30 protein-coding genes and 1 pseudogene are annotated in these 40,800 nt (G+C 36.7%); 29 read left to right on the top strand and 2 right to left on the bottom strand.

What is annotated here, in order from left to right:
* The first annotated feature begins 446 nt into the window (after positions 1-446).
* The 10 genes from EKG35_RS12895 (at position 447) to EKG35_RS12855 (ending at position 15,141) form a co-directional block, all read left to right on the top strand.
* A complete protein-coding gene (locus EKG35_RS12895) occupies positions 447-2,627 on the top strand; it encodes a (Fe-S)-binding protein (protein WP_126294871.1) in 2,181 nt (726 codons plus the stop codon).
* A gap of 109 nt (positions 2,628-2,736) precedes the next feature.
* Positions 2,737-2,862 (top strand): hypothetical protein, encoded by a 126-nt coding sequence (locus tag EKG35_RS21455; protein ID WP_281274618.1) that lies wholly within the window; start codon positions 2,737-2,739, stop codon positions 2,860-2,862.
* 63 nt (positions 2,863-2,925) lie between these two features.
* A complete protein-coding gene (locus tag EKG35_RS12890; protein ID WP_126294870.1) occupies positions 2,926-4,119 on the top strand; it encodes an acetyl-CoA C-acetyltransferase in 1,194 nt (397 codons plus the stop codon).
* 153 nt (positions 4,120-4,272) lie between these two features.
* Complete coding sequence (locus EKG35_RS12885) at positions 4,273-5,124, top strand: 3-hydroxybutyryl-CoA dehydrogenase (RefSeq protein ID WP_126294869.1); 852 nt, start codon at positions 4,273-4,275, stop codon at positions 5,122-5,124.
* A 15-nt stretch (positions 5,125-5,139) separates the two neighbouring features.
* Positions 5,140-6,270 (top strand): acyl-CoA dehydrogenase, encoded by a 1,131-nt coding sequence (locus EKG35_RS12880; RefSeq protein ID WP_126294868.1) that lies wholly within the window; start codon positions 5,140-5,142, stop codon positions 6,268-6,270.
* A gap of 47 nt (positions 6,271-6,317) precedes the next feature.
* Complete coding sequence (locus EKG35_RS12875; protein ID WP_126294867.1) at positions 6,318-7,457, top strand: acyl-CoA dehydrogenase; 1,140 nt, start codon at positions 6,318-6,320, stop codon at positions 7,455-7,457.
* 3 nt (positions 7,458-7,460) lie between these two features.
* Entirely contained in the window at positions 7,461-8,099 is a 639-nt protein-coding gene (locus EKG35_RS12870; RefSeq protein WP_126294866.1) for a TetR/AcrR family transcriptional regulator, read from the top strand.
* 144 nt (positions 8,100-8,243) lie between these two features.
* Positions 8,244-11,519 (top strand): fused isobutyryl-CoA mutase/GTPase IcmF, encoded by a 3,276-nt coding sequence (icmF, locus tag EKG35_RS12865; protein ID WP_126294865.1) that lies wholly within the window; start codon positions 8,244-8,246, stop codon positions 11,517-11,519.
* Between the two features lie 632 nt (positions 11,520-12,151).
* The gene (gene rpoE, locus EKG35_RS12860) at positions 12,152-12,736 is read left to right on the top strand and encodes a DNA-directed RNA polymerase subunit delta (RefSeq protein WP_185807748.1); all 585 of its coding nucleotides are present in this window, start codon (positions 12,152-12,154) and stop codon (positions 12,734-12,736) included.
* Positions 12,737-13,542: 806 nt separating this feature from the next.
* The gene (locus EKG35_RS12855) at positions 13,543-15,141 is read left to right on the top strand and encodes a CTP synthase (protein ID WP_126294863.1); all 1,599 of its coding nucleotides are present in this window, start codon (positions 13,543-13,545) and stop codon (positions 15,139-15,141) included.
* Positions 15,142-15,420: 279 nt separating this feature from the next.
* On the opposite strand, the gene EKG35_RS12850 is transcribed toward EKG35_RS12855, so the two are convergent.
* Positions 15,421-16,197 (bottom strand): alpha/beta hydrolase, encoded by a 777-nt coding sequence (locus tag EKG35_RS12850; RefSeq protein ID WP_126294862.1) that lies wholly within the window; start codon positions 16,195-16,197, stop codon positions 15,421-15,423.
* 381 nt (positions 16,198-16,578) lie between these two features.
* Between EKG35_RS12850 and EKG35_RS12845 the strand changes: the two genes are divergently transcribed.
* From EKG35_RS12845 to EKG35_RS12760, 18 genes are all read left to right on the top strand, one after another.
* Entirely contained in the window at positions 16,579-17,889 is a 1,311-nt protein-coding gene (locus tag EKG35_RS12845) for a Gfo/Idh/MocA family protein (RefSeq protein WP_126294861.1), read from the top strand.
* A 359-nt stretch (positions 17,890-18,248) separates the two neighbouring features.
* Positions 18,249-19,190, top strand: a complete 942-nt coding sequence (locus EKG35_RS12840; protein WP_126294860.1) for a carbohydrate ABC transporter permease — start codon at positions 18,249-18,251, stop codon at positions 19,188-19,190.
* Between the two features lie 8 nt (positions 19,191-19,198).
* Positions 19,199-20,035: a carbohydrate ABC transporter permease gene (locus tag EKG35_RS12835; protein ID WP_126294859.1), complete on the top strand. Its 837-nt coding sequence runs from the start codon at positions 19,199-19,201 to the stop codon at positions 20,033-20,035.
* Between the two features lie 50 nt (positions 20,036-20,085).
* On the top strand, positions 20,086-21,435 hold the full coding sequence (locus EKG35_RS12830; RefSeq protein ID WP_246020354.1) for an ABC transporter substrate-binding protein: 1,350 nt from the start codon (positions 20,086-20,088) through the stop codon (positions 21,433-21,435).
* A gap of 195 nt (positions 21,436-21,630) precedes the next feature.
* A complete protein-coding gene (locus tag EKG35_RS12825) occupies positions 21,631-22,740 on the top strand; it encodes a glycoside hydrolase family 88/105 protein (protein ID WP_126294858.1) in 1,110 nt (369 codons plus the stop codon).
* 688 nt (positions 22,741-23,428) lie between these two features.
* Entirely contained in the window at positions 23,429-25,234 is a 1,806-nt protein-coding gene (locus EKG35_RS12820) for a sensor histidine kinase (protein WP_246020352.1), read from the top strand.
* A complete protein-coding gene (locus EKG35_RS12815; protein ID WP_126294857.1) occupies positions 25,227-26,774 on the top strand; it encodes a response regulator in 1,548 nt (515 codons plus the stop codon). Before EKG35_RS12820 ends, EKG35_RS12815 begins: the two co-directional genes overlap by 8 nt.
* Before the next feature lie 424 nt (positions 26,775-27,198).
* The gene (locus EKG35_RS12810; RefSeq protein WP_126294856.1) at positions 27,199-27,846 is read left to right on the top strand and encodes a bifunctional 4-hydroxy-2-oxoglutarate aldolase/2-dehydro-3-deoxy-phosphogluconate aldolase; all 648 of its coding nucleotides are present in this window, start codon (positions 27,199-27,201) and stop codon (positions 27,844-27,846) included.
* Positions 27,847-27,848: 2 nt separating this feature from the next.
* Positions 27,849-28,862, top strand: coding sequence for a sugar kinase (locus EKG35_RS12805; RefSeq protein ID WP_126294855.1), 1,014 nt, complete (start codon positions 27,849-27,851; stop codon positions 28,860-28,862).
* 26 nt (positions 28,863-28,888) lie between these two features.
* Entirely contained in the window at positions 28,889-29,719 is an 831-nt protein-coding gene (gene kduI / locus EKG35_RS12800) for a 5-dehydro-4-deoxy-D-glucuronate isomerase (protein ID WP_126294854.1), read from the top strand.
* Positions 29,720-29,864: 145 nt separating this feature from the next.
* Positions 29,865-30,707: a sugar phosphate isomerase/epimerase family protein gene (locus tag EKG35_RS12795; protein ID WP_126294853.1), complete on the top strand. Its 843-nt coding sequence runs from the start codon at positions 29,865-29,867 to the stop codon at positions 30,705-30,707.
* A gap of 104 nt (positions 30,708-30,811) precedes the next feature.
* Positions 30,812-32,215 (top strand): glucuronate isomerase, encoded by a 1,404-nt coding sequence (gene uxaC, locus EKG35_RS12790; RefSeq protein ID WP_126294852.1) that lies wholly within the window; start codon positions 30,812-30,814, stop codon positions 32,213-32,215.
* A 132-nt stretch (positions 32,216-32,347) separates the two neighbouring features.
* The gene (locus EKG35_RS12785; protein ID WP_126294851.1) at positions 32,348-33,817 is read left to right on the top strand and encodes a tagaturonate reductase; all 1,470 of its coding nucleotides are present in this window, start codon (positions 32,348-32,350) and stop codon (positions 33,815-33,817) included.
* 14 nt (positions 33,818-33,831) lie between these two features.
* Positions 33,832-35,319, top strand: a complete 1,488-nt coding sequence (locus EKG35_RS12780; RefSeq protein ID WP_126294850.1) for a UxaA family hydrolase — start codon at positions 33,832-33,834, stop codon at positions 35,317-35,319.
* Positions 35,320-35,405: 86 nt separating this feature from the next.
* Entirely contained in the window at positions 35,406-36,569 is a 1,164-nt protein-coding gene (locus EKG35_RS12775) for an oligogalacturonate lyase family protein (protein ID WP_126294849.1), read from the top strand.
* Between the two features lie 15 nt (positions 36,570-36,584).
* Positions 36,585-36,917, top strand: coding sequence for a cupin domain-containing protein (locus EKG35_RS12770; RefSeq protein WP_246020350.1), 333 nt, complete (start codon positions 36,585-36,587; stop codon positions 36,915-36,917).
* Between the two features lie 22 nt (positions 36,918-36,939).
* Complete coding sequence (locus tag EKG35_RS12765) at positions 36,940-38,268, top strand: pectate lyase family protein (protein ID WP_126294848.1); 1,329 nt, start codon at positions 36,940-36,942, stop codon at positions 38,266-38,268.
* 212 nt (positions 38,269-38,480) lie between these two features.
* Complete coding sequence (locus tag EKG35_RS12760; RefSeq protein ID WP_126294847.1) at positions 38,481-39,578, top strand: ABC transporter ATP-binding protein; 1,098 nt, start codon at positions 38,481-38,483, stop codon at positions 39,576-39,578.
* Between the two features lie 327 nt (positions 39,579-39,905).
* Here EKG35_RS12760 and EKG35_RS12755 read toward each other — a convergent pair whose 3' ends face one another.
* A complete protein-coding gene (locus tag EKG35_RS12755) occupies positions 39,906-40,436 on the bottom strand; it encodes a DUF2529 family protein (RefSeq protein WP_126294846.1) in 531 nt (176 codons plus the stop codon).
* A gap of 168 nt (positions 40,437-40,604) precedes the next feature.
* On the opposite strand from EKG35_RS12755, the pseudogene EKG35_RS21300 reads away from it, so the two are divergent.
* Positions 40,605-40,679 (top strand): annotated as a pseudogene (locus EKG35_RS21300) (response regulator); the annotation flags it as partial.
* Between the last annotated feature and the right edge of the window lie 121 nt (positions 40,680-40,800).

Genomic DNA, 40,800 nt, shown 5'->3' with positions numbered 1-40,800 from the left:
CCGCGGAAAGCGTCCGCCGAAACGGAAATCAACTAACTTATTCAAAAAGGGTTATTAATTTTATTTTAAAAGAAAAAAGACTGTAGGCAAACTCGAATTTTCGAGTTTGTCTACAGTCTGAAATCCACGAGTCCATAACTCGTGGATTTTTTACTCTTATCGAGAGTAGGGTGGTTTTATTATTTGGTAAAGGACTATACACGTATTAATACATAATCCAACATAACATCTTTTAATAGAGAAAACGTGAATAATCGACAAAGTAATGATTGATTATTAGAAATTTTCGAATAATACGTTGACTGAATGCTCATTCATATTTACAATAAAGACATGGTACAGAGGGAAGATAATTTACCGATGAAACTAGAATCATATTTAGCAGTATAGAAGAATAACTAATAAAAACAGCATTCATAGGGGATATGGTTAGAGGGGGAGAGAAGATGAATCCGTTATTAATTGCAAACTGGGTATTCTTTTTAGCTGTCGTGTTATATGGGGTGGGATTGTTTGTTTATATTCTAAAAACACGATATGCATTTATAAAGCTCGGGAAAAAAGAAGAATTTAATGAGAATGTAAAAGAGAGACTTGAGAAAATATGGATCAATGTATTTGGACAATCTAAATTATTGAAAGATAAAAAAAGTGGACTAATTCACGTTTTATTTTTCTATGGATTTATTCTCGTACAATTTGGTGCCATTGATTTTATTTGGAAAGGGTTGGCACCAGGCTCGCATTTGCCTTTAGGACAACTCTATCAAGTATTTACTTTATTTGAAGAAATCGTGGCAGTTGTTATTATAGTAGCAGTTGTTTGGGCATTTTATCGCCGTTATATCGAGAAGCTTGTTCGTTTAAAGCGCGGCTGGAAAAATGGGCTAGTGCTAATTTTTATCGGTGGATTAATGGTGTCTACATTAGTTGGAAACGGCATGAGTATTATTTGGCATGAACATAGCTTTTTAGGCAGTGAACCAATTGCATCAACTATTGCAGCAATTTTTGGATTCTTGCCACCAGAAGCAGCTGCAGGGGTATTTTATGTAATGTGGTGGATTCACTTACTTATTTTATTAACATTCCTAGTATACGTTCCACAATCGAAACACTTCCACTTAATTGCTGGACCTGTAAACGTTTACTTTAACAGGCTGGATCGTGCGGGTACTCTTCGCCCGATTAATTTTGAAGCAATGGAAGAAATGGAAGATGAAGAAGAAATGCCGTCATTCGGTGTTGGAAAAATTACTGATTTTACACAAAAACAATTAATTGATTTATACGCTTGTGTAGAATGTGGTCGTTGTACAAATATGTGTCCGGCAACAGGTACGGGAAAAATGCTTTCACCAATGGATTTAATCGTAAAATTGCGTGACCATTTAACATTCACAGGGGCTGTTACAACAAAGCAAAAGCCTTGGGTGCCAGCATTTGCATTTAATAATACAAAAGGCAATCAATTAGCTATGGCAGCAGGTGCTGAAGGTGCTGTTATTGATGATATTTACAGTCCATCCTTGATTGGAGATGTCATTACAGAAGAAGAAATTTGGGCATGTACTACATGTCGCAACTGTGAAGACCAATGTCCTGTAATGAACGAGCATGTTGATAAAATTATTGATCTTCGTCGTTATTTAACAATGACAGAAGGAAAAATTAATTCAGATGCTCAACGCGCAATGAATAACATTGAGAGACAAGGAAATCCTTGGGGTCTTAACCGTAAAGAAAAAGAAAACTGGCGTGATCTTGATCCAACAATAAAGATTCCGACAGTGAAAGAAGCAAAAAAATCTGGCGAAGGTTTTGAATATTTATTCTGGGTTGGCTCAATGGGGGCATTTGACAGCCGTTCACAAAAAATTGCCTTATCCTTTGCACGTCTTTTGAACGAAGCAGGCGTTACATTTGCAATTCTAGGAAACAAGGAGAAAAACTCCGGTGATACGCCGCGTCGTTTAGGGAATGAATTTTTATTCCAAGAGCTAGCAACAGCAAATATAGAGGAATTTGAGAAAAACGAAGTGAAGAAAATCGTAACAATCGATCCTCACGCATACAATATTTTTAAAAATGAATATAAAGATTTTGGCTGGGAGGGTGAAGTTTACCACCATACTGAGTTGTTATACGATTTGGTTGATCAAGGACGTTTAACTTTAAATCACCGTGTTGAAGAAACAATTGTATTCCATGACTCTTGTTATTTAGGCCGATACAACGATGTTTACGATGCTCCACGTGAGATTTTAAAATCTATCCCAGGTGTTAACCTAGTAGAAATGGAACGAAATCGTGAAACTGCAATGTGCTGTGGAGCTGGCGGTGGTTTAATGTGGATGGAAGAGCATGTAGGAAATCGCATTAATGTAGCTCGTACAGAACAAGCTCTTGCAACGAATGCTTCAGTTATCTCTTCGGGATGTCCATACTGTTTAACAATGCTTTCTGACGGTACGAAAGCAAAAGAAGTAGAGGAAACAGTAGGAACATTCGATATAGCTGAACTTCTAGAACGATCTGTATTTGGGGATATGAAAATAGAAGAAGAGGAAGAGTATGCGATAGCAAGTACTCAACCAACAGAAATTGCAGCAACAGAAGAATCTTGATTGAACGATGGGATTTTTCGTTTATTCAACAATAAAATTAAATAATTAGAAAAATACAAATTGCGAAAAAAAAGAAAATTTCGTACAATTATATTGTAAAAAGAAAAAAATGGGAGCTCTAAAAGACTCCCATTTTTATTTAAGCAAGAAGTTGAGCGAGCGTTCAGTCAATTTGATTGTTCAAGCTGTACTTGAACAATCAAATTTGCGACGAGCAGCGAAGCAAGCAAGTTAGTATCAAGAAATAAGTACAGTTAAAGAAACATGATTTTCCTAATAAAACAAAGGGGTGGGAGAAGTGTTGAAAACAGTTATTTTAGACGGAGCAAGAACACCATTTGGTAAATTTGGAGGTGCATTATCAACATTATCTGCAAGTGAACTTGGAGGAAATGCGATAAAAGCAGCTTTGCAAAAAGCAAATATTGCACCGGAACAAGTAAATGAAGTGATTATGGGTACTGTACTTCAAGCAGGGCAAGGGCAAATCCCTTCTCGTCAGGCAGCGGCAAAAGCTGGAATACCTTATTCTGCAAAAACAGAAACAATCAACAAAGTATGTGCTTCAGGTATGAGAAGTGTAACTCTAGCAGACCAGCTTATTCGTTTAGGGGAAGAAGAAGTTATTGTTGCTGGCGGTATGGAATCAATGTCTAATGCTCCTTACTATTTACCAAAAGGACGTTGGGGCCTTCGAATGGGGGACGCGCAGCTTGTTGATGGAATGATTTTTGACGGACTTTCTTGCGCATTCCATCCAAACAATGTACACATGGGGACTTATGGAAATGAAACGGCAAATACGTTTGAGCTTTCCCGTGAAAAGCAGGATGAATGGGCAGTAAGAAGCCACCAATTAGCTATTAAAGCGATGGAGGAAGGGAAATTTGCTGAAGAAATCGCAGCAATTGAAATTCGTGGACGCAAAGGAGATATTACAACTGTTGCAGAAGACGAAGCGCCTCGTAAAAGCACATCAATGGAAGCGCTGTCAAAGTTAAAGCCAGCCTTTGATAAAGATGGCACGATTACTGCTGGCAATGCTCCGGGTGTGAATGATGGCGCTTGTGCACTCGTATTAATGAGTGACGAAAGAGCACAAAATGAAGGGCGAACGCCTTTGGCATATGTATTAGGGCACGCAGAAGTAGGCGTAGAACCGAAAGATTTCCCTCAAACACCAGGACTCGTTATAAATGAATTGCTAAAGAAAACTGGTAAAACGGTAGAAGACATTGATTTAATTGAGATAAATGAGGCATTTGCTGCTGTAGCTCTAGTAAGCAACCAAATTGCTGGACTAGATTCAGAGAAAGTAAATGTCAATGGTGGTGCAGTAGCACTAGGTCATCCAATCGGTGCATCAGGTGCGAGAATTATTTTAACACTTGCGTATGAATTAAGACGCCGAGGCGGTGGAATTGGTATTGCGGCTATTTGTTCAGGTGGTGGCCAAGGGGATGCCATTATGATTAAAGTACCAAAACAATAAATCTGTTGACAAAAGCATTCGTACTACGTTATTTGCCTCACTTATCTGCGAATTTCGGTAACTATTCGCGTTTCGTTTGGCTTGTATGAAAAGCGTTTTAAGACAGTATGGCTAAAGCTTCTAGATGTTGATTATATATAGGAGGATCGTGAAATGACAATTCAAAAAGTAATGGTTGTAGGGGCTGGCCAGATGGGATCTGGAATTGCTCAAGTATGTGCACAAGCAGGATTTGACGTTAAGTTGAATGATATAAAACAAGAATTTATAGAACGAGGCATAGGAGTCATTACGAAAAATCTTATGCGCGACGTCGAAAAAGGACGTAAAACAGAGGGAGAAAAAGAAGCAATTCTAAATTGCATTACTACATCACTAGACCTGAAAGATGCTTTCGACGTCGATATCATAATCGAAGCTGCAACAGAAAATATGGATATTAAGCAATCAATATTTAGAGAACTTGATGCAATAGCACCTAAAAATGCAATTTTAGCAACAAATACCTCTTCATTGCCGATTACAGAAATCGCTGCGGTGACGGAAAGGCCTGAACAAGTTATCGGTATGCATTTTATGAATCCGGTTCCAGTTATGAAACTAGTAGAAATTATTAGAGGTTTAGCAACCGCAGATGAGGTGTACCAAGCAGTAGAAGAAATGACAGTAAAATTGTCCAAAACACCTGTTGAAGTAAATGATTTTCCTGGATTTATCTCAAATCGCATTTTATTGCCAATGATCAATGAAGCAATATATGCACTATATGAGGGGGTTGCAACAAAAGAAGCAATTGATGAAGTGATGAAGCTAGGAATGAATCATCCAATGGGACCCTTAACATTGGCAGACTTTATCGGCTTAGACACTTGTCTATATATTATGGAAATTCTTCATGAAGGATTGGGAGATAGCAAATATCGTCCATGTCCTTTACTTCGAAAGTATGTTGCAGCAGGCTGGCTAGGAAGAAAAACAGGGCGAGGTTTCTATGTATACGAATAATAAGGAGTGACATCTATGAATCTCAACTTTACAGAAGAGCAAACGATGCTCCGGGAAATGGTGCGTCAATTTGCACAAAGTGAAATCGCCCCATTTGTTGAAAAAATGGAAGAGGGGGAATTTCCAAAAGAGATCCTTGCTAAAATGGGAGAACTTGGGCTGATGGGGATGACTGTTCCAGAAAGCTTAGGTGGTGCAGGGATGGACTTTACTTCCTATATTTTAGCAATCAATGAAATTTCGAAAGTAAGTGCTGTTGTAGGAGTCATTTTATCTGTTCACACCTCTGTCGGAACGAATCCGATACTTTATTTTGGAAGTGATGAGCAGAAGAAAAAATATATTCCAAACCTCGCGAGTGGAAAATATTTGGGGGCGTTTTGTTTAACGGAGCCAGAAGCCGGTTCTGATGCGGGCGCATTAAAAACTAGAGCGGTAAAAAGCGATGATTACTATGTCCTTAACGGTTCAAAAGCGTTTATAACAAATGGTGGGGAAGCAGATGTTTTTATTGTGTTTGCATCGACAAACCCTCAAAAAGGATCTAGGGGTATTTCCGCTTTCATAGTCGAGAAGGACAGTCCCGGACTCATTATCGGAAAAAATGAACATAAGATGGGGCTTCATGGTTCAAGTACAGTACAGCTTACATTTGACAATATGAAAGTACCTGCATCCAATCTTTTAGGAAAAGAAAATGAAGGGTTTAAAATTGCGATGGCAAACTTGAACGCAGGGAGAATTGGGATTGCAGCACAGGCACTTGGAATTGCCGAGGCCGCAACGGAAGCTTCAATTGAATATGCAAGTGAACGAATTCAATTTGGCAAACCAATTGCAGTAAACCAAGGGGTAGGTTTTAAGCTAGCGGATATGGCAACCAAGGTGGAAGCTGCAAAGCTATTAGTGTACCGCGCTGCCCATCTGCATTCTCTCGGTCTCCAATGCGGAAAAGAGGCTTCAATGGCGAAATTATTTGCTTCAAAAACTGCTGTTCAAGTAACAACAGAAGCAATACAAATTTACGGTGGGTATGGATATACAAAGGATTATCCAGTCGAACGCTATTTCCGTGATGCAAAAGTTACAGAAATATATGAAGGAACAAGTGAGATCCAACGCATCGTAATAAGCAAACAAATTTGATTATCTGAAAATTAAGAATTGCACTTAACATAAATGGAGGGGTAGAAATGAACTTTCAATTATCAGAGGAACATGAGCAATTAAGGGAAATGGTTCGAGATTTTGCATTAAATGAGGTAGCACCATCTGCAGCTGAGCGCGATGAAAATGAACACTTTGATCGCGCTATATGGAATAAGATGGCTGAGCTTGGATTGACCGGAATACCTTGGCCTGAAGAATATGGCGGAGCAGGCTTTGACTATTTAGCTTATTGCATTGCTGTCGAGGAGCTTTCACGTGTCTGTGCTTCAACAGGTGTAACTTTATCAGCCCATACTTCTTTAGCAGGGTGGCCACTTTTCAAATATGGGAATGAAAAGCAAAAACAAAAATATTTGCGGCCAATGGCAGAGGGGAAAACAATTGGTGCTTATTGTTTAACAGAAGCGGGCTCGGGCAGTGATGCGGGCGGCATGAAAACAACAGCAAAATTAGAAGGTGATGAATACGTTCTAAATGGCTCTAAAATCTTCATTACGAACGGTGGGGTAGCAGACACTTACATCGTGTTCGCCGTAACAGATCCTGAATCAAAGCATAAAGGAACAAGCGCCTTTATTGTTGAATCAAGTTTCCCCGGTTTTGGAGTAGGGAAAAAGGAGAAGAAAATGGGTATTCGTTCATCTCCAACAACAGAAATTATTTTTGATAATTGTCGAGTACCAAAAGAAAACTTACTAGGCAACGAAGGTGAAGGATTCATTATTGCGATGAAAACGTTAGATGGTGGGCGAAATGGCATTGCTGCACAAGCAGTCGGAATTGCACAGGGTGCGTTAGATGCTGCTACTGAATATGCAAAACAACGTATTCAATTCGGCAAACCAATTGTGGCAAACCAAGGCGTTTCATTCAAATTAGCGGATATGGCGACAGCTGTTGAAGCATCAAGACTACTAACCTATCAAGCTGCTTGGCTAGAAACAAATAATCTTCCGTACGGTAAAGCGTCTGCGATGGCAAAATTAATGGCTGGAGATACAGCAATGTCTGTCACAACCGATGCAGTACAAATTTTTGGCGGCTATGGCTATACAAAAGAGTATCCAGTTGAGCGTTTTATGCGAGATGCAAAAATTACACAAATCTATGAAGGTACACAAGAGATTCAACGTCTTGTAATCTCAAGAATGCTAACAAAATAATCTATGAACAATAACAATGAGAAAATTTTAGTACAGTCATCCGTAAAAGATGAAAGCTTAATAGAAATTCGTAGGAAGCAAATTGTAAATGGCGCTTTAAAATTGTTTAAAGAAAAAGGCTTTCATCGCGCAACAACAAGGGAAATCGCCAAAGCTGCCGGATTTAGCATTGGAACACTATATGAATATATCCGTACGAAAGAGGACGTACTGTTTTTAGTTTGTGACAATATCTATGACCAAGTGATGAAACGTTTATCTCGAATTTCAACGAGTTCAGGAACGATAGAAGAATTAAAAGAGGCAATCAGACAATATTTTTTATTGATTGATAGTATGGTAGATGAATTTACTATCATGTATCAAGAAACAAAATCATTGGGCAAAGAAGCACAACAATACGTACTAAAAAAAGAACTAGAGATGACTGCACTCTTTGAAAAAATATTAAAAACACTTGTGCATGCAGGCACGATTAATATGAGTAATCAGGAAATATATTTAGCTGCAAATCATATCGTTGTTCAAGGACAAAGCTGGGCGTTTAGAAAATGGGCACTTAATAAACGTTTTACAATTCAAGACTTTACAATTGCTCAAACGAAAATGTGCTTGTCAGGAATTATACATTATGGTGAGTAATGGGGATGACACCGCTAAAAGCATACGTTTGACGATGCATTTTAGCGGTGTTTGTTTACGTTTAAACATAAGCATTCGTTGTAAACCACTTTTAGGCAACATTAATTGAACGAATGCAATATGGAAATGAAAGGGGTATTTAATATGGTGCAAGCTGATTTTGTAGAAAAAAACGAAAAACCTGGAGTATATCGTCCAAAACACCCTGTTCGTTTTGTGACTGCGTCTAGTTTATTCGATGGACACGACGTATCCGTTAATATTATGCGTCGCATTTTACAAGCAAGTGGTGCTGAAGTCATTCATTTAGGACATAATCGATCTGTTGAAGAAGTGGTTAACGCCGCTATACAAGAAGATGCACAGGCAATTGCCGTTTCTTCTTATCAAGGTGGACATTTGGAATATTTCAAATATATGTATGACTTACTACGTGAAAAAGGTGCACCACATATTAAAATCTATGGGGGCGGCGGGGGAGTTATTTTACCACGTGAAATAAAAGAGCTTCACGATTACGGCATTGCAGGAATTTTTTCCCCAGAAGACGGGATGCAATTAGGGCTGCAAGGAATGATTAATAAGCAGATAGAAGGGGCAGATTTCTCTACTTTAAAAGGAAATTACTTGGATTTATTAGATAAGCTTTCAACAGATACACCAGAAATATTAGCAAATCTAATAACAGCTGCTGAAATAGGTGAAGATGCAGAAATCACAGAATTTTTGGCAGAAGCCCGTAAAAGAACAAAACATACACCTGTATTAGGGATTACTGGTACTGGTGGGGCTGGTAAATCATCTTTAACAGATGAATTAATTCGACGTTTCTTACGTGAATTCCCGGAGAAAAAGGTTGCAATTATTTCAGTTGATCCAACAAAACAAAAAACAGGTGGAGCCCTACTAGGGGACCGTATTCGAATGAATGCCATTTTTGATAAACGGGTATATATGAGAAGCCTGGCAACTAGGGGTTCTAGAACAGAACTGACTGCTTCCATTGGAGACGTTCTTGATGTTGTAAAAGCGACGGGCTTTGATCTTATTATTGTAGAAACAAGTGGAATCGGCCAAGGGGATGCGGAAATTACAAAATATACAGATTTATCAATGTATGTTATGACAAGTGAATTTGGTGCACCGACACAACTTGAAAAAATAGATATGATTGACTATGCAGATTTAATTGTAATTAATAAATTCGAAAGAAAAGGTTCAGAGGATGCACTTCGTCAAGTTCAAAAACAATATCAGCGTTCCCATGAATTATGGTCAGAAAGCTTGGATAGAATGCCAGTATATGGTACAATTGCTAGTCAATTTAATGATAAAGGAACAAACTCTTTATTTGCAGCACTTGTTGAAAAGATTAATGGAAAATTCGGCTACGATTGGAAAACATCTTATGAGCAATTCGTAAAAACTCAAAAACAAGATGTCATTATCCCAAATGATCGACGTTATTATTTGCGAGAAATTGTAGAAACGGTTCGAAACTATCATAAAAAAGCAGCACATCAAGTTGAACTGGCGTCTAAACTGTATCAACTTGAAGGGGCAATTAAGCAAGTATTAGAAAGCTCACCTAATGATGTACTAATACAATCGCTTCAATCTTTGGCAGATAGCGTAAAAAATGAATTATCTCAAGAGTCAAAACGTATACTGGATAATTGGGAAAAATTAAAAGAAGCGTATTCTGGAGATGAATTTATTACGAAAGTTCGAGATAAAGAAATACGTACGATTTTAAAAACAACTTCGTTATCTGGTACAAAAATTCCTAAAGTCGTTTTACCGAAATTTAAAGATTACGGTGAAATATTGCGATGGGTATATGCTGAAAACATCCCTGGGGAGTTTCCATATACAGCAGGAGTATTTCCTTTTAAACGGCAAGGGGAGGATCCAAAACGCCAATTTGCAGGGGAAGGTACACCAGAGCGTACAAATAAACGTTTTCACTATTTATCAAAAGATGATGATGCAAAACGTTTATCTACAGCATTTGATTCAGTTACACTCTATGGTGAAGATCCGGATTACCGTCCAGATATTTACGGTAAGGTTGGCGTGTCTGGTGTAAGCGTTTGTACACTTGATGATATGAAGAAGCTGTATGACGGCTTTGATTTATGTGCTCCTTCAACATCTGTTTCAATGACGATTAACGGTCCTGCACCAATTATTTTAGCTATGTTTATGAACACGGCGATTGATCAGCAAGTAAAAAAACGGGAAGAAGAACTTGGGCGTACTTTAACTGTTGAGGAATTTACAGAAGTGCGTGAAAAAACATTGCAAGTAGTTCGAGGTACAGTCCAAGCAGATATATTAAAAGAAGATCAAGGTCAAAATACTTGTATTTTCTCCACTGAGTTTGCGCTAAGAATGATGGGCGATATTCAAGAATACTTTATCAACCACAAAGTACGCAATTATTATTCTGTATCCATTTCCGGCTACCATATTGCAGAAGCAGGGGCAAATCCGATTTCTCAGTTAGCCTTTACTCTTGCTAATGGTTTTACGTATGTTGAATATTATTTAAGCCGGGGCATGAAGATTGATGATTTCGCACCAAATCTGTCATTCTTCTTCTCAAATGGATTGGATCCTGAATATACAGTAATCGGAAGAGTTGCGCGAAGAATTTGGGCAATTGTAATGCGTGACAAATATGGGGCTAATGAACGTTCTCAAAAATTGAAATACCATATCCAAACTTCAGGGCGTTCCCTACACGCACAAGAAATCGACTTTAATGACATCCGTACAACGCTTCAAGCATTGATGGCATTGCAAGATAATTGTAATTCACTTCATACAAATGCATATGATGAGGCGATTACAACACCAACAGAAGAGTCAGTTCGCCGTGCAATGGCTATCCAATTAATTATTACGAAAGAACACGGTCTATCAAAAAATGAGAATCCGCTGCAAGGTTCATTTATCGTTGAGGAGCTGACAGATTTGGTTGAGCAGGCCGTTCTTGAAGAATTTGAACGTATAAATGACCGTGGCGGTGTGTTAGGTGCAATGGAGACGCAATACCAGCGCGGCAAAATCCAAGAAGAGTCAATGTATTATGAGCAGCTTAAACATTCTGGAGAACTTCCGATAATTGGAGTAAATACTTATTTAAATCCGAATCCACCTTCTGCTGAAGAAATCGATAGCATGGAAGTAGCACGTTCTTCAAAAGAAGAAAAAGAATTGCAAATTAAAAACCTGCAGGACTTCCATAAACGACATGAAGCAGAGTGTGAAGCATCGTTAAAAAAATTAAAAGAAGTTGCACTAACTGGTGGAAATATTTTCGAGCAATTAATGGAGACTGTGAAAGTAGCCAGCCTAGGTCAAATTACGAAAGCAATGTATGAAGTCGGAGGACAATATAGAAGAAATATGTAGATACACTAATAAGGCGCTTGCTTATGCAACAAGCAAGCGCTCAATTATTGCATAAATTAATTTCATACTACACGAAATGTTATTATTTTAATTGATTTTCAACTGCTTGAACTACAAAAATTTCTAATAAATGTTGCTGCTTAAAAATAAGTTAAACTCTCCAACGTAATAATTAGTACTATTTTTGGAAATTTAGCTATAATAAAAATACAGAAAGGAAGGATTTGCAAGTGATTAAACAATACGCGCACTATATCATCATACTCGCATGCCTTGTTGCTACTTTCTTTTTGTATAATAAGCAGTTAGGGTCAATCCCACTCCTTATATTATCTTGTTTTTTATTTTACTTGGGCTTAAAAGAGATATATAACATAAAAAACAGTAAATGAAACTAGCATAGTCTATAGTACTTTGTATATAATGGATATTATGCTTAAGATATAATTATCTTTGTTCAAAAAATCATCCACATAGTTTAGATTTTATTGATGAATAAAGATAATGCCTCCAACGAATCACGAGAATTCGCTAATGGAGAGTCTCGTGAAAACACGAGTCCGAAATCTGGACGCAATTTCTAATAAAGAAGAAATTGAATGAAACGTATTTAAAGAAAGGACGTGCACGAGTTGAATATTCGTGAAATGACACAAGAACAATTAGCAGAGGAATCGTTAATTGACTTAGCCTATGCAATTTTAGAAGAAAGAAAATCACCTATTGCATTCCACGACTTACTAAAAGAAATCCAAAATCTAAACGGTTTATCGGATGAAGAAATTCAAAGCAGACTTGTTCAGTTTTATACTGATATGAATATTGAAGGTCGTTTCCTTCTAAACCACGAAAATACTTGGGGTCTTCGTGAATGGTACAAAATCGAAACAATCGAAGAAGAAACTGCACCAACAGTTAAAGCTCGTAAACGTAAAAAAGCTGTTCTTGAAGACGATGAGGAAGAATTAATTGTTGATGAAGAAGATTTAGTATTTGAAGAAGACTTTGATGAATTCGTTGAGGACGATTTGGAAGATGATGATTTAGATGACGAAGACGACTTGGACTTCGTTGAAGAAGAAATTGACAGCATTGATGAAGTAGATGTAGATGTTGATGCAGACATTGACGATGAATTAATTGAAGAAGAAGATGGATTTATTATTGATGATGAGGAGGAAGAGGACGATCTTTTAGACGAAGAAGATGAAGATTAATTTTTAATTAGTTTTTCTTAATTTTCGTAAAGGGCTTGACTTCTTTTATCGTTCAATATAATCTTTTACTTGGGCTCCGTTAAAAATGGAGAATGACCGTGATTGATAAATTCACGCTCCCCCTGCAACGTACTGCAGGTGGAGCGTTTTTTTATTTTTTCCGGCTATTTCAATGAGTTAATGTCTTAGCAAAAAAGGTGTTGAAAGTGTGATAAGCACGGTAAGCAACCATTTAAGGAGACAATTAATTTCTAGTTTTTTAAAGAGGATTCATTAAGGAGATCCTCCAATGTATAGGTTTGAAAAGCTCGTGGAATGTTGCAGGTAAGAAAAGGGCAAGGCATTTTAGAAGTGAGATGACAAACAATGCCAAATGGTAATGCTATTGTAAATCACCTTGTGTGGCTTTAAGCGCGGATTGACATTAATGTTTCTTCCTTTGGAAAAGGCGACACTAATACATTCTGTAAATCGGAAGGTACAAAAAGAAAGCATCTTTCGATTTTTCCCTTTCATCGAGGAATACAAATCACTTCAAGAGGTTAGTATGCTTGCAATAGAAATAAATCATATGTCTTATACTTTTCTACTCAGTAAAACAATATTTAAAAAAGATAAGCTTTATTTTTGCTTTAGCAATTGGAATAAAGGGAATAAATGTTGTAGACAGCTAAAACGAGTTATTAAATTTATTTATTTTATCTTTACGCATGCACTATTTTTGTACCTTCAACCAACTTAAAGGTGCAATCTTAAGTGGCGTAATTGATATAAAAGCAATTGTAGTTATGAGGAGGAATTTGCAAATGACGAAGTATATTTTTGTAACAGGTGGGGTAGTTTCTTCGCTAGGGAAAGGAATTGTCGCATCTTCATTAGGACGATTATTAAAAAACCGTGGATTAGAAGTAACAATTCAAAAATTTGATCCATATTTAAATATTGACCCAGGTACAATGAGTCCATATCAACATGGTGAAGTGTTTGTAACGGATGACGGTGCTGAAGCCGATTTAGACTTAGGTCACTATGAACGCTTTATCGATATCAATTTAGGGAAACATTCAACAGTAACTTCAGGACGTGTTTATCAATCAGTTCTTGCAAAAGAACGTCGTGGTGATTATAACGGCAAAACTGTACAAGTAATTCCTCATGTAACAAATGAAATAAAAGATCGTATTCAACGTGCAGGTCGTGAAACAAATGCTGATATCGTAATTACAGAAGTAGGTGGTACAGTGGGAGATATCGAATCGCTTCCATTCCTAGAAGCAATTCGCCAAATGAAATCAGATCTTGGCCACCACAATGTAATGTATGTTCACTGTACATTAATTCCTTACATCGCTGCTGCTGGTGAATTAAAAACAAAACCAACACAACATTCTGTGAAAGAATTACGTTCTTTAGGTATTCAACCAAATATTTTAGTTGTTCGTACTGAACAACCTGTATCTCAAGATATGAAAGATAAATTAGCATTATTCTGTGATGTAACACCTCGTGATATTATTGAATCTCGCGACGCTGAACATTTATATGAAGTACCATTAAATCTACATGCTCAAGACTTTGATGATATCGTTCTAGAACACTTTGGCATCGAAGCACCAGAAGCAGACATGTCTGACTGGAAACAATTTGTAGATAAAGTAAAACATCTAAAAAATAAAACACGTATTGCCCTTGTTGGGAAATATGTTGAACTTCCAGATGCTTATATTTCAGTAGTAGAAGCATTAAAACATGCAGGATACGTTTATGATTCAGATATCGAAGTCGACTGGATCAATGCAGAACACGTAAATTCTGAAAATGTTAACGAATTATTAAAAGATGCTGATGGAATTTTAGTACCTGGTGGGTTCGGTGATCGCGGAATAGAAGGAAAGATTTCTGCAATCAGATATGCACGTGAAAACGACGTTCCTTTCTTAGGAATTTGCTTAGGTATGCAATTGGCAACAGTAGAATTTGCACGCAATGTTCTTGGATTAGAAGGTGCACATTCAACTGAGCTTAATAAAGAAACACCATATCCAATTATCGACTTCCTGCCAGATCAAAGTGATGATATCGATTTAGGTGGAACATTACGTTTAGGATTATATCCATGTAAATTAAAAGAGGGATCACGCGCAATGGCAGCTTATAATGATGAGCTTGTATATGAACGTCATCGTCATCGTTATGAATTTAATAACGAGTTCCGTGAAGCGATGGAAGCAGAAGGACTTGTATTCTCAGGTACAAGCCCTGACAATAAATTAGTTGAAATTATTGAGTTGCCTGATAAAAAATTCTATGTGGCTTGTCAATTCCACCCAGAATTGATTTCACGTCCACAACGCCCACAACCGCTATTCCGCGAGTTTGTTGGTGCAGCATTTAACAATCGCTAAAAAATAAATGAGTTAGTAAGTACTCTGCAACTAGCAGAGGAAACTTGATGTGTTATTTCACCGGTGGAAAAGTGCCGATACGGGGACAAGCACACGAAGCTTGACGAAAATAATAGGTGAATTGGGCACTTCAGGCATCAAAGTTATTTTAGAGCAAAGTTATTAGCGCTTAATATGAATTTCTTAACAAAGGGGCTAACCCAAAAGTGATAATTCATTCACTTTGGGTTAGCCCCTTTCTATTTTTATATTCAAATAAGGGAGAGAAAGTTCGACTCTTTAAAAACCTTGTCTTACAAGCCAGCTTTTACATAAGTCCTTCCATTGTCCAACAACTACATCACTTTCTGCAAGGCCCAGACCATGGCGGCCGTTTGGGAAGATATGCATTTCGTAAGGTACGTTCCATTTCGATAAAGCTCTGGCATATAAAAGGCTATTTTCAACAGGAACAGTAGCATCGTCAGCCGTATGCCATAAAAACGTCGGTGGAGTGTGAGTGGAGACGTTTAACTCATTAGATAAATTAGCTCGTAGCTCATTAGTGGGATTTTCTCCTAGTAGGTTATGGAGGGACCCATCATGATAATTCTCTAAAAAAGAAATAACAGGATAACAAAGTATTGCGAAATCTGGCTGGCAGCTTTCCTGATCAATCTCATCACTCGGTTGATAAGCATGAAAACTGGACAGTGTAGAGGCTGAAGCAGCTAAATGTCCCCCGGCAGAAAAACCAAGAATGGCAACTTTCTGTTTATCGAGGTTCCAATCTTTAGAATGAAAACGGACAAAACGAATTGCACGTTGGGCATCTGATAATGGAGCGGGATGTTTATATGGAGCTACTCGATAATTTAGTACAAACGCTGAGATTCCAAGAGAGTTTAACCACTTTGCAATGGGCTCCCCCTCGTGATTTGCACGGCGCTGATAGCTTCCACCAGGACAAATAATGATAGCACCACGACCCACTGAGTGCTCAACTAGATAGGGAGTCAGGGTAGGGACATCTTCGTTATTTTCCATCCTTGTTTCTGGCCATAGTAAGTATGTCATATTACATCGCCTCTTTTATAAATGTATTTTTTAAAACTAAGCAAGGATCTTAAAGTTTAACTGCATTTTCTCTATCATAGAAAAGCTAGAAATCTTTACTGGATAAGAGCCGACAAGACTGAGCAGGTGATAATTTAAGGCTTTAAACAACCAATTATTATTGAGCATAATTCCCTCCAACTGTTTTGTCACTCATTTAAATTTTAGGTGAATTCACTTTTGAAAATAATTAAAGATTTTAAGATGAATGATTAAAATTTTAAGGTAAATAGAAAGTTTGATTGAGAGTCGGGAAGGATTGAATTACACTATCTTTACCTTTGCTAGATTTAGGTAATTAAAATGATAGCGCTAACATCATGGAAATAGGGGGATAGTTGTATGAAAAAAAAGTATGTCATTTGTGGTGTTAGTAACCGGGCATTACAAATGTTTATCGGTCCAATGATCAACGAGTTTTCAAAAGAAAGCGAGATTGTGGGGTTACTTGATTCCGATTCTTATCGCTTTACCATATGTAAACAAAAATACCCACTCCTTAAACATGTTCCAACGTTTTCTTCAGAACAATTTGAAACAATGATTGATCAGACAAAACCAGATTATGTCATTGTTGCGGGAAGAGATGATACCCATGTTGATTACATTCTAAAATCGTTGCAAAAGCAAGTGAATGTGATTACAGAAAAACCAATGGTGACAAATGCCCAAGATGCCTATAAAGTCATGCAGGCTGAAGCAGAAAGTGATGCAAGTGTCATTGTCACGTTTAACTATCGATACAGTCCATTTCACAGGAAAATCAAAGAAATGATTCTTGAAGGCAAAGTCGGTAGAGTTACTTCTGTTGACTTAAATTGGTATATTGATACGTTCCATGGCTCTAGTTATTTTAGAAGGTGGAACCGAGATCGAAAACTTTCAGGAGGGTTGTCTGTTCATAAATCAACTCATCACTTTGATCTAGTGAATTGGTGGTTGGACCAAAAACCAGAAGAAGTGTTTGCCTATGGAGCTCTACATTATTATGGCCCGGGTGGTGAATTAAATCCTCGTAAGGAAGCAAGCCGCTTTTGTGGGAACTGTGATGAGCAGAGAAACTGTGCCTATTACAGACGTTGGAATCCACGCAGTGGTTCCAATACTGTGAGGGACGACCATCTTCTGGCAGGTGTTTATGAGGAAATTCCTTATACCAACTACAGACCTGATGCTTGTATTTACGATGAGGAGATTAATATTGAAGATACTTATGTTGCCACAGTGAAATATGATGGAGGAAGTTTACTAAGCTATTCAATTAATTTCTCAGCTCCATATGAGGGATATCGACTTGCTATCAATGGAACAAAAGGAAGAATCGAGACAACTGAATTCCATGAACCATCAAGAATCCACTTTAATTATCCGGAGCAAACAATCGATTATTTTCCGCTTTTCGGTGCAAAAGAAACGATAGAACTAGTCAAAAATCCTGGGGGCCACGGAGGGGGAGATCCAATTTTACTAGAAGATCTCTTTCTCGGTCCTGACCCGTCCCGGAACTATCCAATTTTAGCTGGCTCAGAAGCAGGTGCTTATTCGATTGCAGTTGGAGAAGGTGTATGGAGATCTGTCAAAGAAGGAAAGCCTATGAAAATAAAAGAGCTTTTATTCCAGCCAAAGAAAGTTACGAGCCATTCTACTAAATAAAAAGTAGACATGAAATAAGGGCCTCTTTTAATAAGTTGTTATTTTTAAATAGGTTTTTTGAAAGTTAACGTTTACGGTAGCTTGAGTGTAATAGGCGAGTCAGCATCGGGATTAGCGGGGGCAGGTGAGGCCTCACAAGCTTTTGCATCGAGATTACTCACGCCTATCGCACTCTAAAATAGAAAATAATCATTCCTAACTGCCTGATTAATAGCAGTAAAGCTTGACTTGTTTTTGAAAAAAATTCCGTAAAAGTAATTTTCTAAAATATCTTAAAATTTTTACTAATCATCTTAAAATCTTTAATTATTAAAGAAACCGTTTTCATTTACAATTGAAATTAGGAAGGAGGAAACTAAATGAGTTATTCACAAGGATTTCCTGAAACTGCTGTAAACAGTAAAAAAGTGGTTCATAAAAAGAAAATAAAGAAAGATAAATGGGTACCTTATCTTTTTATATTGCCATCATTTCTTATTATTTTAGGGTTTCTGTTTTACCCAATAGCAACTGTATTCTACTACAGTCTTCAAAACTATGATGTATCTGCACCTTACTACAATAGTTTTGCAGGACTTGATAATTTTATAAAAATCTTTACACAAGATCAAATGTTTATCCCAAGTTTAATTAACAGTTTGAAGTGGGTTGTTTCAGAAGTCGGTCTGCAATTAATTTTTGGTATGATTTTGGCTTTATTACTGAACCAAACCTTCAAATTTAGAGGGTTGGCACGAGCGGTTGCCTTTATACCTTGGGCGATTTCAGGAGTACTTGCTTCCGTTATGTGGTCAATGATGTTCAATGAACATATGGGTGTTATCAATGACATGCTTATGAAATTGGGACTCATTAACGAACCAATGGCATTTTTAGCAAGTACATCAACCGCTTTTGGAGCTGTGGTAATTGCTGAATTATGGAGGGGAATTCCTTTCTTCGCTATTACTCTATTAGCTTCCTTGCAAAGTATTCCAAACGAATTATATGAAGCTGCACGAGTGGATGGTGCAAGCAGATGGAAATCATTTATCTACGTCACTCTGCCACAACTAAAAAATACAATTATTTTAACAACATTATTAAGGGTAGTTTGGGAATTTAATAACGTCGATCTTCTATTCAACTTAACAGGCGGTGGCCCTGCACATTCAACGACAACCCTAACGATGTATATAGCTGATTTAGCTGTACACGGAAGTAATTTCGGTTACGGTTCAGCATTAACGGTTGTTTCCTTTGGTATTCTATTAATCTTTGCCATCCTTTATTTGAGGCTATCACGTTATGAAAAGGAGTGATTTGAGGGATGTTTTCTAAAAATAAAAAACTAGATAGAATCTTAACTTTATACGTACCTCTAGCGTTAATGCTTAGCTTTACCTTGTTTCCAATTTATTGGACAATCAATACAGCATTGAAACCGGAAGGAGATATTCTTAAGCGTCCACTCCAATACTTGCCAGCAAATCCGACAGTTGAAAACTTTGTTTATGCCTGGACCAATATTGGATTTGCCACATTCTTTAAAAATAGCTTAATCGTCGGGATATGTACAGTTATCATTGTTCTTATTTGCTCTACTTTATCTGGTTACGCTCTAGCTAGATACAATTTTAAAGGGAAAAAGGGTTTCATGCTGATGCTATTATGTACTCAATTTATCCCTAGGGCAATGATGATTATCCCATTATTTATTATCTTTAAAAATTTAGGATTAATTAGTCATCCGCTTTCATTAATCATTACGTATACAGCCGTTGAGATTCCATTTACAACGATTCTTATGTCAGGATTTATTTCAAATGTTCCAAGGGAATTGGAAGAAGCGGCCATGATTGATGGATGTTCAAAATTACAAGCCCTGCGCCATGTTGTCTTTCCATTACTAATGCCGGGGATCGTGGCAACAGGAGTATTTACATTCATTTATACTTGGAATGAATTTTTATTAGCCTTGATGCTGACTAACCAACAATCCAGGTTCACGCTCCCTGTCGGCTTAAGTTCAATGATGGGAGAATTTAACGTTAACTATGGAGCATTAGCAGCTGGAAGTGTGATTGCTTTAATTCCTGCGGTTATATTATTTGCCTACGCACAGAAACACCTTGTCAATGGCATGGGTGGAGCTGTCAAAGGTTAATTTTGTAATAAAAATAAATACAATGATGAAAAGGAATAGGGGGAAACATCATGTTTATGAAAAGGGGAAAATACAAAAGTTCTATTTTAGCATTTTCAATTGTTTCAGGATTGCTGCTTGCTGGTTGCAGTGGTGATGATGAAACGACATCTTCTTTACCAACTGACTCAGAAAGTAATTCAGATGAACCTGTAAAAATTACTTTCTGGGATGAAAATGCAAGTCCAGAGCGTACACCGTTGTGGGAAGAAATTATTAAACAGTTTGAAGATGCAAATCCAAATATTGACGTTGAGTATGTAGGAATTCCAAATAAATCAGCTAAATCAAAATATGATGCAGCCATTGCTGCAAATGATACTCCAGATGTTGGATCTGTTCAAACAACATGGCTTCCAGAATTCTCTATCCGTGAAGCATTAATTCCTCTCGATGAATACTTCGAAGGTTCTGAAATAAAGGATAAAATTAATGCAAGTGCGATTGAATTCAATAAGAAAATCACACAAGATGGCAAATTGTATGGAGTTCCATATGCTCAAAACTTAGATACAATCTGGATCCGTACAGATTGGTTTGAGGAAGCAGGAGTAAAAGAACCAGAGACATTTGAAGAGTTCTTTACTGCAATTGAAAAAATGACGGATAAGGAAAATGGTCGCTATGGATACACAATCCGCGGTGGGGCAGGAGGATCCTTCCAGCTTCAGCGTTTAATGTTTGCTTACAGCGGTTTAGATTATTTTGGGGAAGATGGTAAAGTAAATATCAATGACCCTAAACATGTCGAATTTGTTGAAAAATACCTATCTTACTATGAAAAATTCACTCCAAAGAGTGATATTACAAATGGATATAAGGAAATGATTGCAGGTTTTGATACTGGTGTTGTTGCAATGGTACACCATAATGTTGGCTCTTACGGTGAGCACAAAAAATCATTAGAAGAAGGTACATTTAAGACGATTCCACTGCCTAAGACAGAGGATGGTAAATACGTTGCTGAAGGTGGAAACGCTGTCAATGTAGCAATCTTCAAGAGTACAGAACATCCTGATGCTGCTTGGAAATTTGTCGAGTTTGTAAACTCTGCTGAAGCACAAAGCTTGTGGAATGAATCTACTGGGCAAATCCCAACAAACGCTGATGTATTGGATGACGAGTGGGTACAAAATGCACAGCATATTAAGGTAGCGTTTGAAGTGTATGAAAACCCTGAAACTAAGCTTTATGAACCGCCATTCTACTTACCAGATTATCGTTCAATTCTTGATAATTTAGTAGACCCTGGGATCCAACAAGTGATGAGTGGCCAAAAGACAGCAAAAGAATTCTTAGATGAATGGGCTAAAGCAATTGAAGAGTCAAAAGAAAAATATGATCAGACGTTTAACAATTAAACGATGACGTAAACTCATTCAGTGGGGGAAGTCTCCACTGAATGAAGTTTTAAAAAAGCATTGTTTATAAAATTTAAGTATGTTACTAATTCACTCGTTTTTTCACGATTAATACAGGAAAACGAACGGGCAGGTAAAGGATCAGCCCAATCCTTCAATATAGGTGAAATACTTTCAAGAAAAGGGGAATGAACAATGGGAAAGACAACAGATACAATTGCAACTGAAACTCCATTGGTGATGGCGGAAAAGGCATGTCAAGCTTTAATGCAAGCATTTCGTCCCGAAGAATTGCCGCCTGCAAAAGCTTTTCACTACCATCAAGGTGTTTTTCTGTATGGAATGTACAGAGTCTATCAAGAAACAGGTAAGAAGGAATACTTTGACTATATTAAAGCCTATTATGATTGTTTAATTGATGAGTATGGAAATTTGTGTTTCGCGAGGGATGAGCTTGACTCAACAATGGCAGGAATTCTGTTGTTTCCATTATATGAAGAAACAAATGATCAAAGGTATATGATTGCAGCTAAGCGATTAAGAAGTGCATTAGATACGCTGAATAGAACATCAGAAAATGGCTTCTGGCATAAAGAGAAATATCCATATCAAATGTGGTTAGATGGACTTTTCATGGGCGGGCCATTCATGGTTCTTTACAGCCAGCATTTCCATGAAGAAGAACTAATTCAAACAGTTCTTTTGCAAGAAAAATTAATGAGAAAAAATATGACAGACGAGAAAACAGGTCTACTCTACCATGCGTGGGATGAGCGTAGGGTTCAGCCATGGGCGAATGCTGAAACAGGCTGTTCACCAGAATTTTGGGGACGTGCACTTGGTTGGTATGGCACAGCATTGATTGATTTGTTAGAGCTTTTAGGGGATCGAAAGCGAGGGCAAGAAGAATTAATTCAAGCTCTTCAAAGCTTCATACCAGCTATTGTTAACTTCCAAGATGACAAAACGGGCTTATGGTATCAGATTGTAGATAAAGGCAGTCTAGAAGATAACTGGTTAGAGTCCTCTAGTTCTGCATTGTTCCTTTATTTTATATCGAAAGCTATTGGACATGGTTATGTAGACGATTCCTATCGTGCGGTAGCAGATAAAATCTATAAGGGATTGATAGAGCACATGGTGGAAGAAAAGGATTCTACACTTACTTTAAGTGGAATTTGCATTGGCACTTCGGCTGGAGTGTATGACTACTATGTGGACCGCCCAACATCTGAAAATGATTTACATGGCATGGGTGCATTTATCTTGGGAAGTATGGCATATTACGACCTTATAAAAGCATAATATAGTTGGATTTGTAGTATGTGATGAGGTAATTTTGGATCCAAGCGAAACCGTTGATTTTATTTGAGGAAAAGCTTTCGTCAAAAAACTGAATTTATAAGTCGTTAAAATTTTTTCTGTGAAAATATATAATCCATAGAGTCATTGAGTAATCATGATGGATTGTCAATAAGTAATGAGAGCTGCCTCTTGAGGGGTCGCTTGTATAAAATATTTTGTATTTATTTGGGGCACATACAAGGCTCCTTGTACAATAACATGGAGTTTAGCCTGAAGCATTCGATGTGAAATCGCAACGAGTGCTTTTTTCTTTCCTATTTGTACAGCTATTGATCAATAAATATTGGGTAAATAATGATTATGACTCTTAGAGACTGCAAGCCATCTCTCAAGATTTAAGCCCTTTTGTCTAGGTACATGGGTTTGAAAGCTTATGAAAGTTTTATTAGTAAAGTTAACGAAATGGAAGCTCCTATTTAATATACTTTTCAATTTATAACTCTACAAAGCTTTCGCTCGACTAAGGAAATTTATAACCATTTTAATAGGTCAGTTAAATTCCTAAATCAATCTATATATGGTTGTGGAGTATAGTGAAAATTTAGTATATTTAGAATAAAGAGGCGAATTTTGTTTACCGCTTACATAATATCAGTTATTGTTTAGATAGGAGAGAAGGAGAGTATAAATGATGGTTAAGAAAATAAAGAACTTAATTCAGAAATATTTTCTGTACTCTATTAAATCGACGATTAACACTCTCTATTTACCTATCATTATTATTTTTATATCCATTTCTGGATGGGTTTCTTCTATGCTTGCAACCGCACAAATTGAAGAAAATGCATATAAAAATGTCAATGATACGATTTTCCAAACAAAGAATTATTTAGACTATATGCTTTCAGATGTTTTCCAGCAACTAGTTACTGTATCGAGTAACCCAAGGATTTTAAACTTGGTTGGAACTGAGGAATCAGAAATTAAACCAGAATATTATGTGGAAATTGATAAGAGTTTGCAGCATGTATATTCCCGATATAACGTCATAATTGAATCCGTTCTCATTGATCTCAATCAAGGAGAGTTTTTCCTTTATCATAGTGATTATAATTCGAATCCATCAGTTTTATATGAGGATTATTTTAATCAATATAATGGAAGCAAAGAAGGTTTTTATTGGAGAAATATGCATGAAGATGAAATTTTTAATACGAATGATCAAGTGATCTCAGTATTTAGATTAATTGAGAGAAAATCCTCGTCTGATAGAGGGATTATCCTATTTAATCTTCGAGATGATTATTTTGAACAAGTATTAAACAAATCGTTAATCGGGGAAAATGGCTATTTAACACTAATTAGCCCAAATGGCAAATATGAATCGAAAGACGTTAAAACAGAATATAAGCTAGATAATAAAACACTCTATTCACTTCAAAATACAGAAGATGAGAGTGGGCAATTCTCTTATGAAAGCGTTGCCGGTGAAGATATGATCGTGATTTATGACACGATTGAGGCTAATAAATGGAAACTGGCGGCTGTTGTTCCTGAAAGTGAAATATTAAATAAAGTAAATTACATAAAACACTCTACTGTTTTTTTCATATTAATAATGATTGTTAGTGCTATCTTTTTAACCTCCTTAGTTGGAAAGTATATCTCAAAACCATTTGAAAAAATGGCTAAGCAAATGCGTACTATTAACAGGGAGAGTCTTGCTTTTTATGATGAATCGTCTGGTCCAGAGGAGATGAAAATACTTCATAATGGGTTTAAAGAGTTACTTTTACGAACTCAATCATTGATGGAACAGATTCAGTTAGAACAGGAGGAGAAAAGGCAATTAGAATTTGCGATTATGCATGCGCAAATTAATCCTCATTTTCTTTATAATACACTTTATTCGATTAAAGGATTATGTGATATGGGATTAAATAAGGATGCAAGCCAAATGATAAGTGCTCTCTCAAGCTTTTTCCGTATAGGAATTAGTAAAGGGAAAGAAATTATTTCAATTAAGGATGAGATTGAACATATTGAGCACTATTTATTCATCCAGGAAATGCGATATGGGGATGACTTTTCCTACGTAATTGATGTTGAAGATGACATTTTATCCTATAACATTATTAAACTTTCATTGCAGCCTTTGATTGAAAATGCCATTTACCATGGTGTAAAGCAGAGGAGAGGACAAGGGAAGATTACAATAAAAGGCTATCAGACAGGAGATGCGATTCACCTAGAGGTGGCTGATAATGGGAATGGCATTGAAAAAGAGAAATTAGTAGAGATTTTAAGAGAAATGGAAGCTTCCTTTCAAGAGAAAAAGAGTTTTATTGGGATTGGGCTAAAAAGTGTAAATGAACGAATTAAAATTCACTTTGGAAAAGAGTATGGTTTGCATATATCAAGTGAATCTGGTCAAGGCACAGTGGTGAGCATTCTTATTCCCAAAACAAAGGGGGAGATCAGCGAAAATGTATAAAGTGATTGTTGTTGAAGATGATCGTATTATTCGTCGTGGGATTTGTCAGTCAATCAAGTGGGATGAGCATGGATTTATCGTTGCAGGGGAAGCAGGAGATGGTGAGGTGGCACTTGGGTTAATTGAAAAAGAACAACCCCAAGTCGTCATCTCAGATATTAATATGCCATTTATGGATGGGTTAGAAATGGCGAAAAAAATAAGAGAAATTAGCCCGGAAACGAGAATTATTTTTCTAACAGGCTTCGAAGATTTCAAGTATGCTCAACAAGCGGTGAAACTTAAAGCATATGATTATTTACTAAAGCCAGTGGACTCCGAGCAATTGTTACATAAAGCAAAAGAAGCAGCAGCAGATTGGGAACAGCAAACAAAAAAAGAAAAAAGAATCACAGAATCCTTGCCTTATCTTCAGCAAAAATTCTTTCAAGAGTTGATGAAGGGAGGGGAGGAGTGGATGGATATAGAAAAGGAATTAGCCGAGCTTGGGGTTGAGTTAGAAGGCCCTAACTATGGCGCGGTACTTGTTCATTCTTCTACCGGTTTTCATGATGAATGTAAACAAAAGATATCAGAGATTACCTCTTCCTTTTTTTCACAGAATAATTTTATTGTCATAAATATCGATGCTAATGAATTCGCAATTCTTTTATCTCTGGAAGGAGAAAATGATGTAAGGAAGGGACAGCTTGTACAACAATTGTTTGATTGTTGTAATTCCGTCAAACATTCTATAACAATAACGCTTGGTAGAACTTACTCAAATTTATTCGAGCTAGGCAAATCATTGCTTGAATCACGTTTAGCTATGGATTTGAGACATATTATGGGGATAGGCAAGGTATTTTCATTTGAAGATACCGTTTCAAGCAAGGAAGAAACTGAAAGTCGTTTGAAAGAATTGGAATTTGAATTAGAAAATCAAATTAAGTTAGGAATACCTGAAAAGGTGAGTGAAACGCTTAATCAATTAAATAAAGCGATTATTGAAAAAAAATCCGTGCCGTTGACTGAACTAAAAATTATCGCATTAAAGTTTAGTACGATGCTCTTTTTCGAAGTTGAAAAGTGGAAAAAAGAGGAGATTAAGAGTTTTAATTCATCGGATGTTTATCAAGATATCATAAAAATGGAAACCCTTTCAGAAATGATGGAGATTTTAAATCGATTAATACAACAATGGTCTGATGAAATGTATAAAAAAGAGGACAAGAATCATTTCAGCCATGTTGATCAAGCAATTATGTACATCAAAGATCACTTTCATGACAGCACCTTGACACTCAAAAAAGTGGCTGAATTTATCCATGTTAGTGCTCCGTATTTAAGTAATTTATTTAAACTCGAAAAAGGAATTAATTTTGGAGATTTCTTATTGGAGTTAAGGATGAAGAAAGCCATGGAAGAATTGCGTAAAGGTGATAAGAAAACATATGAAGTTTGTGAAAAAGTAGGCTATAATAATCCTCAATATTTTAGTATTTGTTTTAAAAAATTTACTGGCTATACTCCTGCTGAGTATAAAAAGCAGTTTAAATAAATTCAACAGATAAAATATATTAAAGGGTATAAGCCCCCAACGAAACTAATGTTGAGTTAGAGGGGGTCTGACCTTTATTTTTTTTGGCTTTGTTAAAAGGAGTGGTGATATCTGCGGATAAATTAGTAAGTAATACAAAAAATAACGCACCCTATGAGCTATTAAGAGCACATTTCACGAAGAAAGGAATTTTCGCCCCATTTTAGAAGCATTTCTACAATTATTTTTCCAAAGATTTAAAAAATCTTTCCCCATTTTCCATAGCTAGTATTTTCATACATGTACAAAATCTTAAGATAATGGTTTAAGATTTTAAGATGTTTGCCAAATCAAATTGTAATCCCTTTCATGGATTTATATACTCAACGTATAAGTTCTTATATCCTAAAAATTTCTAATTGATAACCACGTTTGGGGTGACGCTATGAAAAAATTTAATATATTATCAAAGCTCTTAGATTGTGGAGTTGTTGCAGTTGTTCGGGCAGACTCCCAAGAAGAGGCTATAAAGATCTCACATGCTTGCATTGAAGGTGGGATTATAGGGATTGAAGTTACTTTTACGGTCAATGGAGCCGATGAGGTAATAAAAACTTTATTGGCTCATTATGAGAATAATAGCAATGTGGTTATTGGTGCTGGGACTGTTTTGGATGTGACTACGGCAAGAATCGCTATTTTGGCTGGAGCTCAGTTTGTTGTCAGTCCAAGTTTTGATGAAGAAACAGCAAAATTATGTAATCTTTATCAAATCCCTTATATGCCTGGCTGTATGACGATAACAGAAATGAAACGTGCACTAGAATATGGTTCAGATATTGTAAAGTTCTTCCCAGGAAGTGGATTTGGACCTGATTTCGTGAAGGCAGTAAAAGGACCTCTTCCACAAATTAATCTTATGCCTACAGGTGGAGTCGACTTAGAAAACGTCGATGAATGGATTAAAAATGGTTGTGTTGCTGTTGGAGTCGGAGGAAGTTTAGTAGCACCGGCAAAAACAGGTGATTTTGCTAGGATTACAGAATACGCAAGAGAATATATGAACAAAGTCAAAACTGCTCGAGAGGTTTAATGATGAAAAAGATTATTACTCTAGGAGAAATTTTACTTCGATTGTCAACTGATGTTGGAAAACGGCTTTCCCAAGCAGATCAACTTGATCTGAACTATGGCGGTGCGGAAGCGAATGTCAGTGTATCTTTGTCAAATTTCGGGTATGACGTTTATTTTGTTAGTAAAGTTCCTGATAATCCCCTTGGGTTAGCTGCAGAAAGACACTTAAAAACAAACGGTGTCAGAACGGAATTTTTATTAAAGGGCGGGGAGCGTTTAGGTACGTATTATGTTGAGTCAGGTATAGGAGCTAGAAGTTCACAAGTAACCTACGATCGAAAAAATTCCAGCTTTTCACAAATAATGAGCGAGGAAATCGAGTTTGATAACATATTTAAAGACGCTGATTTATTCCATATTACCGGGATTACACCAGCACTTTCACCTAGTTTAGTAGAGTTAACTCTAATAGCTTTACAAAAGGCAAAGGAAAATGGAGTAACCACAAGCTTTGACTTTAACTATCGTTCCAAATTGTGGAGCCATCAGGAAGCAGCTGAAACAATGAAACTGTTTCTTCCATATGTGGATATTTGTTTTTGTGGCGAATTAGACGCTATTTACTTGCTTGGCATTGATAAAGCTTCAAACTCATTAGAAAACAAGGATAGACTTACATATTATTACGAAACTATCCGAAAAAATTATCCGAATATTCAATACTTAAGTTCGACATTCCGAGATGTACTTTCAGCATCAACCAATACATTGCGAGGAAATCTTTTTGCTGAGGGGGTTTTATATCAGTCGAAAACTTACCAAATTGATCATATTGTCGATCGGGTTGGTGGTGGAGATGCCTTCGTGGCAGGGATGTTATATGGAATCCTTGAATCTACACCATTTAAGGAAGCGGTTACATTTGCAACTGCTGCATCTGTCTTGAAACACACTATTCTTGGTGACTGTAACACCTTTTCACCAGAGGAGATTAAGATCTTTGCTAATCAGGCACCAGGTAAAATTGTACGCTAAGCAATTCGAATGGAGGAATATTTAAAATGGAAACTCGTTATGCAAACCATCCAGAGGAAATCAAAAGGTACAACACAGATGAATTAAGAAATCACTTTTTAGTAGAAACTATTTTTGAACCAGGAAAGGTTCACTTAACTTATACACATGCAGACCGAATGATCTTTGGCGGGGTTACTCCAACAGATGAAGAGTTAACAATAAAGCTCGATAAAGAATTGGGAGTGTCTTATTTTCTTGAGCGCCGTGAGTTAGGAATTATCAATATCGGTGGTGATGGAAGCGTTATCTTGAATGGTGTTGAGTATGATATGCAACGTCGCGACGGCTTATATGTAGGCAGAGGCACAAAAGAAGTATTGTTCCGCTCTAGTAATCCACAGGATCCGGCTAAGTTTTATATCAACTCAACTCCGGCACATCATACGTATCCGACCGTCAAAATTGATATTAATGAAATAAAACCACTAGAAGCTGGGGAACCTGAAACGTTAAATGAAAGAAAAATCTATCAGTATATTCATCCTAATGTGTGTGAAAGCTGTCAGCTTCAAATGGGCTTAACGATGCTATCTCCAGGCAGCGTTTGGAATACAATGCCATGTCATACTCATGAACGTCGAATGGAAGTGTACTTATACTTCGATATGAAACCTGATACTCGTGTATTCCACTTTATGGGACAACCAAATGAAACAAGACATTTGGTGATGAAAAATGAACAGGCAGTTATTTCACCGAGCTGGTCAATTCATACAGGAACAGCCACAAGCAACTATACCTTTATATGGGGAATGTGCGGAGAAAATATCACGTATACAGACATGGACCACGTTAAAATGGAAGATTTACGCTAAGTAAATCCTAATGTTGCTAATGTCTAGCGTTCGTTAATATAATAATCCTCTTGCAATAAGTGGAGGGGACTAGGAGATAAACAAATTTAAAAGGGTTTGGTTCAGGTTAAGGGCCAGATCCTTTTTTAGAATAGGAGGAGAAAAGGTGAGCCTAAACATTGGAATCAGAGCTCATGATGTGGCCAATCTTCCATTAAAAGAATTAGTAAGCGAGATATCTAGTAAAGGATTAACCTCTGTTCAGTTAGCGTTAGGGAAATCATTTAAAGAGATGAATACTTCATTAGGAAGTTTAAGTCCTGGATTTGCCCATCACATTGGAAGCGCTTTTAAACAAAAAGGAATTCAGATTGCGGTTTTAGGCTGTTATATTAACATGATTCATCCGGATCATCATGTTAGAAGAAAGGAACTCGATCGTTTCAAGGAGCATATCCGATTTGCAAGAGACTTTGGCTGTAGCATTGTGGGAACAGAGACGGGGAATGTCAATAAGGACATAGTGTATACAGAGAATAATTTTGAGGAACAGCCCTTCCTTGAAGTAGTGGAAAGTGTCAAAGAACTTGTGGAAGAGGCGGAGAAATTCGGTGTGCTTGTTGGAATCGAAGGGGGAATTAATCATCCAATCCATACACCACAACGAATGAAACGTTTACTTGACGAAATTCCTTCTAATCATCTTCAAGTTATATATGATCCTGCTAATTTTATGTCAATAGATAATTACCAACATCAAGAAGATGTGATTCAAGAAGCAATAGAGCTGTTTGGAGACAAGATTGTAGCACTTCATGCAAAAGATTTTATCATTGAGGATAACTGGATCAAAATGGTACCTGTAGGGCAAGGCTTGTTAAATTATGATGTTATTTTTAAATGCATAAAGCAAAGAAAACCTTTTTTGAACGTTCTTATGGAAGGTACAAGTGAACCTTACATCACTAGCAGTATGACATATTTAAAGGAGAAATATGACAACGCATAATGATGAATTGATGCGCCATAAAGAAGATGAAATAGTTACAAGGGAATATTATATTGGTGTTTTTTACAAATAAATTTTATAAAAATTAGAAGGCTGGTGTTCATATGCGAAATTTCATGGATGAAAATTTTTTACTAAACAACGATATCTCCATAACGTTATATAACGAGTATGCAAAGAATATGCCCATTATTGACTACCATTGCCATTTAAGCCCTAAGGAAATTTACGACAATAAAAAATTCAAAAATATTACGGAAATCTGGTTATATGGTGATCATTATAAATGGCGTTTAATGAGAGCAAATGGGATTGACGAAGAGTATATCACAGGCAATGCTAGTGATTACGATAAGTTCCTCGCATGGGCAAAAACTCTTCCGATGACAATTGGAAACCCAGTATTCAACTGGACTCACTTAGAACTTCAAAGATTTTTTGGGATAAATGAACTTTTAAATGAAGAGACCGCCCCTATCATTTGGGAAAAGGTAAATGCGTTATTAAATAGTGATGGTTTCCGTGCAAGGGATTTTATTAAAAAGTCAAATGTACAGGTTGTTTGTACGACAGATGATCCAGTCGACAGCCTTGAGTACCATCTGAGTTTGAAAGAAGATAATGATTTTGATGTAAAAGTTTTACCTAGCTTCCGCCCGGATAAAGGTCTCGAAATTAACCGTGAAGGATACCTAAATTGGGTGAAAACACTCGAAGGAATTTCAGAAATCCAGATTAATGGTTATGAGGATTTCCTTGAAGCACTTGAGTCAAGAGTTCGATTTTTCCATTCAATAGGCGGTAGAGTTTCGGATCATGCAATTGATACTATGATGTATGCAGACACAACGTTAGATGAAGTAAAAAGCATTTTTGCAGAAGCTTTACAAGGTAAAAAAGTTTCCACAGAAGCTGAAAAGAAATATAAAAGTTTTACATTAAGATTTTTAGGAAAGCTATATGCCGAATTAGGCTGGGCAATGCAGTTCCATATTAACGCCCTACGAAATAATAATGAAAGAATGTTTACTATTTTAGGTCCGGATACAGGCTATGATTCAATCAATGATGAAGAAATCGCGAAACCATTAGTGCAGCTATTAAATTCAATGGACAAAGAAAATGCGCTGCCGAAAACGATTATTTATTCTTTAAATCCGAAAGATAATAACGTAATTTCCGCTGTAATTGGAAGCTTTCAAGGGGGAGGAATTCCAGGAAAAATTCAGTTTGGTACCGCTTGGTGGTTTAACGATAATAAGTTAGGAATGCTTGAACAAATGCAGTCCTTAGCCAATATGGGTCTCTTTAGCCGTTTTATTGGCATGTTGACCGACTCCAGAAGTTTCTTATCCTATACAAGACATGAATATTTTAGAAGATTAATATGCAATTTAATCGGTGAATGGGTAGAAAATGGAGAAGTTCCAAATGATCCTGAATTCCTAGGGAAAATCGTTCAAGGCATCTCATACTACAATGCAAAAGAATACTTTCAATTTGAATAAAGAATACGAGGGTAAGAAGCAATTCAGATAAGGAGAGTCATTAGAAAAGAAATCTAAAGGATTGATAGGATTTAAACATTACACATCTTCTTAAAGTTTATGGGTGAATGGCAAAATGTTTAGGGGGAAGTCATGGAAAAATTAAATAAGCATTTCTTAAAAAATTATCAAAAACGCCCGGAGAAAGTCCTTCAGTTCGGTCAAGGTAATTTTTTAAGAGCCTTTATTGATTGGCAAATAGATGTACTTAACGAGAAAACAGGCTTTAATGGCAGTGTGGTAGTTGTTCAGCCACGCGGACAGGGTGCGGTTGAAAAGTTAAATGAACAGGATGGTTTATTTACCCTTTATTTACAAGGAATAAAAGAAGGGGGACCTGTTAAAGAGCATTCGATAATCAGTTGTATAAGTCGTGGTTTAAATCTTTTTAAACAATATGATGAATATTTACAACTTGCCCATAATCCTGAGCTGCGGTTTATATTTTCCAACACAACAGAAGCCGGAATTGTTTTTGACGACAATGATAAATTAACAGATCAACCACAAAAGAGTTTTCCGGGAAAACTAACATCATTCTTATATGAACGTTATCAAGCATTTCAAGGTGAGAAAGATAAAGGATTAATTATTATACCTTGTGAGTTGATTGAGCGTAATGGTGATCAATTAAGAGAATTGGTTTTGAAGTATACGAAAATTTGGAACCTTGGGGGAGGATTTGTGGACTGGATTAATGAAGCAAATACCTTCTGTAATACACTTGTTGATCGAATTGTCCCAGGTTTTCCGACAGAATCAATCGACGAGATTACAGCAGAGCTTGGCTATTTAGACGAATTTGTCGTTGTCGGTGAGCAATTCCATCTATTTGTTATTGAAGGGCCTCAATGGATTCGTGAGGAATTTCCAGTTCATCTAGCAGGATTGAATACATTCTTTGTTGATGATATAACCCCATATCGAACAAGGAAGGTGCGAATCTTAAACGGTGCTCATTCAGCGATGGCTCCTGTTTCTTATTTATATGGGCTCAATACGGTAGGCGAGGCAATTGAGCATAAAATTGTTGGGAAATTCGTGAAAGAGCTAATTTATGATGAAATCATTCCAACATTGGATTTCCCCGAGGAAGAATGTCGTTCATTTGCAGACGAAGTGATTGAAAGATTTAGGAATCCCTATATGCAGCATTTCTTGTTAAGTATTTCATTAAATTCTACGTCTAAATTTAAAACAAGAGATTTACCATCTTTGCTGGAATATGTTAACCGTAAAAACACATTGCCGAAGAAGCTAGTATTCTCACTAGCTGCGTTAATTTCCTTTTATAAGGGGAAAAGAGGTGACGAAGAAATTGAACTTTCGGACGATCCTGAAGTGCTTGAATTGTTTAAGACACAATGGAGTAAAGCTAATGGCAGTTTAGAGAGCATAAAGGAGATTGTCTCAAGTGTGTTAAGTTGCGAAAAAATCTGGGATATTAACCTAAACGATGTACCAGAGTTAACAGGCGAGGTGACGAAAAATCTATTTGAAATTGAAACGAAGGGAATGAAACAGGCCATTGAATCCATATTGGAGCAAAAGACGGCCAATTAATAGGGGGAATGTTCATGTTGGATTTCATCCAGTTACATGATCACGATAATGTGGTTGTAGCATTAAAAGATTTGTCAAAAGGGCAAACACTGACTATTAAAGAGGAAATCATCGTACTAAAGGATGATATTAAAAGAGGTCACAAGGTAGCAATCAAAGATTTATTTATTAATGATCATATCATTAAGTATGGATATCCTATTGGCCACGCAATTAAAGAAATTTCAGTGGGTGAACATATTCATACCCATAATATTAAAACGAATTTGGATGGAATTCAGGAGTATCAATTTCATCAAAAATTAAACAGCAATCCCTATGAAAATAAAAACCTTACGTTTAATGGCTTCAAAAGGAAGAACGGAAATGTAGGGATTCGAAATGAACTTTGGATTGTTCCAACTGTTGGCTGTGTGAATGGGATTGCAGAACGAATGCTGAAACTTTTTGAAAAAGAAGTGGGCGATATTCACCCGTTTGAAAACGTCCTCGTATTAAAACACAATTATGGATGCTCCCAATTAGGAGACGATCATGAAAATACTAGAAAAATTTTAAGAGATGCAGTGCACCATCCAAATGCCGGTGGTGTCCTCGTTTTAGGATTAGGCTGTGAAAATAACAACTTATATGAATTTAAAGATGCTCTTGGAGATTACGATGAAGATCGTGTAAAGTTTTTAGTTTCGCAAGAGGTAACTGATGAAATTGAAGCAGGTGTTGAATTACTAAAAGAAATTTATGCAGCTGCTAAAAATGATAAACGTGAACCTGTACCATTATCTGAGTTAAAGGTTGGGTTGAAGTGCGGTGGATCTGATGGTTTTTCAGGCATCACGGCAAATCCATTGCTTGGTAGATTCTCAGATTTTCTTGTTGCCCAAGGAGGTACAACGGTGCTGACAGAGGTTCCGGAAATGTTTGGCGCGGAAACAATTCTTATGGAGCGTGCTGCGAATTCAGAAGTTTTTGAAAAGACGGTTGAGTTAATTAATGAATTTAAAGAGTATTTTATTGAAAACAAACAACCAGTCTATGAAAATCCTTCACCAGGAAACAAGGATGGTGGAATTTCTACATTGGAGGACAAATCTCTAGGTTGTACGCAGAAAGCGGGCACATCAACGGTAACAGATGTTCTAAAATACGGAGAAGTCCTTAGAGAAAAAGGGTTAAACCTATTGAGTGCACCTGGCAATGATTTGGTTGCATCTTCTGCTCTAGCTGCGGCTGGGTGTCAATTGGTACTATTCACGACTGGACGGGGAACGCCATTTGGATCCTTTGTGCCAACAATGAAAATTTCAACAAATACCCCATTGTCTGAAACAAAGCCACATTGGATTGATTTTAACGCTGGTGTGTTATTAGAGAAGGAGTCCGATATCGTGTTAAACGATTTTATCGACTATATTATTCAAGTTGCGAGTGGAGAACTCGTGAATAATGAGAAAAATGATTTTAGGGAAATTGCAATTTTTAAGACGGGAGTAACTTTATAAGTTGATGTTAGTGTTAAAGCATTTATTTCCTTAGAAGCCGTCATTGTCTTAATGACTTTACCCTTAATAGAAAAGGAGGAAGAAATATGATTGGCAAGGAGTTTCCTTCAGAAATCAAAGAGTTTATAGATGAGAAAACAGGAAATATTGTTAAACAGCTAACATCTAACGGTTCTAATAACTTCCACTTTTACTTTACAGATAACTCTTTTTGTACAGGTGATCAAGACATTTACTTCTTATCAGATCGTTCCTCTGAAAAATCAACAGTTTATAATCTTTTTAAAATGAATCTAGAGACTGGGAGGATTTTGCAGTTAACAGATGAACCCGAGGGAATCACCCCAAGCTTCCATACGAAAACGCCTGAGGGTGACATTGTCGTTTATGTAACGGGTAGACTTCTAAAGAAGTTAGAAACTTCAACTCTTAAAACCACTGTACTCTATGAAGAAAAGCCAGGGATAGAATTAGGACATCCGCATATTTCTGCGGACAAAAGGTATATCGGGATGGCTCGTAATGAATTTGTTCCAATAGAAAGAGGAGCCAATTATAGAGGGTTTAAAGAAACGATGTATGCGACGAAAAAGGGGTGGATAACTTTAATCAGCATGGATGGGAAAGAAGTTTTTGATGTTTTCCAAGATACCCACTGGCTAGGGCATTTTCAGTTTTCTCCTATAAATAGCAGCCTGGCAACTTTTTGTCATGAAGGACCATGGAATCTTGTTCATCAACGGATTTGGCTATTGGATATTCGCTCTCGTTCACCTCAACCATTATTTAGGCAAGCAGAAGACGATTGTATTGGCCATGAGTTTTGGACCAGTGATGGCAAGATCTTTTTTGACAACCGTCGAAAAGGCCATGACGGAACTATTACCGTTCATAGAACGCAAGCAACTATTCAGAATTCACATGAATCAGGGCAGATTCCATTTGTAGGGCTAGTGGATGATGAGGGGAACTTAATCAGACAAATTGATTTGCCTTTCTATTGTAATCACTATCATAGCAATCTTGATAATACCCTATTAGTTGGAGATGAAGTAGAAGATTTAGTATTAATAGATATATCAGGGGAGAAAGCGATGATCAAAACGTTATGTTCTCATCATACGAGCTGGAACACTCAACAAACTCATTGCCATCCAACCTTTAGCTGGAATAACGAAAAGATTTTATTTACATCTGACCGAGAAGGATCATGTAATCTTTATTTAATTGAACTACCTAAGCAAACTTAATAAGGGGTGAATGATGTGTTTATTTTTGGAGAAAAAATCAAGGCCATCCCAACAGAGGAAGGGGTAAAACGAAAGCTTTTAGGTTACGGAGGCAGTTTAATGATGACTGAGGTAACCTTCGAGAAAGACGCGGTTGGAAGCGTCCATTCACATCCTCATGAACAAGTAAGTTATATCACACGAGGAAGCTTTGAGTTCAACCTCGACGGAGATGTGCAAATCGTTAGACAAGGAGACAGTATCTACATCCCATCCGGTATACGTCATGGTGTCAAAGCGCTGGAAGATGAGTCTACCATTTTAGATGTTTTTACCCCGCAGCGCGAAGATTTTTTACAAGAAAAATAAAATGAGAGGAATAGGTGAATCTATGAAAAAAATGATTAGTACGATCCTAGCAGCATTTTTATTTAGTTTTGGGGTTATTTCCGTCTCAGCTACATCAAATGACTTAGGAAGTGAAGTATTACAACCAAAGGATGGTTGGGCCTCCTTTGGAAATGGTACAACAGGCGGGGCTAAAGCAGATGAAAAACATATTTTTACTGTTACAAATAAAAGTGAATTGATTGAAGCACTGGGCGGCGATAATAAATCAAATGGCAAGAATGACACACCGAAGATTATTTATGTAAAAGGGACAATTGAGCTTAATGTAGATGAAAATAATAATCCGATTGGACCCGAATACTATGCGGAAGGTACAGGATATGATTTTGAAGAATATTTAAAGGCATACAATCCTGAAAAGTGGGGCTATGAAAAGGAAGTAGAAGGCGAACTCGAGGATGCACGTGCCGAAGCTCAGAAGAAGCAAAAAGAACAAATCGTTATCAATATTGGTTCAAATACGTCCATTATAGGAATTGATAATGATGCCAAAATTATTGGGGGAAGTCTTAATCTGAGCGGAGTAAAGAACATCATTATACGCAATATTGAGTTTGAAGCACCACGTGACTTCTTCCCACAATGGGACCCGACAGACGGAGATTATGGTGAATGGAATTCAGAGTACGATAATATTTCCATCACAAATAATACTGAAAATGTTTGGATTGACCATTGTACATTTACAGACGGCGAAAACACAGACGCATCGTTTGGTAAATACTTTGGCCGTACCTACCAGCAGCATGATGGCTTATTAGACGTAACTAATGGTGCAAGCTATGTAACGATTTCGTATAACAAATTTGAAGATCATGATAAAGTGATGCTGATTGGGTCAAGTGACAGCAAAACCACTGATAAAGATAGATTAAAAGTAACAGTTCACCATAATTATTTTAAGGATGTAACGCAGCGTTTACCAAGAGTACGTTATGGTGAGGTTCATATCTACAATAACTATTATGAGTATACAAACGACTCGGAGTACTTATTCGATTATGCATTTGGAGTAGGAGCTGAATCAAAAATCTATGCTGAAAACAACTATTTCAACTTTAGTTACGATGTAGATCCTTCTCAAATTATTCGTTATTGGAAAGGAACCTCTATATATGAAGATGGCTCATTCGTTAACGGAAAAGGCAAAGGAAGCCGAGTAGATCTTGTTAAAGCACATAACCAAGGAAATGATGCACAACTTAATGAGAATGTTGGTTGGAAGCCATCTTTGTACACAAAAATTCAGCCAACACAGGCTGTTCCTGCAAATGTAAAGGCAAAAGCAGGTGCAGGTAAAATAAAATAAGATTCTTAAATAAAAGACTTGTTCAGTATACATACTGGCAAGTCTTTTTGTTGGACTAATGAAAATATAAAAATATTTAACAATTATCTAAAAATATTAAATTATATTTGAAAGCGTTTTCCGATAAAATGAGAAATAAGAGTAGCATAAAAAATCAGTCGTGTTGTTGGCAAACGATGGATAATACTTTTAGATAGTAGGAGGCTGAAAAAATGGCAGAGCTAAAATTAAATAATATTTATAAAATATACGACAATAAAGTAACCGCGGTAAGTGATTTTAACCTTCATATTCAAGATAAAGAATTCATTGTATTTGTTGGACCATCTGGTTGTGGAAAATCAACCACTTTACGAATGGTTGCCGGACTTGAGGAAATTACTAAAGGAGATTTCTTCATTGATGAACGCCGTGTAAATGATGTTGCCCCAAAAGATCGTGATATTGCAATGGTCTTCCAAAACTATGCACTTTATCCCCATATGACGGTTTACGATAATATTGCGTTTGGATTAAAGCTTCGTAAAGTACCAAAAGATGAAATCAATCGTCGTGTGAATGAAGCAGCCAAAATTTTAGGTCTCGAAGAATATCTAAAACGTAAACCAAAAGCTCTTTCCGGAGGGCAGCGTCAGCGTGTTGCACTAGGTCGTGCCATTGTTCGTGACGCCAAAGTATTCTTAATGGACGAACCATTATCAAACCTTGATGCAAAACTACGTGTTCAAATGCGAGCTGAAATTGTTAAGCTTCACCGCCGCTTGGGGACAACAACCATTTATGTAACGCATGACCAGACAGAGGCAATGACAATGGCGAGTCGAATTGTCGTTATGAAAGATGGTGTAATTCAACAGGTAGGTGCACCTAAATACATTTACGAAAATCCAGAGAATATTTTCGTAGGCGGATTTATAGGATCACCTTCAATGAATTTCTTTAATGGGAAGATTTTAGACGGTGTATTTTCTATGGGAAAAACAAACATCGTGATTCCCGAAGGAAAAATGAAGGTTCTCCGTGAACAAGGATACGTTGGAAAAGAAGTTGTTCTTGGCATTAGACCGGAAGACTTCCATGATGAGCCAGTATTTATTGACTATGCTAAAGGAGCAACGGTTAAAATTGATATAGATTTAGCAGAACTTACTGGTGCGGATATGACGATTTACTCTACTATTGAAGGTCAGAATTTAGTAGCGACGATTGATCCACGTACAGAAGTCAAGCCTGGTGATCAGCTTGAACTTGCTTTTGATATGAATAAAGCTCATTTCTTTAATAAAGAGACAGAAATTAGAATTCGTTAGTCAACCGAAATATCAGAGGAAATAAAACTACCTAGTAAAAGTTTTATGGGAACTTTACTAGGTAGTTTTTGATTTTAAATCTCTCATTAGGTAGCAGAAGTTACCTAATAAGGAACTATCGTCAATGGTGGATGAGGTGCAGTTTATTTTTCTACATATATTCAAATTAGGGACATATAAGACATCCCTTTTTTGGTTAAGTTTTGAATAATGAAGTAAAATTGTGTAATATTTAACCAATCTTTAACTATTTTATAGTAAGATAAAATTATCTAGAAAAAGAATAATAATCAAATCCATATAAATGCCACTGGTGAAAGGTTAAACTTAGAGTTCATCATCAAATATTATTTCATCATAGTTTAACTTAATAGCCTCATAGATAAATAAACCTGCAATCAGGTGTGGGATAACAATTCGCTCACCTAAGTTTGATGGATGTGGTAACAAACCCCCACGTATTTTCATTGAAATATAAGTGTAGGCTAATTCGCTAAGTTTATTAGTAGGTTCTTGTGGCTCACTGGAGATAACAGCAAATGGAATAAATTCATCAAATAATTTTTTTGCAAGTTGTAAGGCCTCTTCGTTATGACAACTTTCAGTGAAAATACAAACTCGGTCTACTTCTGTCACAACAGTTTCTGGTGTCCATGCAGCTAGGTTCACAAACTTCTCAACACCTTTTAAAGCATGAATTTCAATAGCTTCTAATTCACCAAAACATGCAAAATAAACCTTTCCTTGTCCAACACTAGCTTGCGCAAGTAAACGTGCAGTTTCTTCAATTGCTTCTTCTTCAGTTTGAATAATTCTTTGGAATAATCCACTCATTTGAGTAGAAAGTATTTTTGACATAGTTTCACCTCAGTAAGTATTATAAAATTTTATTCAATCAAATGTAAAATGTGAAAGATTGAAGGAGTTTCATTAATTAAATCGAAAATTAGGTTTTAAGGGAAATATTTTAGGGAATAAATAGTTGCCAATATCTGAAAATAAAACGACAATAAGGGGACAACAACTATGAAAAAGTTATTAATAGTAGATGACCAAAAAGGCATACGTTTATTGTTAGATGAAGTTTTTTCAAAGGAAGGCTGATGTTAGTCTAAATTATGGACACAGTAAATTGGGAGTTTATAAAGTATAATAATCTCAATAATTTACTAGGAGTGTCTAGGATGACAAATCGAAAAAGTTACGACAAAGAATTTAAATT

It is taken from the genome of Lysinibacillus telephonicus (genome assembly GCF_003966145.1).
Taxonomy (GTDB): Bacteria; Bacillota; Bacilli; order Bacillales_A; family Planococcaceae; genus Ureibacillus; species Ureibacillus telephonicus.
Note: the sequence above shows the minus strand (reverse complement) of the source record. Positions and strands in the feature narration are given on the sequence as shown.

Coding starts and splice junctions, on each gene's coding strand:
- EKG35_RS12870 (WP_126294866.1), top strand. CDS start 7,461: ATGAACAATAACAATGAGAAAATTTTAGTACAGTCATCCGTAAAAGAT.
- EKG35_RS12805 (WP_126294855.1), top strand. CDS start 27,849: ATGAAAAAGATTATTACTCTAGGAGAAATTTTACTTCGATTGTCAACT.
- EKG35_RS12850 (WP_126294862.1), bottom strand. CDS start 16,197: ATGACATACTTACTATGGCCAGAAACAAGGATGGAAAATAACGAAGAT.
- EKG35_RS12840 (WP_126294860.1), top strand. CDS start 18,249: ATGAGTTATTCACAAGGATTTCCTGAAACTGCTGTAAACAGTAAAAAA.
- uxaC (WP_126294852.1), top strand. CDS start 30,812: ATGCGAAATTTCATGGATGAAAATTTTTTACTAAACAACGATATCTCC.
- EKG35_RS12835 (WP_126294859.1), top strand. CDS start 19,199: ATGTTTTCTAAAAATAAAAAACTAGATAGAATCTTAACTTTATACGTA.
- icmF (WP_126294865.1), top strand. CDS start 8,244: ATGGTGCAAGCTGATTTTGTAGAAAAAAACGAAAAACCTGGAGTATAT.
- EKG35_RS12780 (WP_126294850.1), top strand. CDS start 33,832: ATGTTGGATTTCATCCAGTTACATGATCACGATAATGTGGTTGTAGCA.
- EKG35_RS12765 (WP_126294848.1), top strand. CDS start 36,940: ATGAAAAAAATGATTAGTACGATCCTAGCAGCATTTTTATTTAGTTTT.
- EKG35_RS12785 (WP_126294851.1), top strand. CDS start 32,348: ATGGAAAAATTAAATAAGCATTTCTTAAAAAATTATCAAAAACGCCCG.
- EKG35_RS12830 (WP_246020354.1), top strand. CDS start 20,086: ATGTTTATGAAAAGGGGAAAATACAAAAGTTCTATTTTAGCATTTTCA.
- EKG35_RS12775 (WP_126294849.1), top strand. CDS start 35,406: ATGATTGGCAAGGAGTTTCCTTCAGAAATCAAAGAGTTTATAGATGAG.
- EKG35_RS12855 (WP_126294863.1), top strand. CDS start 13,543: ATGACGAAGTATATTTTTGTAACAGGTGGGGTAGTTTCTTCGCTAGGG.
- EKG35_RS12810 (WP_126294856.1), top strand. CDS start 27,199: ATGAAAAAATTTAATATATTATCAAAGCTCTTAGATTGTGGAGTTGTT.
- EKG35_RS12895 (WP_126294871.1), top strand. CDS start 447: ATGAATCCGTTATTAATTGCAAACTGGGTATTCTTTTTAGCTGTCGTG.
- EKG35_RS12815 (WP_126294857.1), top strand. CDS start 25,227: ATGTATAAAGTGATTGTTGTTGAAGATGATCGTATTATTCGTCGTGGG.
- kduI (WP_126294854.1), top strand. CDS start 28,889: ATGGAAACTCGTTATGCAAACCATCCAGAGGAAATCAAAAGGTACAAC.
- EKG35_RS12875 (WP_126294867.1), top strand. CDS start 6,318: ATGAACTTTCAATTATCAGAGGAACATGAGCAATTAAGGGAAATGGTT.
- EKG35_RS12825 (WP_126294858.1), top strand. CDS start 21,631: ATGGGAAAGACAACAGATACAATTGCAACTGAAACTCCATTGGTGATG.
- EKG35_RS12755 (WP_126294846.1), bottom strand. CDS start 40,436: ATGTCAAAAATACTTTCTACTCAAATGAGTGGATTATTCCAAAGAATT.
- EKG35_RS21455 (WP_281274618.1), top strand. CDS start 2,737: ATGGGAGCTCTAAAAGACTCCCATTTTTATTTAAGCAAGAAGTTGAGC.
- EKG35_RS12845 (WP_126294861.1), top strand. CDS start 16,579: ATGAAAAAAAAGTATGTCATTTGTGGTGTTAGTAACCGGGCATTACAA.
- EKG35_RS12820 (WP_246020352.1), top strand. CDS start 23,429: ATGATGGTTAAGAAAATAAAGAACTTAATTCAGAAATATTTTCTGTAC.
- EKG35_RS12760 (WP_126294847.1), top strand. CDS start 38,481: ATGGCAGAGCTAAAATTAAATAATATTTATAAAATATACGACAATAAA.
- EKG35_RS12880 (WP_126294868.1), top strand. CDS start 5,140: ATGAATCTCAACTTTACAGAAGAGCAAACGATGCTCCGGGAAATGGTG.
- EKG35_RS12885 (WP_126294869.1), top strand. CDS start 4,273: ATGACAATTCAAAAAGTAATGGTTGTAGGGGCTGGCCAGATGGGATCT.